Genomic DNA, 55006 nt, shown 5'->3' on the forward strand with positions numbered 1-55006 from the left:
CGGCAGCGCGCCGGGATCGAGGCGGCGCGCGCCGAAGGCGTCTACAAAGGCCGGAAGAAAAACATCGATGACGATGAAATCCGACGCCGGATCACCGCCGGCGCGAGCAAGGCCAGCGTCGCGCGCGACCTCAAGATCTCAAGAATGACCGTCTATCGGGCGCTTGACGTCATTCCTTCAAGGATCGGGCTGCCGGAAAAGCCGCCTTCTGTCACCATCGCCCTGCATCTGACCATCGAGAACTTCAACAAGCATGGTCGTGGCAGAAAGCCCGCTCGCGAGCGCATTGAGGCGATGCTGGAGCGGGATTACCAGATGCAAAAGACCGGGAACTGCGATTACACGCTGACCGTCGCCTATGATCAGGGTGCCGATGGCGTCAGCCTCGATGATGAGATCGCATCTCTCCAGACAGAGATGTTCAACATCGCAGAGAGCTACAGGTGCTCGATCGAGACCGATGTTTACGAGATTGGAGGACAAGAGCGAGCCTGGTAGATCGCCATGTTCAATCTTTGTTCTTCAACATGGCCAAAATCGCAGCTTCGGGCCGACTGGGCCTGATCGCCGCGCCACCCAGGGTGGCTGCAATCTTGAACGCACTCGCGCTCACTACGGACTGCACGAAGTAGATGGTGAACGCCGTGATCCCGGTGGGCATGCCACCGGTGCAATAGAACTGGACCGGATCGCCAACGGCCAGACCGTGCGAAGTCCAGTTGATGTTGTTGGTCGGCGACGGGCTGAACGTGATCCCGGTGACGTTGGTGAGCCAGGAGACGGAGCCCGTACCCAGCGTGAACTGAGTCCCGTTGATCCGCAGGCGCTGCGGGGCCGGCGTCGCATTGTAACCGTCGATTCCGATGAGCGTGGTCGAGGTGCCGGCATACAGATCGTAGCTGTGAACCAGCGCACGGATGGTGCGGCCCTGCCAGGTGGCAGGCGTGAAGTTACCACCGGACAGGTTGGAGAAGTAGCCACCGTCAGCGCCGTACTGCTCGACCGCGCTGTATTTGTCGGCCCACTGGTAATAGTTGACCGGCAGCGCGACCTGCTGCCCGCCGCTGCCAGCGCCCAGCAGGGTCATGAGGACGCCTGCCATCAGTTGAGACCCGCCCCGGTGATGACCCAGGTGGTCGCCGCGACCTTGACCAGGGTCGCCAGACCGTAGCCATCGAGCGTGCGGCTGCCGGTATTGGCAGTGCCAGCCTGACGCAAGGTGTCGGTGGTGATCGAGATGGTCTGAGCCGTAGCGCTATTGTTGTAGATGACGATCGTCGAGCCGATCGGGAATGCAACCGACGCATTGGCCGGGATCACGATGCCGCCAGTGGTGATGCTGATGTGCTTGCCTCGATCCGCCAGCACCAGCGTATAGGCAGCCGTCTTCGCGTTCTGCGGAACGTCCTTGTAGCCAAGTTCCAGAGCCGAAGCGTCTTGGATAATGCCGGCCGCCGTAATGCGCAGACGTTCGATGCTGGCCGGACCGAAGATCATGTCGCCGGCCGTATTCACGGTGATCCAGCCCTTTTCCCCGGTATTGGCGTTGTTCACCCATTGGATGTACGCACCGACCGTATCGCCAGCATTCTGCCGCAGGATTATCGCCCCGGTGGTCGCTGCGCTGTCCTGCAGGAACCGACCGCGCCCCGCGACATCAAGTGGGGCAGCTGGCGCAATGCCAATGCCTACACTGCCGGAAAAACTGCGGGCTGGCGAGCGGCGCACGCGAGGCATCGGTCGGGTGGACATGGTCTGCCCGGGCGAATCGTACCGAGGTGCCGACAGCCGCTGTGCCATCGGCGACAGGCGCGGTCGCGGAGGCCTGGGCCAAAACAAAGGCCGTCGTCGCCAGCTGGGTTGAATTGGTGCCAACAGCAGCTGTCGGTGCAGCCGGGACACCGGTGAATGTCGGCGACGCAAGAGGAGCGTAGGAGCCTGCGGACACATAGGCTGCCACCCATGCAGACCCGGTCCACACCCGCATTTCAGCGGCAGTGCTATTCCAATGCAACGCACCGGTCAGCAAGGCTGCGCCGTCATTGTCGACGGTCGGGTTTACAGCCTTCGAGCCGAGGTAGCGATCGTCGAAGGCGTCGTAGCTGGCGGCCGCATTGGCGGCGCTGGCAGCCGCGTTCGCCGCTTGGCTTGAAGCGGTTGTGGCGCTGGCCGCTGCGTTCGTGGCATAGCCGTTTGTCTCGGTGGCGAGCGCATTGGCCTGGGTGACGAAGGTCGGCAGCGCGCCGAGGAAGGCTTCGGCGCGCACGTTGAAGTTCGCCGCGTCCGTCCGGGACGGCGGCGTGGGCAGAGCTGTAATTGGCATGGAAACTCCCTCGGGAGGTTTACGTCAGGCCTTCGATGGTCAGGCTGCAGTAGCTGACGGTCGGGTAGGCAAGGTCGATCGAGAACTCCTTGTAGAAACCGTAGACAGTCAGGCTTTCGAAGGTCTCGGAGCCGATCCACAGGACCGGGGTGGCGCGAAGCGCTGCAAGGTTGCGATGGATGTCGTCGACCGCATCGGTCGGCATGACGACCCGGGCAGTCATGCGCTTGGCAAAGGCGCGCTCGACCACCGAGATCACGCCGAACTGGTCGGCCTCCTTGCGGCTGTAATCGATGATGCCAATGTCCACGCCGTGCTCGGTGTCGCCCAGCGAGAGCTGACGTCCCAGCAGCAGCGACCCGCACGATACGATGTCGGCCGGGTTGTCGCGGGCGATGGTGACGGTGACGACGCCGTTCGCGTAGACCGGAACATCGAGAAACAGCAGCGTCGACTTGCGGCCGATCGGCTCGAAGAACCACGAGAACCAGTTGTCGATGGCGTTGCCGCCGAGGTTGAAGCTCTGCGTGCTGGTGTAGTTCGTGACGCCATCGACCGTCAGCGTGACGGTGGCGCTTTCGGCATCGGTGTCGATCAGCGCCACGGCATCAACCGCACCCGGCGCCAGCACGGCCTGGAGTGACGCCACCCGAGTGCTGGCCGTGCCGACCCGCGCATCGAACATCGCCCAGCGGTTGGTGGGACCAAGGTCCAGCCACTTCGTTGGATCGGTCGCCGGGTTGACCCCGGTTGAGGCCGCCAGCGCCTCGTAGCGCCGGTGGGTTGAGGCAAGGATCACCCGGTTACCGGTCACATAGGCGGTGCCGGCACTCCAGGCCGGATGATCGTTTTCAGGCACGGTGCTGCTGGTCAGCATGGCGTCGGTGATCGTGACGGGCCGCAGCAGTTTCATGCCGCAGTCCTCGTCGACAGGGCGTCGCCATCCGGGGTCACCCGCTCGAGGATCCGAGCGGTCTTGGTGGTACCCGAGGCAATGGCGGCCGAGGCAATGCGCTGTTCGCCGCGCAGGTCCGCCACTTCTTGCCGCAGTGCCCGCAGCTCATCGAGCAGCGCCGACTGGTCATCATTGGCCGGAATGGTCGCCGTGCCCATCTGGTTGGCGGCGAACTGGTCCCACCAGCCGGGTGCGCTGGATGCGGTCGCAGTCGTTTCTGCGTCGACACTGGTGCCGGCAGCCCGTGCGATGATCGCCAGCGTCTGCTCGAGGCTGGCCGCCGTCAAGCCTTGTAGCCGGGCCAAATCTTCTGAGGTGCGGGCGGTTTCGGCAGCCTGCGACAGCAACGCCTGACTGAGACCCGGCAGTGATTTTGCCGCCTCCTGGTCACCACTGCGAGCCAGCATGGAGGCATTGTTGAACTTCGCCAGCGCCTCGGCGTAGCTGCCGGTCTTCGTACCCATCACGCCCCGGATCCGCTCGATCTCGGCAATCAGGGCTTCGGTGATCGCCGCCCAGGCCGAGCGCAGCTTCTCGGCGGCACTGGCTGCCGCTTCGGCCGCCTGCCGCTGGTCCTCGAGCGCCCAGATCTGCTGCTGCAGCGCCCGGTTGGAGGCGTCAAGCTGGTCAAGGTCGAGCGCGCGGAGAGCCGTCGTATCACCCTGCAGTTCCAGCAGACGCCACTCGAGCGAGGCGCGTTCGTCCGCAATGGCAGCCGCGCTGGCCGCATCCTGAGCTGCGCCCACCAGGTCTGCGAACGCCGGGGCCAACTGGATCAGCGCGACATAGGCCGCCCGCCCGGCCTCGGTGGTGAGGTCCTGGGCTTCGACCAGTGCCCGGAAGCCCGCGATGCTATCGGGCATGGCGAGACCCATGCCGGCGAGCGCAGAGGTCATCTGCGCCGTGCGCGCGGCGGCCTGTTCGGTGCCGGTGTAATAGAGCGCAAAATATTCGCCCGTCGCTGCGGTCATGTCGCTGACGGTGCCAAACAGCTCGACCAGGTTCATCGACGCGGCAATCGTCAGATTGGTAGACCGGCCGAGCATGGTCATGGCGCCGGTGACTGCCTCGACACTGGAGGCAACCCGGATCAGGGTCTCGAAATAACCTTCGCCGACCTGCTGGAACTGGTCGAGACCAGCAATGGCGTAGCGGGCGAGATTGTCGGCCGCAGCGCCGAACACGGCCGCCAGCTTCTCCTGGATCTGCGCGCCGGTCAGGCCCTTGAGGTCGATCTTGCCGATGTTGATGACGAAGCTGTCGAGCCGAGCCTGCACTTCGTCCAGCGACAGACCCAGCGGTCCGGCAGCGGCCGAGATCGCGTCATAGAAGCCGGTGAAGATCAGGCTGAACTGACGCTCCAGTTCGGCGCTCGCCTCGGAATATTGCGTGCTGTAGCGGGTGCTGGTCGTGATCCCGAGGAACTTCTTCTTTTTCTGGATGTCGGTGTAATACTGGCCATCGAACCCGCCTGACATGATGCCGCCGAGCGACTGGGCGCCCCCGTAAATGCCCTGACCGACGACGTGGTCTTGGTGCCGAACAGCGATCCGATCAGCTTGCCAATCGCGCCCACGACACCGCCCAGGATGCCACCGATCACCGGGATCTTGTCGAGGACCGAGCCCACCTTCTGCATGGCGCCGCCCAGGATGGCGGTGACGCCGGTCGGCTTGAACCCGGTCTGCACACCGGCAGCGAGATCCTCGGCGCCATTGGTGCGGATGATGAGGTTGGTGAGCCCGCCAATATTGGCCTCGATGCTGCGCAGCGACGCCAGCATGGCGGCGGAATAGCGCATGGTCAGCGTGTCGACCTCGCGCAGGTGATCGATGGCCTTTGCGATGCTCTCGGACTTCGCCTCCGCATCGCCGAACACGGTGCCGGTGCCGTCGTTGGCGGGTTCAGGCTTCGGTCCACCACCGCCAAAGGCCCCGCCGATCGCAACGCCGAGCGAAGCAATGACCCCGGCCGTAACCGCGCCGGCCGCGATGTTGAGCGGGAACGGCAGCGAGCGGATCGCGTTCACGACAGCCTCAACCGCCTTGATGCCGGTGGTGATGATCGAGTTGCCCTGTTCGACACCGGCCCGCGCCGTATCGGACGCAGCCATGGCAGTGTCGGAGGCGACCTTGGCGGTCGTCTGCGCGCCGATCAGGCCGATCTTCACCGCGGCGTTCTTGATCGCGACGGCCAGTTCATAGGCCCGAAAAGCCTTCTCTGCCGCTTCCAGCGCCTGGAACCCCTTGGACCCTGCCTTGAAGAAGCCCTTCGCGGCGCTGGCGAGATTGCCGTAGTGGTTGATCTCGGCCGCCGCCTGCGCAGTACGCGCAGCAGCATACTGGAAAGAGGCGCGGCCATATTCGCGCTCGGCCTCGGCAATGCGCCGGGTGGCGGCCTCTTGGTCAGAGGCATAGCGGGCAAACTCGGCGGCGACTGCCCCGATCGCACCACCGACACTGCCGAAAGCTTCGGCCATGCCTTGGGCGGCCGTCTGGGTCTGGTCGGCCATCTCCTGGAGTGTATCGAGATACTGCTCCTGTTCCTTCAGGCCAAAATCATGCTCGATCAGCTGGCTGCGCGCGGCGCGATAGCGTTCCCAGGCCTCGACCCCGCGTTCGAGCACGATCTGCTCCCGCTCGGCCTCGAGATTGGCAAGCGCCTGTGCGCGCGCCGACTGGCCGAGCAGCGAGACCTGCAGTTCGAGCGGAGCCACCGTCTGGCGCAGGAACTCCGAGGTGGCGAATGCGCGGGTGGCCTGTTCCCAGGCTTCGCCGGCTTCCAGAATGGCAATGCGTGCGGCATCGGTCGGAGCCTTGAGCGCCGCCATGGCGACTTCCATCCGCTTGATCTCGATCGGGGTCTTTCCGATCTTCGCGGTTTCCATCGCGAGATTGGCAGCGAACTCATGCGCAGCCTGCAGGGCGCGCTCGGCTTCGCTTTCTTCGCGGCTGTTGCGGCCAGTTCCGGCGCGGCCCGCCCGGTCCGAACGATCAGCCCGAATCCCGGCAGCGTCGGCAGCGAGCCATCGCGCGCCGCTTGCAGGGTGTTCTCGCGCCATTGTGCCGAGAAAGCATCCATCATGCCCATCGCGTCGCCAAAGGCCGAGGTGAACTCGTCCCGCACCGTCGCGCCCATGCGGGCGGTTGACCCGGCAAAGCTGTTTTCCATTCGTGGCAGGGCGACGGTCTCGATCTGGCTGATGGTGGCAAGGCCCACCCGGTCCAGCACCGGGTTGACCCAGCTTGCCAGCCAGTTGAGCGCGGCGATGGCCTTGTTGGCGAGATACTCGATCCCGCTGATGGCAAGATTGGCCGCGCCAACGGCGGCCTCGCCGATTACGCCGGGCAGCGCCTGCCAGACTGCGCGGATCGCCCCGAACCCGCCAATCCAGCCTGCATAGATCACCGCAATGCTGATCTTTCCGACCTCGAGCACCTTCTGGAACGCCCAGACGGCCCATTCCTTGAGGCTGGAAAAGACCGGGCCGAGGTTGAGCCCGTCGCTGATCGTGCGCCACAGCCCGCGCATGACGTCGCCGGCCGTGATCCCGACCGGGCCCAGCTTCTCCATCTCCTTGGCGGTCAGGCCCAGGCTCTGTGCGTAGCGGTCGAGTTCTCCCGACTGCTTCACGCTCGACTGGAACATCTTGAACGCGCCGAAGGCGATCCCGGCCGCAGCCGCTGCCGCCAGCAAATACGGATTGGTGAGCGCGGCAGCAGCCGCACTGGCGGCAAGCCCCAATACCGCCCGCGCCATGCCGCCGATGCCGACACCTGCCTGCATCGCGATCTGCCCGATCTGCGAGCCCTGCTGCATGAACACGGTCATCGGCTTCTGGCCTGAGGCGAGGCTCACCACCACGTCGTTCAGCTGGTAAACGAGGTTCTGCATCTGGTGACCGGCAAGCTTTGCCGAACCGCCCATGCGGGTCATGCCGCGCGTACCGACGGCCTCGATGGCCCGGTCAGCGCGCCCGGCGGTCGCCGCGATGTCTCCCATGGCGCCGCCAACCGCACGCTTCATGTCGGCCATCTCCTTCTGGAGACGGGCGATGTTGGTGATCATCTCGATTTCGAGCGTGCCGGCTTTCATCGGTTCACTCCTTCGAGTTGATCAGTGCGCGGAAGGCCTGGGAGACTTTGCGGGATACAGTGGGGCGATTGGTGCCGTCAGTGACGGCAGTCCAGGGCGCCGGGCAATCGGGGTCCTTGGCCTTCTGGCTTTCGCTGACGAACTCGACCGACAGGCGGCGCAGCAGCCGGCAAAGCCAGGGCGCGAGGTCTACGCCCATACACGACTGCCATTGGGCGATGGTGCCCCAGGACAGCGGCACCGGTCCCATGGCGCCGGGTTCGGATGCGCCAATGTCCATCAGGGTGTCGATGATCCATGGCGTACGGATCGGCGGCATGTCGGGGACGATACCGTCCGCCGTCATGCGCTGGAGGCGGGTCAGCGGGTCAGGCTCTTCCGTTGTCTTGCCCGCAGGCTGGCGCGGTTTCGGCGCGGTGCCGAGCCAGGCCAGTTGCCGGACGTAGAGGCTCAGCTCGCGGCCGAGCTCGTCGTAAAATTTGCCCAGTCATTGATGTGTGCTGCGACCTGGGCGGCGATGAAGCCGATCGAGGGATCCTCGTAGGCCTTGCGGAACAGGGCGGCCCCTTCCAGCCCTTCGGCCGGCGGATAGGTGAAATGATTGAAGCTGACCGTGCAGGCCGCGAGGAACTCGGCCTGTTCGGCGAGCTTTTCCTCGGCGCTCTGGTCCATTTTCCCGCGCTTCTTGATCTTGTCGACCAGCAGGTTCTGCTGGCGCGACTGGGCGCGCTGATAAACCTTGGTGCCCGGGCCATAGACGGTGATCGAGAGGCGCTGGCCCTTGTCGTCGTACAGCGGGGCGTCATCGCCGCCGACCAGTTCGACGGTCGAGGTTTCGGTCGCGGCAAGCTTGGTAATGTCAAACATGAATGGTCTCCGTCAGGGACGTAGCAGGGATCAGGGAGCCAGAACTTCAACCACGCCGACACCGGCGGAATTGGTCGTCAGTTCCAGCGTCACGGTGGCGGTGGTGATCTGGTCGACCGAGCCGACGTTCACCTTGAAACTCATGACCTGGGCCTGGAAATAGTACTTGTCGCCGTTCTGGGTGGTCACGAGGAAGCTGTGATCGCTGTCCGAGGTTGAGGCCGATTTCAGCAGGATCTGGCCAGCATCGTCGGTATCGAGACCGAGCTGGATGGTCATGGTGCCCTGGTTGAAGCTGCCCTTCTTCTTGACGACGCCGCGGCTTCCGACCGGATTGAAGGTGACGAGGTTGTACTCCCGGCCGAACTCGCCGAGGTCCGATACCTCGCCAACCAGCGTCATGGTCAGCGCATTGTAGCCGGTGGGATCGAAGGTCGCAGGGGTGGAAGCCGACACCTTCAACGTGGTGCCGGCGGAAGTCCGAACGGTCATGGCAGTGGTTCCTTATTGAAGGTGAGGCCTCAACGCGCCTCGTTGAATGAGACGCGGAAATCCTGCGTCTGCATGTTGATGCCGGTCTCCTCGTCGAGGAAATCAGGACCGGCGGAGTCGGTGTGGACGGTCACATCGGTGAGCCCGTCGATTGCGGGCATGCGATCGGCCGCTGCCGCCCGGACCGCGCGCATAACGGCCTTGGCAGCCGGATAGCTGGCGGCGAGTACCGTCACCTGCACACGTTCAGTCACCCGCCGTTTCGGGCCCGGAGCGGGAATGTTCCGGTCCGTGCTGCTGACACTCATCAGTGCAATGGCCGGGAGCGATGTGCCCTGCGGGATGATGCCCGCCACGATCCGGGCTGCAGGGACTAGCGCCGTGACACCAGTGTCAGCCACCAGGAGCGAACGGACCGCAATCACCCCGTTCATTCGTCATCGACCTCGAGGGTCGGCGCCTTCAGGTTTCCAATCTGGACCCGGTGCGCGATGTAAGCGCCCATGGCGTTCACCGCCTCCTCGGCTTTCTGGTCGAGTGCCGGGCGTAAGAACGGCTTGGCCGCATGGCCCGGATGCATGATGACTGGACCGACGAAGTTCTCGCCGATCTTCAGGCTGCCGCGCTTCACCATCTTGTTGACCGTGCCAATGCTGACCTTGCGGGGCCCGGGACGGGTGTTGCGCACCGGCTTGTCGGCCTCAGCGACCGAGATCAGGTGCGGCGCAACGCCATATTCGATGAACAGGCCGAGATAGGAGCCAGACCCGCGCAGCTTCACGTAGGAACTGAGGCGGCTGCCGGCCGTCCGGGTGCCGATACCGATCGCCTTCTTGAGCTTACCAGTGCGGACCGGAACATTGGCCTTGGCCTGCTGCTGGATGACCTTGGCCCCGGCACGCAGGCCGCCACGGATGACATTGCGTTCGAGGTTCTTGGGCAGTTCGTCGAGCAGGCGCAGCAGTTCAGGGCCACCCTTGAGCCGGATGGTCATGGGGCGGCTCCTTCGCTGCTGTGCTGCTCGACAATGAGTTCGATGCCTTCGCGGCGGCCCAGCTCGGCCGGGCCAGACACGATCTGCAGGACGCGATTGCCGACGATTACCCGCATGTCCGGGGTGACCCCGGCGAGATGGCGCATCCGGATCCGCGCCGGGCGGTTGGCGATGACAATGCTGTCGGCCAGGCGCTCGGCCCGGCTTGGCAGGACGTCCTGTACCTCGGCCCAGACCGTAGCGAACTCGGTCCAGGTGACGGTTTCCGTTCCATAGAGGGGATCAGGGGTGACGACCTTGCGCTCGATCCGGATCCGGGTGTCGAGCCGGGATGCTAGACCCATCGCGCGGCCAGATGGTTTACAAGGGTGTCGAAGGCCAGACAGCCTGCACCTTCGCGATTTTCGAACAGGGAGGCGGTCTTCACGAGGATCGCGGCCCGGGCGATCGCCAGGTCCGGGTGCCCCTCGGCAAAACCGGCAGACAGGGTGATGGTGATCTGGCCGTCAGGTGCCAGCGTGGGCCATGATGTGCCGGCAGCTGGCCGAATGCGCACGAAGCCATGACGTGCCCGGGCAACATAAGCAGCCTCGGGCAAAGTGACCGTCAAACCGCCGGTTGCAGTGTAGGTGATGGCGGCAATGGTCACCGGCCGGACCGGCACGGTGATTTCATCGGCCCACGCCTCCAGCACCATGGCGAGGGTCTGCTCGCAGAGCCGCAGATCGGCGAGCCGTTCGAGTTCGGCCTGGGCAGCATCGAGGTGGGCAGCCAGCAGCATGTCCTCGTCATGGGCGTCGAGACGCAGCTGCTGGCGCGCTTCTTCCAGTGTCACCGCGCGTATGGTCGGAGCGGTGACGACCGTGATCATTTCGTACGGTTCCGGGCGGGCTTTGGCGCGTCAGGCTGTTCCTCGACCGGTTCGGCAAGTCCGCGCTGGCGCAGAATTTCGCCGTCATTGTCAGCGATCTCAAAGGTCTGCCCGGCCAGGATGATATCGGGGCCGACCGCGCTGACATGCAGCGTATCTAGGGCTTTCATTAGCATGGTGCTATCTCCCAAAAGGGCGAATGGGGCCGACCGTTCAGCCGGCCCCATCCAGATTAGGGTGCAGTGGAGGCCGTGATGGCGGCGGCGAATACGCCCTTCACAAAGGCTTCCGGGCGGTAGACCGCGAGCGCGAGACGCTCTTCGGCAAGGATCGTGACCAGGTTCTTGCGAAAGTTCTGGTCATCCTCGGTCGAGATCTCGACCCGGGCATCCCAGCGATCGAAGATCTGCGCCCCCAGCTGGAACGCACCGGTCAGGAAATTGCCCTGCGCAATCGCCTGGGTGGCCACGATCGGCATACCCCACAGCGTCGGCGCAAGGCCGCTCTGCGGATTGCCGATGAGATAGCTGCCGGTCGTTTCCTTGAGCAGCTCGATGCTGGCCCAGTCGGAAGGGTGCAGCACCGCACCCGTCGTCGGGAGTTCCGCCAGCGCCGACTTCAGCACCGCAAGGCGCAGCACATCGATACGTGTCACCGGTGCCGGGATGGTAATCGGCGCGGTGTAGGCGGTCGCCTGCGTGTAGATGCCGTTCAGGTCCGTGCCGGTGCCAGCCCCGTTGAGCAGCTGGTTTTCCTCGACCAGCGCCAGGCCGTAGCGCAGGCGCCCGTCGATATAGGACTGGAGCATCGGCACGTCGTCGAGGATCTGGCGGGTTGCCAGCACCCAGTGGGCGATGGTGGTGACGCTGCTGGTCGCGATATCGAACTTGATGTCGGACTGCGGCTTCAGTGCTCCGGTCGTTTCCGCCACCGTCGCCGCCGCATTGGTGAAGCCGGTCTCCTTCACATACTGGACGGAGGTGCTGGCGGTGCGGCCCGGGGTCAGCAGATCGCGGACCGTCAGGCGGCGCTGGCCGGGAACAATCATGCCCGGAAGTCGGTCGGGGACAATCAGGTCGCCAGCCGAGCCCATGGCATCGGTGGTCAGGCCCGAGATAATGGCCTTAACCTCGACACTGGCGCGGCCGCGCGAGACCTTGGATTCGAGGAAAGACTTGATCTCCTCGGAGGCAACGACCTGCTGCCCGATCGACTGGTGGGCATTCTGGTCATCCGGCCCCTTGCGGGCGATCTTCTGCTCGAGTTCGTCGAGCCGGGCCTTGGCCTCGTTCATGCCGACCAGGGCTTCGTCCGCCAGCTGCTTGGTGGCAGCGGACAAGTCTTCGCCCTTGGCGGCCTTGCCCAGCGCCTCGTCGGCGATGGCTTTGACCTGGTCGACCTTGGCGTCGAACGCGGCTTTCACTTCGCCGGCAAGCTGCTCGGCGGTCTTGGGTTCAGTCATGGGATGCTCCGTAAATTCGGGTGAGTTCAGGTGCGGACATGCGCCGCGAGCGCTGCGATGAAATCAGCGGGATCACTGCCGGACTCACTCCGGAGCAGCGGGGCCAGACCTTTGCCCGCGATCGCGGTGGCCTGGCTTTTCGAGAACCCTGCCTCGCGCAGGAAATCCTCAAACTGGGAAAGGCTCGGCATCTGGCCGGCCGCGATCAACGATTTGACGCTGGTGATCAGCGCCTTTTCGTTCATCGGAATGGTGACGAGGCTGACCTCGTGGAGCGCGACCTCGACCAGGTGGCGGGCCTTGCCGACCATGCGGTCCCGGATGGCGCGGTAGCCGATCGACAGCCCGCCGATGGCACCATCCTTGACCAGGCCATGGGCCTCGCGGCCCGTGGTGGTCGACATCGAGAAGCGGCCTTTGACCAGCAGACCATCGCTGGTTTCCTGAAAGTGGGTCCAGACGCCCGCTGGGCGCTTCTGGTCATGGTACATCAGCATTGGCACGGACTTGCGGCTGGCGATCGATGCAGTGATGGCACCGGGCAGGATGACGTCGCCGCCATGGTCGAGATTGCCGTAGCCGGCAGCCAGACCCTCGATGTGGCCGTCATCATCGAGCGCCTTGGCGTCGAGGGTGAAGTCGAGTTCGTTCAATTGGGTTCTCCCGGTCCCGGCGTCACCGGCGGCGCAAGGCCAGCCTGCGTGATGGGGACGTTCTGCATCTGCATGCGGGGCACATCGCCGCCTTCGACCGGCGGCAGGTTCTCGAGGGCACGGACCTCGTTGATGGTCATGACGCCGTTGGTCAGCATCTGCTGGTAGAAGGAGGCCCGGGCCGCACTGTCACCGCGCAGCAGGCCTTCCAGGTTGAACTCGATGGTGATGCCGGCCAGCCGATCGGCGACCGACAGCAGCTGCTTTTCCAGCGCCTGTTCGATGCGTTTCAGGCGCCGGCGCAGCGTGAATTTCTGGAAGCCCAGCGTCTGCTGCTCGAGCCCCGTGCCCCAACTGGTGGTCTTCTCGGTATGGCCGACCATGAACGGCGGCACCCCGAAGAACCGGCAGACTTCCTCGACTGAGAAGGCCCGGCTCTGCAGCATCTGGGCATCTTCCGGGCTGATCGAGAGCTGGACCCAGTCCATGCCGCGATCGAGCAGCATGGGCCGACCAGCATTGATCGCGCCGGCAAACTTCTCCTGCAGCAGCTCCTCGGCCAGCCGGCGCTGGTCGATCGTCAGCGTATCGGCGGTCTTCAGCAGGCCCGACGGTCGCACCCCGTTACGGAAGGTGTCACCCGAGGCCCGCTCGATCGCCTGGGCCAGCCCGAAGGACTGACGGCCGGCGCTCAGCGTGGAGAGACCGCCCAGCGGATTGCCGCCGAAGCCCCGGATGTGCAGCACCCGGTCCTGGCCGACGACATGGCGGACGCCCTGGTCCACCCATTCATACTCCAGCGCACCGTCATCGCGGCGGCGCACGGCCATCAATTCCGGGTTGATCGGCACCCCGAGCGCAATCACCCGGCCGTTGCCGGCCCTGATCACCTCGGCATAGGCGTTGCCGTGCAGCTCGACGCTGGCACAGATGAATTCCCAGAAATCGAGCGCGGTCTGGTCGGCGTTCGGGCTGTCATGCAGGATCCGGTATAGTGGATGGTCATCCGCCACCGTCCGCGCGCCGCCTTTCGTCCGATAGACCATGAGCGGCAGCGAGGCGATCGTGCCTGCCAGCAGGTTGACGCAGGCCCATGCCGCAGCCAGCCCCAGCACCGAGGTGGTGCTGACGATTTCGCCGCTGGCGCTCGTCCGCGCGCCCATTTCCCGGTAGAGGAACGGGTCAGTAAGGCCGATCGAGCGGGCCAGGTAGCTGACCGCCTTTTGCAGGAGGTTCACGCGGCGAGGCTCTTCAGCCAGTCGTCGATCGTGCCGCCGGTGTCACTGGACATCGCCGCCCCCACTGCCATGCACAGCGCCACGGCTGCGTCGATCTTGTTCAGGGCCCTCTGCTTGGAGAGCCAGTAATTGTCCCAGCGGTCGGTCTCGATGACCGCCGACATGATTGCCGAGACCAGCACCGGGTTGCGTCTGAGCCGGATCCGGCCCTCGAGCATCATTTCCTCGAGCTGGCGGACCGATCCCGGCATCCACAGGCCCTGCGGCTCGCGATCCTGACTTTTGGCGGCCAGTTTCATGGCATCGGTCGGCTTGCCGCGCTTGGTCCCGCCTTGCGGGTGCTCGACGAACTCCATGTCGAGGCCGAGTTCGGCAATATCCTCTTCCAGCCGCCGGAAGGCGTAGCGGTCGTAGGCGACCATCTGGACGTCGTAATCGCGATCGTATTCGGCCAATGCCTGGGCAACGTGCCGGAAATTGATGTTCTCGCCCTGCGGCGCCTGCAGGAATCCTTGCGCCACCCAGACGTCGTAGGGCTGCTTGTCGCGCAAGGTGCGTGCCTGCAGCGTGTCCCCGGGCGTCCAGGCCTCGATCCACGCATCGAAGCAGGGTTTGCCGTCACGCTCTCCGGTCCGCTGAACGACGGCGAGCGCGGTAATGTCCCGGTTCTGGCTGAGGTCGAGCCCGAGCCAGACCTTGCTGCCGACCTTCGGCTCGAAATCGGCCAGTAGCGGCTCGAGGGTTGCCCGGGTCATCCAGGCGGTTTCGGCGTCGGTCCAGACGCAAAAGTGGAGCCGCAGGATGCCGTTCAACTGGCCGGGAATGGCCCTGGCCTGCGCCACCACTTCGGCGAGATATTCCTCCGTGATGGTCACGCCCAGCAGCGGGTTCGCCTTGATCCAGCAACCAGGGTCAGTGAGCGGATCGTCGCCCTCGTCGAGGGCGCAGACGTAGCTGAACGTCGTGTCGTCGAGGATGTCGCCGAGATAGGTCGGGTCGGTCAACGCATCGATGTTGCCAGCGGCGACTTTCACCGCGTGCTCATGCTCTTCCCAGGCCACCGAATTGCGATCTGAACCGGAGTTCGTGATCATGAACAGCAGCGGTTCGCGGCGAAACTTGAAGCCGCGCTCCAGCATCTCGATGATCGAGCGGTCCGGCAGCTCGTGGATCTCGTCGGCCAGTACGAAATAGGGCCGCGGCCCCGAGCCGGTCTTCCCCGTATCGCGCGACACGGGGCGAAAAACGAGCCCGATCCGTGGTGCGCGATGTTGAATTCACGCCGGCGCCGGAAAACTCCAGCCGCCGCGCCAATGCCGGCGACTGGCGGACCATCTTCACCGCGTCGGCAAAAAGGATGCCGGCCTGTTCGCGCTTGGCGGCAGCCGCATAGATCTGGGCGCCGGCTTCCCCGGCAGCGGTCATGCCGAACAGGCCGATGCCGCCGGCGACCGGGGATTTGCCGTTGCCTTTGCCTTGCTCGATGTAGGCGCGGCGGAATCGGCGGCGACCGTCGGCGCGTTTCCAGCCGAACAGGCTGCCGATGATGAAGGCCTGGCTCGGCTCCAGCCGGAAAGGCTGGCCCTCGAACTGCCCTTCGGAAAGCTTCAGCACCTCCTCAAAGAACCCGAAGGCGTGGTTTGCAGCCTCGAGATCGAACCGGATCCCGTCGGTGCGCTTCAGGTCGTCGAGGTGTCGGCGACAGGCATTGCGCACATGCGGCCCGGCAATGATCTCGCCGGAAACGACTGCGCGAGCGTAATCGGTCGTCCGGTCAGCTGAAGAAGCGGTCGGCGGGGTCGACGCCTTCCGACGTCGCCTCGGCTGAGATCCTGCTTCTGGCACTGGGCGTCATCCCGAATTCTGCAGCGTAGCGCATCATATCCGCGGCGGCCTTGTTGGCGGTCCCGACCAGCGGGTTCTGGATGGCGTTGCCGTTGGATGTCTTGATCATCAGGCCGCCGGTCAGCTGGTCCTTCTCGGCCATCTTGGCGATCGCCCGTTCGGCCTGGACCCAGCGGCCGTATGCCTGCGCGTAGGCGGCAAGTGCCGCGCGATCGACCTCGGACAAGAGGCCGATCCGGTGCAGCCAGTGGGCGACCCGGTTCCATTCCTCCAGCGCGTCAGCGGTCAAATGGGGCGGCGGTGCCGGCAGTGCCGCAGGCACAGCGGCCTCCTTACGGTTGATCGGGCGCTTGCCGCGATTACCCTCAATCAGCTTCAGATGGGTTGGTTTGGGTTTCGTTCCGGGCTTCATCGTTCAATTCCTGGGGGAGCGGCCGCAATCTCGTCAAATGTCCGGCCGTCGCCTTCCAGGGTTGCGGCAGCGCCGGTGAAATCCTGCCAGCGCTTGATGGTTACATCGACATAGGCCGGGTTGAGCTCGATTGCGTGGACCGAACGGCCAGTCATTTCGCCGGCAATGATCGTGGTACCGGAGCCTGAAAACGGCTCGTACACCGCCTGGCCTGGGCTGGAATTGTTCTCGATCGGGCGCTTCATGCATTCGACCGGCTTCTGGGTGCCGTGACCCGTCTCGTTCTTCTTGGGCTTGGCGATGTGCCAGACGGTCGTTTGCTTGCGATCGCCTGCCCAGTGCCCTTTCGCGCCCTTTTTTACGGCGTACCAGCAGGGCTCATGTTCCCAGTGATAATCGCCGCGCGAGAGGACCAGCTGGCCCTTGTCCCAGATGATCTGGGAGCGGAGCTGGAAGCCGCTGGCGGCAAGGCTATCGCCAACAACCCCGGCAAACAGGCCGGCATGCCAGACATAGGCAACGTCGCCTGGGAACAGTGCCCATGCTTCGCGCCAGTCCGCCTTGTCGTCGTTCAGCACCTTGCCCTTGGCCGAGCCGCTGGCAGCGACGCCTGCTTTCTCCCGCCAGGCCGGGTCATATTCCACCCCGTAGGGCGGATCGGTGACCATCAGGTGCGGCGTGATGCCATTCAAGGCCTTGGCCACGGTGTCGGCATCGGTGCTGTCACCGCACACCAGCCGGTGCTTGCCGAGCAGCCAGACGTCGCCGGGGGAACTCACCGGAATTTCCGGAGGGTTCGGTATCTCGTCCGGATCGGTCAGGCCCTCGGTCTTCTCGGCCAGCAGCTTCGACAGCTCGTCATCCGAGAAGCCGGTCAGCATCAGGTCGAAATCAAAGCCCTGCAGGTCGCCAAGTTCGACCGCGAGCAGCTCGAGGTCCCAGCCGGCGTTCAGCGCCAGCTTGTTGTCAGCAATGACGTAGGCCTTCTTCTGGGCCTCGCTCCAGCCCTTGGCGACCATGGTCGGGATCTGCGTAAGGCCCAACTTGCGCGCCGCCAGTAGGCGGCCGTGGCCAGCGATCAGGCCGCCGTCCTCGTCGACCAGCACCGGGTTGGTCCAGCCCCATTCGCGGATCGAAGCCGCAATCTGGGCGACCTGTTCGTCCGAGTGCGTTCGGGAATTGCGCGCGTAGGGCGTGATCTTTTCAATGGGCCAGAACTCACTGCTCTGGGCGGCCAATCTTGCGACATGGCGCTCCTTTGGGTGAGCGCGCTGTCGGCGCCGTCAGTCGGCCTGTTCGGCCTCGATTGCGAAGTGGGTCACGAAGCCGGTCAAGTAGGGCAGACCCTTGGGGATGCCGGTTTCGCGCGATGTGTCGCGGCTGATGGTCCAGCCCATCCAGCGGGTGATGGCAGCGTCGATCGCCGCCTCGGGGGCGAGGCCGGCGTGGATCCCATTGTGCACGTCGTCGGCGAAGTGGCGGCCGTGGCGGCTGTCCAGAAAGTCCCGAACCCCTTCGGCGGTGGCGCCGGTGGCCTTGGCAACCGCCGGAAAGGCGATGCCCCACGCTGCGTCCGCGTCCGTGAACCCGGCGGTCGAGCCGTAGAAACCCCAGGCTTCGTTGCGGGTCGGAAGGTGCGAGTTGGGCATGTCAGTCTCCGTGGTTGGCGGAGACGACTAACGCTCTGTTCGCAGGCACTATCCAGTCAAATAGACGGTTTTCCGTCACTTTCCCGGCTTCCACCCCCGGTCGCTAACTCGCGGGCGTGAAAAGTTTGGACCATGCGCGGTTTCCCCTCCCAAGGCCCCAGACTTTCGACCTCCCCCCGGGGGGATCAACCGATCGGCCAGCCAGCGGGGCCGGTGCCGACTGTCCTGCGCAGCCCGAACTGCTCGGCCGTGCGGGCCTGGTGGCAGTCGGCGCACAGGCAGCGGATGTTGCTGTCGTTGTCGCCGCCGCCCTTGGTGAGCGGCACGATGTGGTCGGGGACGGTGGCTTCCCGGACGATGCCCCTGGCAGCGCAGTCCCTGCAGAGCGGCTCGGCCTGCAAGCGCCGCAACCGCTGGGCGACAGCCCTGCGTCCGCGCAGTCGTACGGCCATGAGCAGGACCCCGAAAAGAACAACGCCCGGAAGCTGGTGAGCTCCGGGCGCAGTTCCCAATCCTCTATTTCGGAAGAATGCCCAAGGCCGTCCAGAAAAACAAGGAAAACGGCCATTTTCCGGCGTCATGTCAGCACTTTGCGGTGCGCGTCCCGCGCGATGCCGAACAGGTCCGCCAGCGCATCGAGTACGAGCGCGAGGTTCGTCAGGTCGGCCTGCGGCCAGCCTCCCGCATCCTCGTCGAGACAGACCAGCCGGTAGGCGAGCACGCTCGGTGCCTTGCCCGGTGCGTCCAGTCGATCCCGATCGCACTGGTCGAGGACGTCGAGCACGGCGCCGTAGTGGCGACGCATCTTCTCGACGAGCTCGCGGCTGGGAGGCGCACCGGAACCACCCAGAACGCCATCGCTTGCCAGGATGCCGGTGACCGAGGCCGGGAACGGCATCGGCCAACCCAGCACCGCATGGTGACGGTGATGGATCTCGGCATATTTCTGGCCGGCCGCGTATTGCTCCGAGGTGATCACTTCCCCGAAGGCCAGGCGCCCGAGCGCCGTACCCAGGCGTTCATCCCGGGCCTGGCGCGCCGTCACTCCGTAATGGCGCTGCCGAGCTTCCAGCACCGTGGCCATGGCCTCGCGCTGGGTCTCCGCAGCACTGGGCTGGACCAGCTTGCCGGAAGGGTGGCGCCGGCCGGCCTTGCGCTTACGGCCGCGGGCCATGGGCGCCTCCATAGAGCCGCTCGCCGATCTCCCGGATCGCTTCACGTTCCGAACGGCTGAGGCGGTGATCACTGACCGAGACGGCGAGGATCCCAGCCTTCCAGCCATCGCGCTTCAGCTCTTCGCCGTCGCGCTGCCGGGCATGGCCGTAGATTTTCGAGATCATGGTCATCAGCCAATCTCCCGCAACAGGGCGGCATAGCCGATGACATCGACCACGCTGTCGGCATGGCGCGGATCGTAGGTAAGCCGGGTGAGCTTGAGGTCGATCATGCACAGTGCGACCTGGGCAGGCGTCACCGGCATGCCCAACGTGATCGACCAGCGATCGGCAATGGCGCGGAACTGTTCGGCCGGATCGCCATAATCGTCCCGGCGCTCTTCCAGCACCTTGGCGGTGTGGCCGAGAATGGACCAACTGGTCATCGCACACCTCCACGGGTTGCGATGGCCCAAAGCAGGATGGCGATGGCATCGGCCTCGTTGTCATCGACGGGGAAGAACCCGACCTTGCGGACAGCATTGATGACTGCGGCCTTGTCGGCATTGCCCTTGCCGGTGATGTACCGCTTGATCGTGCCCACCGGCACGCCCTGGTAGGCGATCAGGTGCTCCTCGCACCACGCAGTCAGCACGGCCAGCAGGCCGCCGTATACATGTGCGGCGTCGGTGCCCACGTGGCGACGAACCTCCTCGAAGTAGACCGCCTCGATCGGCCCGGCACCGATATCGAGCTCTTCAAGCCAGCGGCGGAAGCGCAGAAACCGCATCCCTCCGCCGTCGAACCGGGTGTGCCTGAACGACACGGTGCCGCTCGAGATGAAGTCGTCGCTCGTCCGCAGCGCCCAGCCGGCGCTGGTACCGAGGTCGAGGGCGAGCATGGCGCCGCGCGTGATCGTCACCGGTCTTGCCTCCGGCGGGGTTGCACTGCGCACTGGCGCAGGCAGAGTCATAACATCCATGATGATTCTCCAATGGGGATGGATCGTGGTGCGGATGGCGGTGGTTTAGTGCTTGGCGGTACGGACCACCGTCGTCCGGTCATGGGGGGATGGGTTTCAGGACACGGGCGCCTCCATCAGAACGGGATGTCCGAGAGCTCATCGTCGAGCTCCTGGAGAGTTGTTTTGTTGGGCCGGACACTCACGACCTGCGCGCCGGGGAACGCGTCCTTGGCGGCAGCGAGGATCGGGTGGCAGCGAATGACATTGGCGATCTCGTCGAGCGCCCAGACCTGGGCCGACCGGCCATGTCGCTGGGCCCGGCCGGTGTCGCGCAGGTCCCGCACCAGGATGACGAGACCTTGCTCCGTCTCGAACTCCCACTGGTCGACCGGCAGCGGCTCGCCCTTCGCCTCGCGCGCCAGCTGATCGAGCTTGTCGTAGGCCCGCAGCATCGCCTCGCCGTGCTGGCGGACGAGCTTGAGGTTGAACTCCCAGACCGCGGCGTTGAACAGTTTATGCTGGGCGTGGAACCGCTCGGCCCACTCGATCGGTACCAGCATGGGCAAACGCCCGATGCCCCAGCGCTCGTCCATTTCACGACCGCGCTGGTCGACGCAGTTGATGATGACCTGCATGTCGCTGATTTGACCATGCCGGGTCGGTGGCGCGCCCTTCATGCGCCCCTCCTTTCGCTGTTGAGAATTGAGGCTGACGACGCGCCTGGGCGTTGTCGGAAGCTCTTAGGGGGTATGGGGGGGAAGCGACTGCGCGTTCCGACGGCTTCCGACCGCGCTTCCGCCGCCTTCCGACTGGCTTCCGACTGACGCAAAACCGTGCTTCCGACGGCTTCCGACAAAGTGATTTTGGGGCTCATCTGTCGGGCTCCAGGTACTTCACGACCCTCAGACCAGAGGCCTTGCCGTGGAACTTTCCGGCCTCGGTGACGAGGTAGCCGTGCTGCTGCCACTTGGTGATGGAGGTCTCCGCCTCGCGCTTGGAGACGCCGTATTGGTCTGAGATCAGGTCGACCGCGAACCGGCCCTTGCGCCGGGCATGGGGGAATGCCGACCAGGGCGAGCCCGCCCGCCAGGCCTCGTCGATCGCCTGGAAAATCTCGCGGATCTGGTGCCAGCTGAGGCGTTTCTCCTCGACCGGTGTTGCTCCGGTCCCGAGCACCGGCACCAGCGTCGACTGTTCCGCGCCAAGGCCCGTGGTGAGGTCGACCACCTTCATGGAGAAATGCAGGTCATCGAGCTCCTCGCCGTCCTTCTGCTTCTCGACCGACAGGACCGTGGTGGCCTCGTCCTTGGCGACCCGGATCGAGGTGTCGCAGCCGCCCAGCAGTACGGTCGAGCCGCGCATGCCGCGGTCGAGATCCTTGCCCGCGTGGTGGATGCCGATCACGGTGCCGTTGCAGTGCTGCTGGATGGCCGCGCAGCCGTCGATGAACATCGACATGGCCTCCTGGCTGTTCTCGTCTTCACCAGGGATCGAGCGCGACACCGTGTCGATCACGACCAGGCCGATCTCGAAATCCACCGCTGCCCGGACCTGGTCGATCGTCCGCTTCAGCTTCTCGAGGCTGGCCGGATCGAGCATGTGCACGGCGACCGGGAGCAGCCGGAACGGTGCATCAACGCCTGTGAGACCATGTTCCCGGCGCCAGCCCTTGATGCGCTGACCGATGCCGAATTTGCCTTCGCCGGCGATGTAGAGGACGCCGGTCCGCTTTGTGGGCTTGCCGTGCCAGTCGAGGCCGTAGGCAACCCGCAGGACCATATCGAGGGCGATGAAAGTCTTGTGCTCGCCCGGCCGACCATAGAGCAGGACCAGGCCGTTTGCCGGGACCAGCTCGTCGATCCGCCAGCTGGGCGGCGGCATGGTGTCGATCTCGTCGAGGCTGAGAGTCTCGAACACGTCCGGGCTGGTGACGGCCTCCGCCTCGAACATGGCCCGAGGCCTCGATGCCGGACACTGCGGCCATGTCGTTGAAGTCGGTGCCGAGGCTTGCGACCGGGAACGTGGGGAACAGTGCCGGGCAGCCCAGGATGCGGGCAGCGGTGATTGCAGCTTCGCGGCCGACGTTCTTCGCCTTGCCCCGGTCATCGTCGCCGGCAACGATCCAGGATGCGCCGGGATGGGCAGCAGCCAAGCGCTCTGCGACCTTGACGAGATTGCCGGCGTTGAACGCCACGACGACGGTGTGGCCGGTCGCTTCATGGAGCGTGGCGCCGGTGGCGAAGCCCTCGCACACCAATACCGGGCCGGTTGTCTCGCCAATCTTGCGGCCGATGACGAACAACCCGCTGGCGGTCGGCAGATCGGAGCAGAACAGCTTGTGTCCCTCAGCGTCGATCGATTGCAGCGATTGGATCTTGCCGTCCGGCCCATGAAGGGGAACGAGAATGTGGGCGCCATCGATGCGCGTGCCATTGGGCCTGATGCCCTTGGCCGTCAGGTAGGGATGGCTGGTGTAGGTTGGGTCCGCTGCAATCCAGCGTTCACGCGCCTGGCGCATCGCCACATCGCGCCGCTCCGCCTGTTCGGCCTCGAACCGTGCCTGGCGGGATTTGAGTTCGGCCACGCGATCAGCCGACATGACTGGGAATGTCCCGCCCGTCAGGCTCTCGGCAGCAGCCCGGATGTCGAGCCCCTCGATGTGCTGAAGGAAGTCGAAAATGTCGCCGTGCGCGGCGCAGCCATAGCAATGGTAGCGCTGATCCTGCGGATAGACGGTGAATGACGGCGTGCGCTCGTCATGGAATGGGCACAGGCCAACGAGCTGGTGGCCGCGGCGCTTGAGGACAACATGACGGCCGACAGCCTCGGCCAGCGGATACTGATCCTTGATGGCCTCGATATCGATACCGCCTGTTTCGATGCGACGCGCCATCGCTGCCGGACTCACTTTCCTGGATGTGTATAAGTTTGGGGGTAAGTCGGGGATGAGCGGTGGATGCCGGGCCAACGCAGCAGCCCGGCATTCATGAGATCAGAACAGCGGTGCCCCTGCCGGTGCGGGTGCGGGTGCGGGTGCCGATGCAGGTGCAGGTGCCACCGGGGGCGGCATGTGCGCGGCTGGCGCAGCGGCAACGGGCGGAAGAGTCGGCGTTACCGCAGCAGCAGCCGGCTGGTCGCCGTCACCAAGAGCCTCAGGCCGATCGGCCCAGCCGACGATCTCGAACTTCGGCTGGTAGTTGGTGCCGTGCTTGTTGGTGACCGGATGGACACCAACGCACCGAACGACCGGGAGCTTGCCGCTTGCCGCCTCGGGTGCCGCCACCCACAGATCATACAGTTTGTTCATCGCCTCGATCACGATGCCGGCCGTCGATGAAAACTCGCGTAGGCCCAGCAGGTTCTTCTCGGAGTAGAGGTCGAGCTGGAAGCCGCGTTTGAAGTCCTGGCCGGGGTTGGGCGCAGACTCCGAGAACGACGGGTCCATGACCTTTTCGGGCGCAACGCCGCTCGTGAACTTGAACCAGCCAGTCTGGAGGCCTGGCATGTCGAACACCGCCGTCATGTCCGTGACTTCGAACTGCGGTTCGTCCTTGCCATCGCGCTTGGTGTACCAGCGCCCGGCCTTGGCGTTGTACGAGACAAACACCTTGAAATCCCCGCCGCCAGACGGGGCTGTCATGAAACCCATGATCCTGTTTCCTCTTCTCTCAGTGAGCCGCGTTCAGGCAGGCGGCGTCGCCTTCGGGGGATGGTCCCCAGACCTCCTCGGCCGCTTGGCGTGCCGCAGGGTCGTTCCAGTAAAAGCTGTCGAGATCCGGCGAGAGCGAGCGGGTCAGTTCCGCGCCGTCGCCCGACAGCGACAGAAACCGCTCGATCGACTGCGCAATGCTGACCACCCTCGCGAGATGCGAACGGGGATCTTCCAGCCTGTAGACGCCCATCTTCTGGGGCGTGACGTAGGCGAAGCGGATCTCGGCATTGCCGTGGGCAGCATGGTAGATCGCACCCTGCCGGGCGTGCGGATCGGAGATCTTGGATGACAACCGCAGCTGGGTCTTGAGATCGACGATGATGCCGTGGTCCGGGAACCAGAAGTCGAGCCATCCGATGAACGGTACCGGCACGCCGGGAAGTTGAACCTCGATCCGGTGCTGGCGATTGCCATCGGCGGCTTCCGGCACACCGTATTGGCGCAGTTCGGCCAGGGCGACGGCGACCGCGGGCGCAATGGCTGCACGTTCCTTGTCGACCCCGGGATGGCCCGACAGTGCGGTCAGCTGGTTGAACCGCGTAATTGCCAGTTCCTGGCAGGCCTCAACCGGCGCGCTGGGATCGAACAGTCCCATCTCGACACCGGCCTCAATGGATGTGCCGCGGTGAGCAGCAGGGCCGACAGTTGATTTGCGGCCCATCAGCTTCTGCATCGCCCACATCGAGGGCTGCGCCACGAACAGGTTGATCGAGGACGCCGACAGATGATCGAGCCCATGGCGTTCAAACGCGCCGCTCACTTGGCGACCTTCTTCCGACGCGGGCTCGGCTGATAGGTGATCATGAAGGTGCGGACGCGCGCTTCGGTGTCAGGCCAGAGCCGGCGACCGGCCTTGAGCTGACGAATCAGCTTCCAGTCATTGACTGCGTGGCGGCCAAAGGCGCTCTCGCTGAGCTTATGGATCCGGAGGAATGCGTCGATATCGGAAAGGAGCGGGTGCGATGTCATCCCCCGATTATTACGGGACACATCCTACATTTCAATCCTCATCCCGCTTCACCAATGCATATTGCGGGAACTGTCCCGCAGTGCTAGGTGCAAGGCCATGACAGAGAAAGCTCTCTTCGACATCGTGCATCTGCGCACTGTCCTGGAAACGGCCACAGGCCCCGGGTCGAAGTGGAATGCGCGCTCGCTCTCGCTGGCGGCGTCTGCGGGGAAAAGCCCGCATCTGGTGCGAGACATCATCCGCGGCAAGAGTGCCAACCCGCAGCTGGAAACGGTGCTCGGCCTCGCCAAGGCGCTCGAGATGGACATTGCGCAACTGGTGCCATCGACCGCGACCCTGATGCCGCGCGTCGGCATGACCGGCGGCGTGGAGCAGCTTGAGGTCGTGGGTGCGGTGGCGGCCGGGGTCTGGCGCGAACAGACCGACTGGGCGGCGGAAGACCGCTATTCCATTGAGGTTGGGCCTAATCCTGTTGCGGGTGGCGAACGGTTCGCATTGCGGATGGAGGGTCACTCTATGGACAAGATCATCCCGCCAGGCTCCGACCTCGAATGCCTGCGGGTGTCCTATGGTTTTGTCGAACCTCAGCCGGGCGACATCGTGATCGTCCAGCGCGATCGGCACGACCTGCACGAGCTTACCTGCAAGCGGCTCGACCATGACGGGACAAATTTCATCCTGCGCGCGGAATCCACCCGCGCCGAGTTCCAGGAGCCGATCGTGATCGGCAATCCGGACGAGGATAATCATGACGACGAGGGCGTGAACATCATCGGGATCGTGCTGCGCTCGCACCAGAACCTGTTCCAGCGCCGACGCTAACGGTCCTGCATTTTGCGGGAAGCTGTATGCCCACCACGCGTTGACGTGGGATATATCCCAACTTATTCTCCCCTCAACCGATCAGGGGATGGATCCGCATAGGCGGCGTCCCGTGACGCCCAGCCTTTCATGCGGAAGCCTCTATGCAATCCTCGCTCTGTGGTCCGAACGCCACGCCGCCCCACGAACTGCCAGCCGATGCCCGGCTCTCCGAGTTGGGCCAGATCCTCGCCGCGGGGGTGCTGCGCATGCGCCAACAGTCCAGTTCTATATCTGGCGAGGAGGGAGATAGTTCACTCGCTATCCCGGCCGCCAAGAGCGTCAGTCGTCCCCGGGCAAAAGCCCGGATTGGAGGACGATAATGAAGGTCGAAGACAATGCGCAGGTGCTGGCCAGGCTGGCAGCCCTGAAGGACATGACGGTCAGGGAACTGAAGGCGGAATGGGCAAAGCTGTTCAGCAGCGAAGCGCCCAACAACAGTCGACCGTTCCTGGAACAGCGGCTGGCCTACCGCATCCAGGAGCTAACTTGGGGCGGCCCGTCCAAGCCGGTCAGGCAGTTGCTCGACGCGCTGGCCGATGAGGTCGAGGGCAAGAAGGTTAGGAAGTCGGTCATCGCCGACCCGCGCAACCCGGTGATCGGCACCCGGCTGGTGCGCGAGTGGGACGGCGCCGAGCATGTCGTCACGGTGCTGAAGGATGGGTTCGACTGGCAGGGCCGCCGGTACAAGTCGCTGTCGGCCATTGCCCGCACGATTACCGGCACCCAGTGGAACGGTTACCGCTTCTTCGGTCTGCGGGGGATCGCATGAGGGATAGCGCTGCACCCGTGCGCCGCCTGCGCTGCGCCATCTACACCCGCAAAAGCTCCGAAGAGGGGTTGGACATGGAGTTCAACAGCCTCGATGCCCAGCGCGAGTCCTGCGAGGCCTATATTGCCAGCCAGCGCGCCGAAGGCTGGGTCTGCATGCGCGAACGCTATGATGATGGCGGTTTCTCGGGCGGCACGCTTGATCGTCCGGGGCTGAAAACCCTGCTCGAGGATATCGAGGCCGGACTGGTCGACGTGATCGTCGTCTACAAGATCGACCGCCTCTCACGGTCGCTGATGGACTTCGCCAAGCTGGTCGAGGCGTTCGACCGCAACAACGTGACGTTCGTGTCGGTGACGCAGGCGTTCAACACCACGACTTCGATGGGCCGGCTGACACTGAACATCCTGCTGTCATTCGCCCAATTCGAACGCGAGGTCACCGGCGAACGCATCCGTGACAAGTTCGCTGCCAGCCGCGCGAAAGGCATGTGGATGGGCGGCTTCGTGCCGATGGGTTACAATGTTGTCGATCGCAAGCTGGTCATCAACGAGGCCGAAGCCGCCACGATCCGGCATCTATTCAAGCGGTTCGTGACGCTGGGATCGGCAACGCTGCTGACCCGGGAACTGGTCGCTCAGGGCGTGCTCACCAAGCGTGGCAAGCCGATCGACAAGGGGTTCCTCTACAAGCTGTTCCGCAACCGGCTCTATCTCGGCGAGGCGGTGCACAAAGGCACCAGCTATCCCGGCGAGCACGAGGCCATCATCGACCAGCCGCTGTGGGATCAGGTGCACGCCATATTGAAGGAAAGCCCGCGCCAGCGCGCGGCGAACACCCGGGCGCAGGTGCCTGCCCTTCTGAAAGGTCTGATCTTCACGGATCGCGGCATCGCCATGACGCCGACGGTGACGAAAAAGGGCAGCCGGCACTACCGCTACTACACCTCGATGGATGCGATCCGGAACCGGGCTTGCGAAGGTCGTGAGGCATTTGTCCGGCTGAACGCCGGGGTGGTCGAGGGTGCGGTCGTCCAGCAAATCCGCAAGCTGGTGCGCACACCGGAAATCGCGGCCAAGGTCGCGGTGGTCCTGCAGGACTGCGCTTCCGTGTCGAACGACAATGACGTGGTCGCCGCGCTGTCGGACTTCGACAGTCTCTGGGCCTCGCTGTTTCCGGCCGAGCAGGCCCGCATTGCCCGCCTGCTGATCGACCGGGTCATCGTTAGCCAGCAGGGTCTGACCGTGGACCTGCGCACCGATGGGCTGAGTTCGGTCGTCCGAGACATGTTGGCCCCGCGTCCGAAGGAGAAAGCGGCATGAGCAACACACCCGCGACCTTGACCGTGTTCATTCCGCTGACTGTCCGCAAACGCAACGGCCGGCCGAAGATCATGCCGCCTACGGAAATGATGCCAGCCAATGACGGTGGGGTGGATCCGCATGTTCTGATAGCAATCGCCAAGGCGTGGAGTTGGCGGCGGAAGCTCGACAGCGGGGAAGCGGCCACGCTGGCGGACATTGCCAAGGCAGAAGATGTGACAGCTGCCTATGCCGGGCGGGTCATGAAGTTGGCCTATCTCGCGCCGGTGGTGCTGGAAAAACTGCTGATCGTACGCGTGCCGCCTGCCGTTTCCGTGAAGGATCTGGCAGCGGTGACCGTGTTGCCGTGGACCGAGCAAACATCGGTAGTGTTTGAACGGCATTGCTGAATTGCGTTCCGCTCAGGCGCTTGAAACATGAACCGATGACCCGGTAAGCTGGCCCATTACTCGTTAAAATTAGCCGGTCGTCCGAAGATGCCGGCATTTCGACAAGGAGAGCAATGTCGCCGGCGAGCCAGCTCTTCCCGGCCACCTCAGCAGTTTCGGGTCCAGAGCCTCGCTTGCTGTTATTCGTGCCGAATGGCATGTCATTGGGGATGACAATCTCAGTTGAACAATCGAACGCGGCCGCTCTGGCCTATCTTGAGGAATATTGCTCTCCCGAACGGAAACTTGATTTCGCGGTCATGCTCGATGGCCCATGGGGATCGGGCAAAACGTTCTTCGTCAAAGAATTCCTTAAGTCCCGACCTAAGCACCTATACGTCAGTCTCTATGGCATTTCAGACGTTCGGCAGATCGATGAAGAATTCTACCGCCAGCTGCACCCAGTTCTTTCATCCAGAGGGATGCGTGTGTTGGGTGCTGTTGGCAAAGCCGTACTCAAAGGGACGCTCAAATTTGACTTCGATGGTGACGATAAGGACGACGGCAGCATCAATGCCAGCCTACCTGAGATCGATTTGGCTGCAGGATTGTCCGACCCCCGTGAGCGGCTACTGATTTTTGATGATCTTGAGCGATGTTCGCTGCCAGTCAGCCAGGTACTCGGGTATATCAACGCTTTCGTGGAACATGATGGCTTAAAAGCCATAATTGTCGCTAATGAAACGGAAATTCTTAACAAGAAGGACGAGCGTTACGCCGAGATAAAAGAAAAGCTGATCGGACAAACACTTCGTATTAGCGCTACTGTAGAAGCGGCCTATGACACCTTTCTAGAAAATATCACAAACATTCAGGTTAAAGCATTTCTGCGCCATAACCGAGAAAAGGTCATTGGCATTCATAAACAATCGGAAACGAATAACCTTCGACTCCTTAAACAGGCTTTGTGGGATTATGAGCGCATGGCTGCTCACCTGCCGGAAAACCATTGGCTGAAAGAAGATGCCATGCTGGCGCTTATGTCGGTGGTCTTGGCCCTCTCGATCGAGCATCGCGCGGGCCGCCTGCTGGAGGCGAAGCAAATCGAAAAATTAATTAGTGGCGGCCTCCTGCGTGCGATGCAGCGTCGTGAAAGCGAGCAGAAGAGCGTCGAAGACCAGGTCGATGACCGCTATCCCCAGATTAACTTCGAGGATTCAGTCTTGGGGTCACAAGTGATCATCGACGTGGTTCTAAACGGGCGGGTTGAACCTAAGGTCATAGCGGCTGCCTTGGCGACATCGCGCCATTTCGCGAATCCTGAGGCTTTGCCTCTTTGGCAACGAGCCTGGGATCTCTTTGAGGCGACGGACGACGAGGCTCAGCATGTTGTGGTCGAGTTTAAGAAGGCGTTCGACGAGCGGCAGTTTACCGAGCCGGGCGTGATATTTCACGCTTTCGGGATTTTGCTGCGATACGCCAGGGTACAACTCTTGTCACTCACACCGGATGAGGCGCTGGCCGAATGTAAGGCGTATGTTGATGATCTGGTTACGCACAGCCGCATATCCGTAGCGGACGACGAGCCATCCCTCTTCGATTTTGGCGGCAGTTTTAACCACCACGCGTTCATGGAACGGGAGACCCCAGAGTTCGAGGAAGCCGTCGATCATTATGAGGCCGCAGCGACTCAGATTGCACAGAGTCGGTTTCCCGACAAAGCGCGCAACCTGTTAGATTCATTGGCTGCAGGTTCGGACGATTTTGTGCTGGATCTGTGTCCGAACAATGTCCGTGCAAGCAGGTACTACGACAAGCCCGTCCTCGCATCGATTCCTCCGGACGAGTTTGTTGGCCGCATTCTCCAGCTTCGCCCGGGGCTGCAGCGCCGGGCGACAGAGACGTTAAAGACGCGCCATCAATTCGCATCCTCTGATGAACTGCTGTCATCTGAGAAAGGATGGCTTCAGGAAGTACGCGACTTGCTGAAGGCGGAGGCGACCAAGGCCCTGCCGCTCACACGAGAGCGACTCAACTATATGGTTGAAAGCCACTTAGATCCGGTCTTGGTGCGATGGAAGCGCGCCGAGGGTAAATCTAGCGTCGAATGACTCTGACGCCGAGCGGTGCAAGAAAAGAACATGTGATGCCGAGAGTATTGCGCTGAACGTCTTGGATCATGATGGGATTTTGGCAACGAGGTGGTATTTTTATTTCTATGGGGGTGGTTATCTCAAAATGAATAATATTGACAATCTAGAACGATTAAATCGGTTGCGAGAAAGTGGCGCACTGACAGAAGAAGAGTTTCATCAGGAAAAGATAAAGCTTATCTCTGGAAAATCGCAAAAAAACCCAAAACAAAATTTGAAAATTGCGCTGATAGTCGGAACTATAATTGCTGGTGTTACGGCGCTATCCACATTCCTTTTGCAAAATAAAGGGGAAAAAGAAGAAATTTTGAAGCCGCAAGTAGCAGTTATAGGTCATCCTACAGGAGAATCTATTAATGATGCGCCTGCAGCAAATGACGAATCGATTGTCGAGACGGCTGAACCCGCACCCTTGGCCTTCGCCACATCAACGGAGGTACTCGGACTCAATCCAGGCTACCTTGAGAAGCGGCTGGGCGTGCCAAAGGAAAAGAAAGCTTCGTACATTGTTTTCGAAGTTGGCGGATGCACGATTTCGTATGGGATCGATAAAGGCTCTGTCACCAAGTTTGACGTTGATGTCAGTCAGAATTGCCAACCTACCATTCAAGGCGTGAAGGTAACCCCTCAGACGACGTACGGTCAGGTTTTCGGTAGGGAGACATGGGGGAAATATCTTGCATCTTGCCTATATGGTTGCGGGAATGCGGCAGATCCGATTGTCTACCTCACATATCCCGGTTCACGCGCGACAGGTTTTGTTAGCGTCAATTTCGCAACGGATTACGACCAAGTCAGCAGCGCTCTCGATCTTTGGGAGAAAGCGGTTCGCAGACAGCGCGGGCTTGGTGAGTTTGAGACGCCAGATGATTATGAGGCTTTCTCGTGCGTTTCCGAACCTCCCGCAGAGGTTTTAGCGCTTCTTCGCAAGGCCAGAGTTCGAAGCGTTAGCCTCGATCAGGAGGTGCCGCGCTTGTGCTGAAAATGGAAGGTCAGCACGCCACGGCAGCCCAGATGCCTACCTCCAAGATTCCTCGGGTTCTCTGATCACATCGCTTGGTCGGCATTGCGACCAAAAGGTATTGGTTCGGCGACAGGCGATACCCTTGGAAAATCGTTATTTTCGTTGCCTATACCCCTTGCCACGAGGTTTAGGTGAAAAGAGACAAAAGCCGGTCAGAGACCGATTTGGGCGGTTTCGGCAGTCTCTGAGGTTCGGTCGCAATCAGCAAAACGGCGCGGAAGCTGGGGATTTTCTGGCCCCAGAAGGCCCATCTCGTTGATTTGCATTGAGATGTTGGCGGACAGGGTGGGATTCGAACCCACGGTGAGCTTGCACCCACGGCGGTTTTCAAGACCGCTGCCTTAAACCACTCGGCCACCTGTCCGCACGGATTGAGCGCATAGAGAAAACAGCGCGGCTTGCAAGGGGTATGCTTGTTGTCCCACAACGATTGCGGATTGGGACGGATGGCAGTTGGCTTGCGATGACTGTCCACGGCCATGACGCTCAAGGCATTTGCAAGTCAGCCGCATTGTGCGAGATTTGCCGGGATGACTGTTTCTTCGAAGCTTCGTTCCCTGCGTCTCCCTTTCCTTGCAGCTGCCCTTGCCGCCATGCCGATGGCCTCGGTTCTCGAGGCGCAGCCAGTGGTTCAGAGCGTGGGAGGGCAGAGCTTCGACAGCTATTTGCAAGCGGTGGGCGCGCGGGCGCGCCGGGAGGGCGTTTCCGAGGCGACCATTTCGCGGGTGCTCACCGGGCTCACGCCGAACCAGCGAGTGGTCGAACTGGATTCGGCGCAGCCAAGCCGCGCGACAACGCCTCCGCCGGTTGCTCCCTATATTGCCCAGCACGTCGGGCCGAGCATCATTGCTCGTGGACGTGCGCGTTATGCAGACCTTTCCGGCATCGTTCCCTCGATAGAGCGTAGATATGGCGTTCCTGCGCCCATACTGTTCGCGATCTGGGGGCATGAGACGAACTACGGCAGCTATGTCGGCGATTTCGACCTGGCGCGCTCACTCGCGACACTGGCCTGGGAAGGGCGCCGTCGGGCGCTGTTCGAGGGCGAGCTTGTGGCGCTGCTCAAGATGGTGGATCAGGGCGTTCCCACTTACCGTCTCAAGGGAAGCTGGGCAGGGGCCTTCGGCTACCCCCAGTTCCTGCCGAGCGTGTACCTGCGGCTGGCTGTCGATGGTGACGGCAATGGAACCCGCGATATCTTCACCAGCCCGGCAGACACTATCGCGTCGATCGCAAATTATTTTCGCGATGCAGGATGGCGTGCGGGGCAGCCATGGGGCGTTCGCGTATCGGTGCCTTCCGGGCTCAATGTCGATAGTTACGCCAGCAAGCTTGCAGCGCCGAGCTGCGACCGTGTCCACGCCCGTCATTCCCAGTGGAAGACCGTTTCGGAATGGCGGGCTCTCGGCGTGACACCGCAGCGAGCGATTGCCGACAACGTGCTGACATCGCTGTTCCAGCCTGACGGGCCGGGCACGCCAGCCTATCTGTTAACCGGGAATTATCGGGTCATCCTTCAGTACAACTGCTCGAACTACTACGCACTGTCCGTGGGGTTGCTTGCAGATGAGATTGCCCGTTAACCATGCGCTGCCACTTGCGGCGCTGATTCTATCGATTGCCGCTCCGGCGTTTGGCAAGGACCGTGCTTCCGTCCTGCCTGCAAGCGGGCCTGCCGGCGACTATCCGGTCGTCCTCGGCGATCCGTTCACCATTGGCGGGACGACGTGGACGCCGACTGACCAGCTCAACTACGATGCCGTGGGAATGGCTTCCGTGGGCCAAGGCAGCGGAGTGACCGCCGCTCACAAGACCTTGCCGTTGCCGGCTTATGTCGAAGTCACCGCACTGGGAACCGGTCGTACGATCCTGGTCCGGCTGGAGCGGCGGGGGCCCATGGTGAACGATGCACTCATCGAACTTTCGCCGGAAGCAGCGGCGCAGCTCGGCATCGCGGGCGGTGCCCATGCACCTGTTCGCGTGCGACGCGTCAATCCTCCCGAAGTGGAGCGGGCCATGCTGCGAAGCGGCGGCAAGGCGCCCGAGCGGATGGAAACGCCGGAAGGCTTGCTCAAGGTCTTGCGGCGCAAGCTCGAAAGCCAGTCGCCGTTGCTGCCGCCGCCGTCCACACCCCCTACGATGCCGAAGGGGCCGGCAGTCCAACCCGCTGCCACGCCGGAAATTCATTCGCAAAAAGCGAATCCCGGCCCCGTCGCGGTAGCGGTGCCGCCGAAGGTTGAGAAAAAATCTCCCGCCACGCAGCAACCCCAGGAAACAGCAGCGCATGTGCCTGCCAAACCTGCGCCATCGGTTGTAAAATATGGCTCGCAAGTTGTTCAGATTGGCGCATTTTCTGTTGAAGAAAATGCTCGCAAGGCAGCGCGTCCTCTTGGTGCAAGCGTGAGCAGGGCGGGCAAGTTCTGGCGTGTGCAGATGGGGCCCTTCGCAAACAGTGCACAAGCCGCCGCAGCGCTGGAGAAGGCCCGGGCGGCAGGGTATAGCGACGCACGAATCCAGCGCGCGAATTGATTTCGGGTCGTTTCGCGCAGGCCAACGCGTCCGTTCCGGATGCGCGGGGAGAAGTCGCGCCTTGAAGTCCTTCCTGAAGTTTGCCCTCCTGCTTGCGGTCCCCGCGAGCGTCATCGCAGCAAGTGCGGCAGGAGCAGCCATTCCCACTCCGCCGCCGGAACTCGCGCCGATCCCGGTAAGCATCCTGGTAGACATTGGTTCAGGGCAGGTTCTTGTCCAGCGCCGCCCCGACGTGCCGTTCCTGCCTGCCTCCGTTACCAAGGTGATGACCGCTTTCGTCGCGTTCGAGGAAATCGATGCAGGCCGGCTCAGCCTTGATCGGCAAATGTCGGTTCGGCCTGAAACGGCGCGGGAATGGTTCGCAAAGGGTACGTCCATGTACCTGACGGAAAAGGATCATCCTACCGTTCGCGATCTGCTCCACGGCGTGATGACGGCATCGTCGAACGACGGCGCCGTGGTGCTGGCGCAGGGGTATGCGGGAAGCGTGCCGGCATGGACTGCGATGATGAACGATGCCGCGCGCCGGATCGGCATGACCGGCAGCCACTACAACACGCCGAATGGCTGGATGGATGACGGCCACACATACATCACCGCCAGCGACATGGTGAAGCTGGCGGACGCCATGATCACGCGCCATCCGCAACTTTACCATGAGTTTTCAGGTGTTAAGCACTACTTCTGGCGCGACGTTGCCATGCGCAGCCATGACCCGACGGTTGGCGTGGTTCCAGGCGCGGACGGGATCAAGACCGGCTACACGCGTGAAGCAGGCTACAACTTCCTCGGCACCGCCGAACGAGATGGTCGCCGTCTCGTCATGATGTTGGCCGCTTCGCCAAAGCCCAAGGTGCGCGACGATGCCGCCAAGGCGCTGCTGGAGTGGGGCTTCTCGGCATGGGAAGCGCGCCATCTGTTCGATCAGGGGCAACCCGTGGCGCAAGCCAGCGTGCAGGGCGGTGCAGCCCGCGAGGTGCCGCTGGTCGCCAATCGCGAAGTCCACGCCACCCTGCCTCGAGGCGGGCACGAGAAAGTCTCGCTTGCGGTGCATTACAAGGGGCCGCTGGTGGCGCCGATCCGCAAGGGCGACCAGGTCGGCGAACTGGAAATCAAGGTTGAAGGTCTGGCGCCGGGGCATATCCCCTTGTTCGCCGGAAAGGATGTTGGCGTGGCCGGTCCTCTGGACAGGCTGATGAACGGGATTATCAGCTTCTTCTCATGAGCCGGGGAAAATTCATCGCGCTGGAAGGCGGGGAGGGGGCGGGGAAATCGACCCAGTCGCGCCTGCTCGCCGAGGCATTGCGCGCACGAGGACTGGACGTCGTGACCACTCGCGAGCCCGGGGGAACCGGAGGAGCGGAAGCGATCCGCGAGCTTTTGCTCCATGGCGATGGTGATGGCTGGGGAGCCCGCGCCGAGGCGCTGCTGTTCGCCGCTGCGCGTTCGGATCACGTCGAGAAGCTGATCCGGCCCGCTCTCGATCGCGGGGCCTGGGTCGTCTGCGATCGTTTTCTCGATTCAAGCCGAGCCTATCAGGGCGGCGGCGGCGGTCTCTCGGATGGTGACATTCGCACGCTTCATGCCATCGGCAGTGAAGGAATGCTCCCGGATCTGACCGTGCTGATCGAAGTGTCTCCCTCCGTCGCGGCCAAGCGGCTCGCCTTGCGCGACGTTGACGGAACCGATCGGATCGGCGGCCGCGAGGCGACCTACCACGCCCGGGTGGCGCAGGCATTCGCGCGGTTCGCGGAAGGCGAACCTGCACGTTTCGCACGGATCGACGGGGACGGGACACCCGAGGAAACGCGGGACCGTGTACTCGCCGCGCTGACCGGCCTGATGGGCGAAGGCACATGAGCGAGGAACTCCCGTTCGTCGGCCAGCACGCCGCGTGGCAAGAATGGCTGGCCGCGATCGATTCCGGGCGCATGCACCATGGTTGGCTGCTGGCTGGCGGCAAGGGCCTGGGCAAGCGCGGTTTCGCGCGGGTGGCCGCGGCCGAACTGGTACGATTGCCCGGCGCGCCGAGGCCCGACCCGGACACCCATCCGGACATTCACATCCTCGAGCATCTTCCCGCCAACGACGACGAGGCGAAGAAGAAGGCTGAGGGCAAGCCTTACCAGACCAAGCGCAATATCTCGGTCGACCAGGTGCGCGAAATGATCCGACGCCTTGCGACGAAGCCAACGCTGGGCGATCGCCGCGCCATCATCATCGATCCGGCCGACGATATGGAGAAGAGCGCGGTCAACGCACTGCTGAAAGCGCTTGAGGAGCCCCCTACGGGAACCTACTTCCTGCTGCTGGCCCATCAGCCGGGGCGCCTGCTGCCCACTATCCGCTCGCGCTGCCGGGTCTTGCGCTTCGCCGCTTTGAACGAGCAGGAACTCGATGAAGTCCTTCGCCGGGATGCGCCTCATTCCGATGCAGAGACGCGGCGTGCCGCAGTGGCGGCATCGCATGGGTCGCCGGGCATCGCCATCAGCTTCGTCGAACATGATCTTGGCCCCATTCACCGCCTGATGATGCAGATCCTGCGAGAAGGTGATGCAGATTATCATTTGCGCGGCAGCCTTTCCGAAGAGATGGGTGCTCGCCCGGCACGGGATCGCCAACTGGCCACGCTGGAACTGGCGCGAACGGCGCTCGCCAACGAACTGGCCGGCGCATCGCCCGCGCGCCAGATGCGGCTGATCGAGGCACATGGCACCCTGACACGCCTGTCTACGCAGGCGCCGACCTACAATTTCGACGCGGGCCTCCTGATAATGGAAATTGGCGGGTTGCTGGCTTCGGCCGCTATGCCTAGAGAGACGGCTCGCTAAGACACTCCTGGAAAAGAAAGCGCGACGCCGCATGGGCGAGCCCTATTATATAACGACAGCGATCAGCTACCCCAACGGCAAGCCGCATATCGGCCATGCCTACGAGGCGATCGCCGCCGACGTCATTGCCCGTTTCAAGAAAGCCGAAGGCTTCGATGTCCGGTTCCAGACCGGCACGGACGAGCACGGCCTGAAGATGGCGCAAAAGGCACGCGATCTGGACACGACACCTGCGGATCTGGCAACGGAAATGTCAGGTCATTTCCGTGAGATGTGCGATGTCTTGAATGTCGGTTATGATGTTTTCATCCGTACGACGGAGCCACGCCATCACGCCGCGACGCAGGAACTGTGGCGCCGGATGGAGGCCAATGGCGACCTCTATCTCGATCGGTACGAGGGTTGGTACTCCGTCCGCGACGAAGCCTATTACGACGAAGGCGAACTGGTCGCAGGCGAAGGTGGGGAAAAGCTGTCCCCGCAGGGAACGCCGGTAGAGTGGACGGTCGAGGAATCGTGGTTCTTCCGCCTGTCTAAATATCAGGACAAGCTGCTCGAACTCTACAATTCGACCGACTTCATCCGTCCCGAGACGCGCAAGAACGAAATCCTGCGTTTCGTCGAGGGCGGCCTTCGCGACCTTTCGGTTTCCCGCACCAGTTTCGACTGGGGCATCAAGGTGCCCGGCAGCGAAAATCACGTGATGTACGTCTGGGTCGATGCGCTCACCAACTACATCACCGGCCTTGGCTTCCCCGAAGAAACGAGCGAATTCGCCAGGTTCTGGCCTGCCGACGTTCACCTCATCGGCAAGGACATCGTCCGTTTCCACACCGTCTACTGGCCGGCCTTCCTGATGAGCGCCGGGCTGGAACTTCCCAAGCAGGTGTTCGGCCACGGCTTCCTGCTCAACCGGGGGCAGAAGGAATCGAAGTCACTCGGCAATGTTACCGACCCGATCGGTCTGGCCGAGACATATGGCGTCGACACGCTCCGCTATTTCTTCCTGCGCGAAGTGGCATTCGGTCAGGACGGATCGTGGTCCGCCGAAGCCATCGTGACGCGGGCCAATGCCGAACTCGCAAACAGTTTCGGCAATCTTGCCCAGCGCAGTCTTTCCATGATTTTCAAGAACATGGATGGAGAACTTAAGGGCGATCTTCCAAAGGCCGAAGCTGATCTGGCCCTGCTTTCGGCCGTTGCCGAAGGCATTGCCGGCCTGCGCACGGCGTTCGACGAACTGTCGTTCAGCGAGGGCCTCGAGGCATGGATGCGCGCCGTCTTCGCCTGCAACCAGTATGTCGATGAACAGGCTCCGTGGACCCTGCGCAAGACCGATCCCGCGCGCATGGAAGCAGTGCTGATGATGCTGTTCCAGGTCGTTCGCGACCTCGCTATCGCGGTTCGTCCCGTGGTTCCCACTTCCATCGACAAGTTGCTGGACCAGATGGGCCAGCCTGCCGAAGCGCGCAGTTTCGCGGCTCTCGCCGACGATGGCTGGTTCGCGGCTCTCGCCGCCAGCGGTTTCAAGGTCGACAAGCCGGTCGGCGTTTTCCCGCGCCTTGAACTGCCGGACGAAGCCGCCGCGTGATGCTCATCGATTCGCATTGCCACCTCGAATACGAAGGTCTCGTTGAGGACCAGACAGGTGTTCTCGACCGGGCCCGCGCGGCGGGCATTCGCGGATTTCTGAACATCTCGACGCGCCGCAGCGAATGGGAGAGGGTGGTCGCCACTGCTGCTCGTGAACCCGATGTATGGGCCTCGGTCGGTATTCATCCGCATGAGGCGGATCAGCATGCCGACCTTGGCGAGGCCGCGCTTCTCGAAGCGACCCGGCATCCCAAGGTCATCGGCATCGGCGAAACCGGTCTCGACTATTATTACGACAAGTCCGACCGTGAGGTGCAACAGGCCTTGTTCCGCACGCATATCACGGTGGCCCGCGAAACCGGGCTGCCGCTGATCATTCACACGCGGGACGCCGAAGCGGACACGTTCCATATCCTTGAGGACGAGATGGGGAAGGGGGCGTTCCCGGCCCTGATCCACTGTTTCACCGCCAGCGCCGATTTCGGCCGCAAGGTGCTGGATCTGGGACTGACGATTTCGATTTCCGGCATTGTGACATTCAAGAATGCCAAGGACTTGCAGGAGGTTGTTGCCACCATTCCGGAGGATCGCCTGCTGGTCGAAACGGATTCGCCGTTCCTTGCGCCGGTGCCACATAGGGGCAGGCGCTGCGAGCCGGCATTCACGGCCGATACGGCGCGTTTCGTAGCCGATCTGCGCGGCGTTTCCGTGGAGGAACTCGGCGAAGCGACGACGCGCAACTTCTTTTCGCTGTTCACGAAGGCCGCAGCGTGAAGGTTACCATTCTCGGCAGCGGCACTTCGACCGGTGTTCCTCGCCTTGGCGGCGAATTCGGCGCCGACTGGGGCCTGTGCGATCCCGACGAACCCAGGAATCGACGGACCCGCGTTTCCATCCTTCTGGAAAGCGATGCCGGCGCCAGGATCCTGGTGGACACCTCCACGGATCTGCGCGCGCAGCTTCTTCAGAACGAAATCCACCGCATCGACGCCGTGTTCTGGACGCACGACCATGCGGACCATTGCCACGGCATCGATGATTTGCGCCCGCTTCGCTACGGCCGCGCAGGCCCGATCCCCGGCTTTGCGAACTCCGAGACCGTCAGGCGGCTGCGCCAGCGTTTCGGATATGTCTTCGCCGGGCAGTTCGGTTATCCGACACTGATTTCGCTGGATAATCTCGACACTCTGAGGCTCTGCGAAGGGTTTCGCGTGGATCATGCGCAAATGCCGCACGGTCCTGCGGAATCGACCGCGTTTCGGTTTGATTGTGACGGAAAATCAGTCTGTTACATGACGGACTTCAGTGAAATTACCCGCGACATGATCGACTTGTGCTACGGCGCCGATCTTCTCGTGGTCGACTGCCTGCGCCGCGAACCGCATCCGACGCACGCACATCTTGGCATGGCACTGGAGCTCGCGGAAGTCTGCCGGGTCGGACAAGCGGTGTTGACCCATCTCGACAAGAGCATGGATTATGCGACACTAAGCGCCGAAGTGCCCGAGAATGTTCGGGTTGCCTATGACGGAATGGTGATCGAGCCGTGAACCAGACAGGAATGATCGTCGGCATCATCGCGGTGATCGGGGCGCTCATTCTCGTTACGAGCAATTCCCGTTTCCGATCCTTGCCTAAGAGCAGGATGCTCAAGATGGCGTTGATCTGGGCCGTGATCATCATCGGGCTTGTCCTGCTGATCCAGGTGACGGGCTTCAGGATAAAGCCGTGACACCGCGCTCAGCGGTGCATGGTTTAACATAATCTCTATTATCAATCTTGCATATGCGCTCGGGGAACATGACAGAAACTCGCCATCAGCAGCTTGACCGGCTCCTCTCGATCATGGCGCGGCTTCGCGATCCCGTTTCCGGTTGCGAATGGGATGTCGCGCAGAGTTTTGAAACCATCGCGCCCTATACCATCGAGGAAGCCTACGAGGTTGCCGATGCCATTGCCCGGCAGGACCTGACCGATCTGCGTGATGAACTGGGCGATCTGCTGCTTCAGGTCGTTTTCCATGCCCGCATGGCCGAGGAAGACGGGCATTTTGCTTTCGGCGATGTGGCCGCCGCGATCTCCGACAAGCTCGAAGCCCGTCACCCGCATATCTTTGCCGACGATGCCACGGGAGATGCCCAGACGGAGCGTTGGGAAAAGCTGAAGGCGAAAGAGCGCAAGGACAAGGGTGAAACCAGCGCTGTCGATGGCGTGGCGATATCGCTTCCCGCGCTCATGCGTGCCGAAAAGTTGCAGAAGCGAGCTGCGCGGGTCGGCTTCGACTGGCCCGACCCAAGCGGCGCGGCCGACAAGGTGCATGAGGAAATGGCGGAACTGGCGGAAGCCTCACCGGCCGAGAAACTTGAAGAAGCCGGCGACCTGTTGTTCGCCGCTGTCAATCTGGTGCGGCTCAACGGCATCGCTCCGGAAGATGCCTTGCGCGCAGCCAACGCCAAGTTCGAGCGTCGGTTCCGGGCGATGGAAGCGTTCGCCCATCGGGACGGCTTCCTGTTCGACAAGCTCTCGCTCGACGAACAGGAAGCCTATTGGCAGGCGGTAAAGGCTTCAGAGCGCGCTGAAACGGCCTAGTTCCCGTTCGGCAAGGCGGACCTGGAGGCGGAGCATCGGACCTTCAGGCCCCTCACCCGCGTCTTCTTCGGCCACTACTTCGCCCCGTGCATGTAGGAATGCGAGCCGCTGGCCATCGGCCGCCGGCAGCACGAAGCTGTAAAGCTTGGCGTCAGCCGTCAGCGTCCTGCCGACAGTTTCGAGCAGGAAATCGCAGCCCATGCCGGTAAGCGCGGACAGCGGAACGATGGTCTCGTCCGAACGCTGGGCCATCGCTTCGCGCAGTTCCTGGGCATGCGTGGCCTCAAGCAGGTCCCACTTGTTCCAGACTTCGATGATCGGGATCGCGGGCGCGGCCTCCTCACCCTCTTCGACCTGCCCTTCCCCGGTCGCCACGCCGAGATCGGCCAGAACTTCCAGCACCTGGCGCTTCTGCGATTCTGTATCCGGGTTGGCGATGTCGCGAACGTGGAGAATGATGTCGGCCGCGTTCACTTCTTCCAGCGTTGCGCGGAAGGCCGCGACGAGCTGGGTGGGAAGGTCGGAAATGAAGCCCACCGTGTCCGACAGGATCGCCTTCTCGACAGCCGGTAGACGGATCGCCCGCATTGTCGGGTCTAGCGTGGCGAACAGCAAGTCCTGCGCCATCACGCCCGCGCCCGTCAGGTAATTGAACAGCGTGGATTTGCCCGCATTGGTATAGCCCACCAGCGCAACGACCGGCCATGGTGCTTTTTCGCGGCGATCGCGGTGAAGGCCGCGGGTGCGGCGCACCTGCTCCAGCTCGCGCCGGATGCGGGCCATGCGATCGCGGATCATGCGGCGGTCGGCCTCGATCTGCGTTTCGCCCGGACCGCCCAGGAAGCCGAAGCCACCGCGCTGGCGTTCGAGGTGGGTCCAGCTGCGTACGAGACGGCCTGCCTGATAGTCCAGGTGAGCCAGTTCGACCTGGAGACGGCCTTCCGCCGTCGCCGCACGCTCGCCGAAGATTTCGAGGATCAGGCCGGTACGGTCGATGACCTTGCGCTTGAACTTCTCTTCGAGATTGCGCTGCTGGATCGCCGAAAGAGAGCCATCGACGATGATGAGCTCCGCTTCGTGCAGTTCACAGGCAACTGCGATGTTCTGGATCTGCCCCTCGCCGAACAGCGTTCCGGCGCGCGGTTCCCGGATGGGTATGGCCATGGCATCCGCCACGATCAACCCGATCGCCAGGGCGAGGCCCTTGGCCTCTTCGAGACGCGCTTCGGGATCTAGATCCCCTCTGCCGCGCATCTGCGGATAAACGACGAGGGCACGCGCACCGCGCGTGACCTCGCCCTTGAGTTCTTCGTTCAAATCAGTTCAGCTTCCGCAAGTTTCAGTCGTCGGATTCTTCATGCGCCTGAAGATCGACCGGAGTCACGGGCTGAATCGTCGAAACCGCATGCTTGTAGGCAAGCTGGACGTAGCCTTCGCGCTCCAGCAGCATGCAGAACAGATCATAGGCAGCCACGCGGCCCTGCAGCATGACGCCGTTGATCAGGAACATGGTGACCTGCACGCCCGCGTTGCGGATGCTGGAAAGGAACACGTCCTGAAGGACGCGGGTCTTCTTTCCATTGTCGGCGCCGCTCGCGAACTGGCGCGCATCGACCGGGGTCGAGGGCATGATCGTCGAGATGGCGTGCTTGTAGACGAGCTGCGACTGGCCGTCGCGGCGAAGAAGGATGGAGAAGTTGTCGAACCAGGTGACGATGCCCTGAAGCTTCACGCCCTTCACGAGGAACATGGTCACGGGCGTCTTGTTCTTGCGCAGGAGGTTCAGGAACTGGTCCTGGAGGTTCTGCCCCTTCCCTGCCGAAGTGCCGGCGGTGACGGGAGGAGCCACCGAACCGGAAGGCGACGGTGCCGCTTCGGGTTCTTCCACTGCGGGAGTGGTTCGCGGGCGCGCGGTCAGCGTACGCCGGCCATATCATTTTCTCCTTCTTTTTGGCGGCCGCTGTGCGGTCCGCGATCTGGTCACCGGAAAATCCCGATGCCGTTCTCGAATCGAAATCTATCGACTTGCTGCAATGCAGTAAACGCGAAAAATGTAGCATTCTTGTGACAGGTGCCCGGATACACTTGATGGAGGATGCGTCCGGGCCATGCCGTGGCCTTGAAAAATCGCGGTAACTTGCGGTTCTTCAGGCCTGTTCCTCGCTTTCGTGTTCCCCTTCGCGGCGCTCGGCCATGCCCAGAAGCTTCAGTTTCCGGTGGAGCGCCGAACGTTCCATGCCGATGAAGGAGGCCGTCTTCGAGATATTGCCCGAAAATCGGCGGATCTGGACACGCAGGTACTCGCGCTCGAAGCTTTCCCGTGCTTCGCGCAACGGGGCGCTCATCATCACCGTGACGCCGGCGTCGCCGCCGCCGCGGCTGTTGAAGATTTCCGGCGGCAGCATGTCGGCATCGATCCGCGCCAGCTTCTCGCGCGGGGCCATGATGACCGTCCGCTCGACCACATTGCGCAGTTGCCGCACGTTGCCGGGCCATTCATATGCTTGGAGCGCGGTCATCGCCTCTCCGGTGACTTGCGGCGGGGGAACCCCCTGCTCATTGGCGTAGCGCGCGAAGAAATGGTCGATCAGGGCGGGAATGTCGTCCCGCCGCTCCCGCAGGGCAGGAATCGTTACCGGAACCACGTTGAGGCGATAGAACAGGTCTTCGCGGAAGCGCCGCTCGGCAATTTCCTTTTCCAGGTCGCGCGAGGTCGAGGATACGACCCGAACATCGACGCGAATCTGGCGGGTGCCGCCAACCCGGACGAACGCCTGATCGGTCAGGACCCTCAGGATGCGGGCCTGCGTGGACAGCGGCATGTCGGCCACTTCGTCGAAATAGAGCGTGCCGCCATCCGCCGTTTCCAGAAGCCCCGGACGGATCAGGGCGCCGTCCGCTTCCTCCCCGAACAGTTCCTGCTCGAAGCGTTCCGGCGTGATCCGCGCGGAATTGACGCTGACGAAAGCGTTTCCGGCCCGCGCGCTCCATGCATGGAGCTGGCGCGCGGCCACTTCCTTGCCCGAACCGGCCGTCCGGTGATGAGCAGGCGGCTTCCGGTGTTGGCCACCCGCTTGAGGGTGGCGCGGACCTGATTGATCGAGCCGCTCGACCCGGTGAACTCCTCACCCATCGAGAAGTCGTGCCGAAGCTGCGCGTTCTCGCGGCGCAGGCGCTCTGTCTCGGTGGCACGGCCGACGAGATGGAGCAGCTTCTCCGCCTCGAACGGCTTTTCGATGAAGTCCACCGCGCCCCGGCTGATCGCGGCCACGGCTGTATCGATGTTCCCATGACCTGAGAAGATGATGACCGGCAGTTCCGGTTCGCGCGCCTTGATCGCATCCAGCACTTCCAGACCGTCCATGGGGCTGCCGTGCAGCCAGACGTCGAGGAGGACCAGCGAGGGACGGCGGGCGTCGATGGCGTCAAGCGCGGAGCCGCTGTCGCCCGCAGTGCGGCATTCGTAGCCTTCATCGCTGAGAACGCCGGCCACCAGTTCGCGGATGTCGCGTTCGTCGTCCACGATCAGGATTTCTAGAGCCATGGCAATGTCTTCTTGGTCAGGAGGATGGGAGTGGCAGGCAGGGTGCGGCAAGCCGGGATCATTCGGCGGCCTCCTGCTTGCGTGTATGGGCGAGCGGATCGGTGGCGAAGCGCATGGTTACGGTCGTGCCGCCGCCGGCGGTCGGCAGGAACAGCATTTCGCCGCCATGCTCCTCGATGATCTTGTTCACGATGGCGAGACCGAGGCCGGTGCCCTTCTCTCGCGTGGTGACGTAAGGTTCGATGATGCGTTCGCGGTCCTGCGAAAGTCCGATGCCGTTGTCGGCGATGCGGACGAGGATCGCCTCGGGCAGCGCCTCCACGGTGACGGCGTCGCGCCGCGATAGTCGGCCGGGGCATCCTTGGTCTTCGCCTCGATGGCCTCGACCGCGTTCTTCAGCACGTTGGTCATGGCCTGGCCGTACTGGTGGCGGTCGCAGTCGATCGAGCTGATGGCGGGATCGCCGGCGAAGCTGAAGGCGATATCCGGCCTTGCGACTTCCTGGAGGAACAGTGCCTGCCGGGTCAGCGCAACCGGATCTTCGGCGCGGAACACCGGCTTCGGCAGGCGGGCGAAGGAGGAGAACTCGTCGACCATCTTGCGAAGATCGCCCACCTGACGAATGATCGTGCGCGTAAGGTCTTCGAACAGCTCGGGATTGTCGACGATCTGCTTGCGATAGCGCCGGCTGAGACGTTCGGTGGCAAGCTGGATCGGCGTGAGCGGGTTCTTGATCTCGTGGGCGATGCGGCGGGCCACGTCGGACCATGCCGCCGTGCGCTGGTCGAGCAGCTGGCGGGTGATGTCCTCGAACGTGATGACATGCCCGGTCACGTCGCGCGTCACCTTGACGGCGAAGGTCAGCAGGTCTCCGTGGCGGTTGTACTGGACCAGCCCGCCAGAGCCACCCTGCTCGATCAGGGCGGCAAACTGCGGCGCCAGATCGGAAAGCGGCATGTCTTCAGGCAGTTCGGAGCGCTGGGTCAGGAGCTTCTGCGCCGTGCTGTTCATCAGCAGGATGCGCCCTTCCGTATCGAGCGAGATGATGCCCGAGGTCACGGATTCCAGCACTGCTTCGATGAACACGCGGCGTTCGTGAAGCTGGCGGTTGGCCCCCAAAAGAGCCTGGGTCTGCTTCTCGATCTGCGCGGTCATGCGGTTGAACGCGCGATTGAGTAGGCCGATCTCGTCAGCGCCGGTACGGCCTTCGATCCGCAAGGCGAAGTTGCCGCTGCCGACCCTTCGAGCCGCATCGACGAGTTCGTAGAGCGGCTTGACCTGACGGTCGGCGAAGCGGAGCGCGAACCATACGGCAAGCCCGACGAGTGCCAGCGACGCAACGAACAAAGCCACGTTGAAGCGCAGCTGGAGTACGCGGGCGCGGCTCGTCAGCACTTCGTAGGCCTGGACGATGTTCTCCGCGTTTTCGGCGCGCTGCCCCTGGCTGAGTGCGAGCAGGTCCGAACTGCGGGCGGCATAAAGATAGACGCCTGCCTCCCGTTCGATCGGCACGACGGCCACCACCCGGTCGGCGTTCGAGGTTACGACCAGCGGCTCCCCTTTGTTGAGGCGGGCCTGGACTTCGGGAGTGATTCGCTTGTCATCGGTCTTCCCCTCGGGATCGACGATGATCGGCGTGCGCTGGCTACCGTCGTTCGCGACCTGGATGATCGCGGCTACCGACAGGTTGCGGCGGACCACCTGGCTGGCGAAGAACTGCTGGAAATAGGCGCTGGCAACCGGCGATTCGCCGAGAGTGACGCGGGTGTCGTTGGCCATGGCGGCGGATTCGTAGCCGACGTCACGCTGGGTCTGCTCGTAGTAGCCGCGCGCCAGCTTGTTCGCATTTTCCAGCAGCCCGCGCGAGGAGTCCGAGAACCAGAATTCGACGCCGGACTGGAACAGCCAGGACGCGAAAACCACCACCAGCAGCGTGGGAACGGCCGAAATCAGCGAGAAGATGAAGACCAGGCGGACGTGCATCTGGCCGGTGCCGCCAATGTTCTCGGCGGCGCGGCGCAGTGCCATCCGGCGCCCCAGCAGCACGAGGATGGCCATGGCCGGAACCAGCGTGCCGACCAGCAGCGTTGCCGTGAGGTTGGAGGGCAGCAATTGCCCCTTGTCCCGCGAATTTAGCGCGACCCAGGTGATGCCGGTCATCACTAGGAAAGCGACGATCGAGAGCACTTCCATCATCGCGAAGAAGTTCGCGCGGCGGGCTGCAACCTGCATGCGCCGCCACCATCGTGGCCAGGCGCGTTTGTGGATCATGATCTCGCTCATCGTTGCGCTGTTACAACGCCGGTGTTGCCTGTTTGCAAGAGCAAATCCATCAATGCCCGATCAGGAACGACGAGTGAAGTCCTCGGGGTCGAGTGCAAGCTCGCCAAGACGCTTGCGCAAGGTGTTGCGATTAATCCCGAGTGCCTGGGCTGCACGAAGCTGGTTTCCGCCTGTCTCTTTAAGCACTTCCGCAAAAAGCGGACGCTCGAATGCGGCTGCCGCCGTTTCGTAGATCGTGCCGTTCGCCGGGCGCGTGGCCGCCAGCCAGCGGCTGACCGCCTGCGCGATGTCGTCGGGTTCGCTGACGTCAGCAGGCGCCGACGAAGTATCCGCGGCCAGCAAAGGCAGGATGCTCTCGGGATCGATCGCATCCTCGCGTGCCAGCAGGGCGAGCCGGTAGATGAAATTCTTGAGCTCGCGCACATTGCCGCGCCAGGGCTGGCGGCTGAGCAGTTCCGCCGCTTCGGCGGTCAACTGCCGGCGCGGCAACCCCTCGTTGGTGGCGTGCTGAAGGAAATGGCGGGCCAGTACCTCGATGTCGTCCCGGCGGTCGCGCAGCGGCGGCATATGGATCGGCACGACATTGAGCCGGTAGTAGAGATCTTCGCGGAAGCGCCCGGCAGCGATCTCCGGCTCCAGATCCTTGTTGGTGGCAGCGATTATGCGCACGTCCAGCCTTATCTCGTCCCGCCCGCCGACGCGCCGCACCGTGCCCGACTGGAGCGCCCGCAACAGCCGGGTCTGGGCCTGCATCGGCATGTCGCCGATTTCGTCGAGGAACAGGGTGCCGCCCGCTGCCTGCTCGAACTTGCCGACATGCCGGGCGACCGCGCCGGTAAAGGCGCCCTTTTCATGGCCGAACAGCTCGCTCTCGATCAGCTCGGCCGGAATTGCCGCTGTGTTCACGGCGATGAACGGACCTGCCCGGCGGTGCCCGAGATTGTGGACCGCTTCCGCCACCAGTTCCTTGCCGGTGCCGGATTCGCCAAGGATCAGCACGGTCAGATCGTTGCGCAGGACGCGCGTGATCATGCGGAATACCGTTTGCATGGCAAGGCTGCGGCCGACCAGCGGCAGCCCGTCGCCCAGCGGTTCGTCGCCTTCGGGGGCGCTGCCCTGCCCTGCACCTGCCGCCTGGCGCACGGTTCGGGCCAGTTCGTCGATATCGAAGGGCTTGGGGAAGTACTCGAAGGCCCCGGTATCGGTTGCGCGAACGGCGGTATCGAGGGTGTTCTGGGCCGAAAGGATGACGATCGGCATCGCCGGATGCAGCGCCCTTACCCGGTCGATCGTCTCGATTCCGTCGCCGTCAGGCAGCATGACGTCGGTGACGAGGGCCTGATAGCTGCCCTCGCCAAGCAGCCGGTCTCGTTCGCCGATCGACTGGCAATGGATGACGGTGAAACCCTCGGCCTCCAGCGCGGCGGTGATGACGATGGCGATCGAAAGGTCGTCCTCGACGAGCAGCACGCTCATGCAGCCGGCCTCCTTCTGGTTGAGCGGCTGCGGGTTTCGCGGGCCAGGGGCAAGTGGACACGGAAATGGGTGAACCCGCCTTCCTCGTCGCGTTCGTGCGTGATGCGTCCGTTCATGTCGCGCACCAGCTTGCGTACGAGAGGAAGGCCCAGCCCCTGACCGGATTTCTTGGTGGTGACGAAGGGCTCGAAGATATGATCGCGCATCGCCGGCTCCACGCCCGGACCATTGTCTGACACGCGCAGTTCCACCGGCAGGCGCACCGGCTCTCCGGAATCGCTGGTGTGGAGCTGGAGGCCGCTGGCGAAGCGCGTGCGGATCGTTACGCGGGGGGCCTCCTCAGCCGCGCAGGCCTCGGAAGCATTGGCCACGAGGTTGATGATGACCTGCACCAGCGCATCCGGGCTGCCGAGCACGGCGGGCAGCGAAGGGTCGAATTCCTCGACAAGACCCACCCGCTCCGGCGCATCACCGCGCGCGGCGGACATCACGTTGATCGCGCGCGCGCGGCTTCGTGAAGGTTGCAGGGTTCGACCGGCGGAGCCGTGCGGCGGCTGAGCTTCTGCATCTGGTCGATCAGATTGGCGATGCGATCGACTTCGAGCGTGATAAGCTCGGTCAGTGCGCGGTCCTTGTCTTCGATCTTGCGGGCAAGGAGCTGGGCCGCGCCGCGAATGCCGGCCAGAGGGTTCTTGATCTCGTGAGCCATGATTTCCGGCCCGCGCAGCACTGCATTGTCCGGGCCGCCGGAATCGTCGCCCAGCGCCTCGGTGGCGGTGTTGTCATGGATCGTAAGCACCTGCCAGCCCGGCGTATCGGCCACCGGGGCGACGTTGATGTCGATCCTTCGTGCGCCCTTGCCCTTGAGCGTGACCACGACTTCGCGCGCCGAAACCGGCGTTTCATAATCGTCGAGACGCTCCAGCAGGAGCTGGTCGGAAAACGTCAGGATCTCGCGCAGCGGCATGCCGACCAGCAAGCGCAGCGATTGCCCGAAGAACTGCTCGGCGGCGGGGTTGAGCGATGCGATCCGCAGCCCCGGTTCCAGCAGCACGACAGCCTGGGGAAGGCTTGCGAGAAGCCGCGAAGCCGCGGGCAAGGCCGTGTGCGGCGCGAGGCTCATGCAGCCTGACGGTCTGCCGATGCGGTTTCGCTGCCCTGGTCACGGTAAGGCGCATAGAATTCGGCTAGCAGACGCAGCACTTCGTCAGGATCGTTGACGAAATTGATGCGGTTGCGGAACTCGGCCGAACCCTTGATGCCCTTGATGTACCATCCTAGGTGCTTGCGGGCCATCTTCACGCCCGTATCGCTGCCGTAGTGGGAGAGCATGTCCTCGTAGTGTTCGCGGATGATTTCGTACTGCTTGCCGAAACCGGGCTCTTCCATAAGCCCGTTGCCGCGCCACCACTGCATGACTTTGGCGAGAATCCACGGCTTGCCGTAAGCGCCGCGACCGATCATCAGGCCATCGGCACCGGACTGTTCCAGCGCCCTGGCGGCATCCTCGATATCCAGGATATCGCCATTGACGATGACCGGGATCGAGACCGCGTCCTTCACGCCGCGCACGAAAGCCCAGTCGGCCGAGCCCTTGTACATCTGGCTGCGGGTGCGGCCGTGGACGGTGATCATCTTGGCACCGAGGTCTTCGGCGATGCGCGCTAGTTCGGGGGCGTTGAGACTGTCATGGCACCAGCCCATGCGCATCTTCACGGTGACGGGAACCTTCACGGCCTTGACCGTGGCTTCGATCAGCCGGGTGGCGAGAGGAATGTCGCGCATGAGCGCCGATCCGGCATCGCCGTTGACGACCTTGCGGACCGGGCAGCCCATGTTGATGTCGATGATGGCGGCGCCCCGATCCTCGACGAGTTTGGCGGCTTCGGCCATCTGTTCCGGCTCGCAGCCGACGAGCTGCATCGAAACCGGATCCTCGATCTGGTCCCACATGGCCTTCTGAAGCGAAACGCGCGTCTCACGGATGGCGGCCGGGCTGGCGATCATCTCGGTGACGTTCAGACCCGACCCGAATCCGCGCACCATGCGGCGGAACGGCAAATCGGAAACGCCCGTCATCGGGGCGAGCACGACCGGACAGTCGATCGTCACGGGACCGACTTCGATCGGCTTCAGAGCCGGAGGAGTAGGCAGTGTGTTCATTGCGCGAGCCCGGAATTGCCTAAAAAACGTATAGTGCCTAAAAAACAGGCAGCGCATAGTGGATTGCCCTCGCCTCGGCAAGCGATTACCGGCAACGACAATGTCGCAAGACCTGTCAGAAACGCTCCCGCGTCCCGCCGAACATCCCCGCACAGCCGCTATCGTGGTGGCTGCAGGCAAAGGACTGCGCGCAGGCCAGCCTGTTCCCAAACAATTTGCGCTCTGGCGCGGCAAGCCGGTGGTTCGCCATTCGGCCGAAGCGCTGGCCCGCGCGGGGATTTCGCCGATTCTCGTCGTGATCCCCCAGGGCGCCAAGGAAATCGCCGCCGAAGCGCTGGCCGGCATCCCCGGTGTCCAGTTGGCGAACGGCGGCGAAACACGGCAGGAATCGGTCAGGCTCGGGCTCGAAGTGCTTGTGAGCGGCCATCCCGACCGGGTTCTGATCCACGACGCGGCCCGGCCGATTCTCCCTGGCCCCGTGATCGACAGGCTGATGGATGCCCTGGCGGTTCATGAGGCGGCGATTCCCGTGCTGACCGTCGTGGACAGCCTCGCTCACGCCGAGCCCGGCGAGGTTTGGCAGATGATGGGCGCCCCTGCCCGCCGCGAGGATATTCGCCGCGTACAGACCCCTCAGGCCTTCCGATTCCCCGAAATCCTCGCCGCCCACCGCGCATGGGACGGGCCGACCACCGCCGGAGACGACGCGCAGGTGGCGCAGGCGTCCGGCATGGGTATCGCGCTCGTCGAAGGAGACGAAGCCTTGCACAAGCTGACATATGCCGCGGACTTCGCCGGCGCCCTGCCGCCGATCCGCGTCGGCACCGGTTATGACGTCCACCGTCTGGAAGAAGGTGAGGAACTCTGGCTTTGCGGCGTGAAGATCGCCCATACTCACGGCCTGTCCGGCCATAGCGATGCCGATGTCGCCATCCACGCGCTGGTCGACGCTTTACTCGGCGCCGTGGGCAAGGGCGACATCGGCCAGCACTTCCCGCCCAGCGACCCCCAGTGGAAGGGCGCTGCATCCGACCGGTTCCTGGCACATGCCGCGAAGCTCGTGGCCGAGGCCGGCTATGTGCTTGGCAATGCGGACGTGACGATCATCTGCGAAGCGCCCAAGATCGGCCCGCACCGCGAAGCCATGCGCTCTCGCCTCGCCGAAATCCTCGGCGCCGATCCCTCCCTTGTCAGCGTGAAGGCAACCACGACCGAGAAGCTGGGTTTCACTGGCAGGGCAGAGGGAATCGCCTGCCAGGCTGCGGTCAGCCTGGTCAGGATTTAAGGAGCCTACGATGCCTGCTTTCCGCAAGATGCTCACTTTAGCCGCGGTGTCCGCGCTCGCGATCCTGCCCGGCCTGGCAAATGCCCAGCAGTCCGCCTGCCTGACCAAGGCCGAGGCGCGATCCCTGTTCGGCTATGCCCTTCCCCAGGTCATTTCCGGCACCAGCAAACGGTGCGCCCAGGTCTTGCCCAGCGATTCCTACCTGCGCAATCACGGCGCCGAACTCGTCGCGCGCTATACGGCGCAGAAAAGTCGTTACTGGCCTGAAGCCAAGATCGCCTTCCTCAAGCTGGGCGAAGGCAAAGATGCGCAAGTCGGCCAGTTCGCGCGCAATCTTCCCGACGAATCGCTTCGTCCGCTGGTCGACATCACTGTCGAGGGGATGGTCTCGCAGGGTCTTCCGCTGAAATCCTGCGACAAGGTCGATCTCGCGCTCGACCTGCTCTCCCCTCTCCCGCCCGAAAACACCGCCGGCCTCATCGCGCTGCTCATCGAAGTCACCTCGAAGGCTGACGAAGTGGCGCCCGGCAAGGCGAAGCTCGGCGGCTTCACTCTCTGCAAGGACTGACATGTCTGGCAACATCCTATTCCCGCAGGACCTTTACGACCTTGCCGTGCGCGTGATCGCCGAAAACAAGGCGATCGGCCGCAAGGTCGCGCTGGCCGAGAGCTGTACGGGTGGCCTCGTCTGCGCCGCGCTGACCGAAGTGGCCGGCTCCTCCGCCGTGCTCGACCGCGGATTCGTGACCTATTCGAACGAATCGAAGCAGGAGATGCTGGGGGTCGCGTCGGATATCATCGACACGCTTGGCGCGGTTTCTCCGGCTACGGCATGGGCGATGGCGCAAGGGGCGATCACGCACAGCAATGCCGACGTGGCGGTCGCGATCAGCGGCATTGCCGGGCCCGAAGGCGGCAGCGAACTCAAGCCGGTGGGAACCGTGGTCTTTGCCCGCGCGCATCGCGGCGAGGAAGAGGTCCATGCCGAACAGAAGCTGATCGAAGGTGCGAACCGCGCTGAAATCCGCCACCACGCGGCAGTGCGCGCTGGAACTGCTGCTGCCTGGAACCGAGTTGCCCGCCTACGCGGACTGAGCGTTCATCGTCCCGGAGCGATCCGGGAGATGCCTGTCCGGTCAGACCGGTTCGCCGTAAAGTTCGTGGGCGCGGGTTTCGAAGGCGGCCACCATCTTGCGGAAGGCCTTGTCGAAATACTGGCCTGCCAGCTTCTCGAACAGGGCGTTGCGGAAGCTGAAGCGCACGTCGAATTCGATATCGCAGCTATGCGCATCGACCGGATGGAACGTCCAGTGGTTGTGCAGGTCCTTCATCGGCCCGTCGACATAGTGGACCTTGATCTCGCGCGCGCGAACCTTCTCGACGCGCGAGGTGAACTTTTCGCGCAGGGCCTTGAAGCCGACCAGCATGTCCGCGACCATTTCGGTTCCGGTGTCGGACTTCACCCGGGTGGCGACCACCCAGGGCAGGAATTCCTGATAACGGCCGACATCGGCTACGAGGTCGAACATCTGCTCGGCGCTGTAGGGCAAGCGCTGGGTTTCGTGGATTCCGGGCACTGTAACGTCTTCCGGCTCAGCGCGGCGTCTTTGTCAGCGCGGCCTTGGCCAGTTGCGCTTCGCGGGCGGCGCGCATTTCGGCGAAGTCCTTGCCGGCGTGATAGCTCGAACGCGTCAGCGGCGAGGATGCGACCTGCAGGAAACCCTTCGCACGGGCGATGGCGCCATAGGCATCGAACGCCTTGGGGGTCACGAATTCCTTGACCTCGGCGTGCTTCGGCGTGGGACGCAGGTACTGGCCCATGGTCAGGAAATCGATATCGGCGCAGCGCATGTCATCCATGACCTGATGGACTTCCAGACGCTCCTCACCCAGACCCAGCATCACGCCGGACTTGGTGAAGATCTTCGGATCGTGGGCCTTGACCTCTTCCAGCAGGCGCAGTGACGCATAGTAACGGGCGCCGGGGCGGATGGTGGGATAAAGGCGGGGCACGGTCTCGAGGTTGTGATTGTAGACGTCGGGGCCGGCAGCCACGATCGCCTCGATCGCGCGGCGCATCTTGCCGCGGAAGTCGGGCGTGAGAATTTCGATCGTGGTCGACGGAGTCGCGGCGCGCAGGGCCTGGATCACCTTCACGAACTGGTGGGCGCCGCCATCGGGCAGGTCGTCCCGGTCGACCGAGGTGATGACGATGTGCTCAAGACCCGTCTTGAGCGCCAGTTCGGCGACATGTTCCGGTTCGGAAGGGTCCACGCGGCCGGGCATTCCGGTCTTCACATTGCAGAACGCGCAGGCGCGTGTGCAGGTGTCGCCCAGAATCATCACCGTGGCGTGCTTCTTCGTCCAGCATTCGCCGATGTTCGGGCAGGCCGCTTCTTCGCAGACCGTGTTGAGCTTGAGGTCCCGCATGAGCTGGCGCGTTTCGCCATAACCCTTGCTGGTCGGCGCCTTGACGCGGATCCAGTCAGGCTTGCGCTGACGTTCGGGCTTCTGCTCGGGGCTCGGCACGGAGGAAAGGTCGTTCATGGCGTCCAGATAGTCGCAAGCTTGCCTGCTTGCCAGTGCGAATATCCGCTCTATGGGTTGCGTGCGTTTCAATGGAGGCAACCCATGACAGATTCCAACGCCCCGCAATCAGAACAACGCGTCCTCGATACCCTGATCGACGGCTATCGCCGGTTCCGCAACAGCGGGTGGAGCCCCCACCGAGAGCGTTGGGAGCGTCTCAGCGAGGGGCAGCAACCCGAGGTGATGATCGTGGCCTGCTCCGACAGCCGCGTTGACCCTTCGCAGATCTTCGACGTCGATCCGGGCGAGATCTTCGTGGTCCGCAATGTTGCGGCGCTCGTCCCGCCCTTCGAGACCACGCCCGGCCATCACGGTGTTTCCGCTGCGCTTGAATTCGCGGTGCAGGTGCTGAAGGTGAAGGAAATCGTGGTCATGGGCCACGGCATGTGCGGCGGCTGCAAGGCGGCGCTCACGCAGGAGCTTCATGGCGCCGAGCCGGGACAAGGCGGTTTCATCGCTGACTGGATTTCGATGCTGGATGAGGCCCGCGCTCCCGTCGCCGCGCAATTCGGCACGACCGGACGCCCGGCCGAACGCCAGATGGAGCAGGCCGCGGTGCGCGTCAGCATCGACAATCTGATGACGTTCCCCTGCGTTCGCCACAAGGTGAAGACCGGTGAACTCAAGCTGCGCGGCGCGTTCTTCGCGATCTCAGACGGGCAGCTTCATCTGATGGATGACGCCAGCGGAAAATTCGCACCGATTTCCTGACCCTTCGGGAAACGGCAAAAGAAAAGGGCGGCGGGTTATTCCCGCCGCCCTTTTCGTGTCTTTGGCCAGGTTACGTCGGCTTACGAGGCCGGCGTAGTCTTGGAAGCGGCATAAGCCGACCAGAGCTTGGCGATCGGTGCGCGCGTGCCGGTGACCTTGGCGAGGCTGGCTTGCGCATCGGCGGCCTTGCCCTGCATGGCCTGAGCCATGCCGAGGCGGAGATTCGCCTTGTTGGCATCGACGCCGGGCTTGCCGAG

Annotated in this window: 59 protein-coding genes, 1 tRNA gene and 6 pseudogenes (1 of these 66 cut by a window edge); 22 read left to right on the forward strand and 44 right to left on the reverse strand. The window is 63.3% G+C overall.

Going from position 1 to position 55006, the window contains the following annotated elements; all coding sequences use genetic code 11:
- The coding region (locus ADT71_RS13885; protein WP_156336590.1) for a helix-turn-helix domain-containing protein at positions 1–498 on the forward strand (498 nt) is incomplete at its 5' end.
- A 10-nt stretch (positions 499–508) separates the two neighbouring features.
- Here the strand turns inward: ADT71_RS13885 and ADT71_RS13890 are convergent.
- From ADT71_RS13890 to ADT71_RS35735, 30 genes and pseudogenes are all read right to left on the reverse strand, one after another.
- On the reverse strand, positions 509–1087 hold the full coding sequence (locus ADT71_RS13890) for a hypothetical protein (protein ID WP_132469786.1): 579 nt from the start codon (positions 1085–1087) through the stop codon (positions 509–511).
- A gap of 14 nt (positions 1088–1101) precedes the next feature.
- Entirely contained in the window at positions 1102–1728 is a 627-nt protein-coding gene (locus tag ADT71_RS13895) for a hypothetical protein (protein WP_156336592.1), read from the reverse strand.
- Positions 1658–2323, reverse strand: a complete 666-nt coding sequence (locus ADT71_RS32155; protein ID WP_197283024.1) for a hypothetical protein — start codon at positions 2321–2323, stop codon at positions 1658–1660. The genes ADT71_RS13895 and ADT71_RS32155 overlap by 71 nt, the downstream gene beginning before the upstream one ends.
- A 19-nt stretch (positions 2324–2342) precedes the next feature.
- Complete coding sequence (locus ADT71_RS13905) at positions 2343–3236, reverse strand: hypothetical protein (RefSeq protein ID WP_054437699.1); 894 nt, start codon at positions 3234–3236, stop codon at positions 2343–2345.
- Positions 3233–4756 carry a hypothetical protein gene (locus ADT71_RS13910; RefSeq protein WP_054437700.1) on the reverse strand — a complete coding sequence of 508 codons (1524 nt, stop codon included), beginning with the start codon at positions 4754–4756 and terminating at the stop codon, positions 3233–3235. The genes ADT71_RS13905 and ADT71_RS13910 overlap by 4 nt, the downstream gene beginning before the upstream one ends.
- A 1090-nt stretch (positions 4757–5846) precedes the next feature.
- Entirely contained in the window at positions 5847–7373 is a 1527-nt protein-coding gene (locus ADT71_RS13915; protein WP_054437703.1) for a phage tail length tape measure family protein, read from the reverse strand.
- 4 nt (positions 7374–7377) lie between these two features.
- Positions 7378–7719: a hypothetical protein gene (locus tag ADT71_RS13920; RefSeq protein ID WP_054437704.1), complete on the reverse strand. Its 342-nt coding sequence runs from the start codon at positions 7717–7719 to the stop codon at positions 7378–7380.
- Positions 7720–7823: 104 nt separating this feature from the next.
- Positions 7824–8240, reverse strand: coding sequence for a hypothetical protein (locus ADT71_RS13925; protein WP_054437706.1), 417 nt, complete (start codon positions 8238–8240; stop codon positions 7824–7826).
- Positions 8241–8270: 30 nt separating this feature from the next.
- Positions 8271–8732 carry a hypothetical protein gene (locus ADT71_RS13930; RefSeq protein WP_021245860.1) on the reverse strand — a complete coding sequence of 154 codons (462 nt, stop codon included), beginning with the start codon at positions 8730–8732 and terminating at the stop codon, positions 8271–8273.
- Between the two features lie 29 nt (positions 8733–8761).
- A complete protein-coding gene (locus tag ADT71_RS13935) occupies positions 8762–9166 on the reverse strand; it encodes a DUF3168 domain-containing protein (RefSeq protein WP_054437707.1) in 405 nt (134 codons plus the stop codon).
- The gene (locus tag ADT71_RS13940) at positions 9163–9726 is read right to left on the reverse strand and encodes an HK97-gp10 family putative phage morphogenesis protein (protein WP_054437709.1); all 564 of its coding nucleotides are present in this window, start codon (positions 9724–9726) and stop codon (positions 9163–9165) included. The genes ADT71_RS13935 and ADT71_RS13940 overlap by 4 nt, the downstream gene beginning before the upstream one ends.
- Positions 9723–10070, reverse strand: coding sequence for a phage head closure protein (locus tag ADT71_RS13945; RefSeq protein WP_054437711.1), 348 nt, complete (start codon positions 10068–10070; stop codon positions 9723–9725). The genes ADT71_RS13940 and ADT71_RS13945 overlap by 4 nt, the downstream gene beginning before the upstream one ends.
- Entirely contained in the window at positions 10061–10597 is a 537-nt protein-coding gene (locus ADT71_RS13950) for a phage head-tail connector protein (protein WP_054437712.1), read from the reverse strand. The genes ADT71_RS13945 and ADT71_RS13950 overlap by 10 nt, the downstream gene beginning before the upstream one ends.
- The gene (locus tag ADT71_RS31390) at positions 10594–10773 is read right to left on the reverse strand and encodes a hypothetical protein (RefSeq protein WP_132469783.1); all 180 of its coding nucleotides are present in this window, start codon (positions 10771–10773) and stop codon (positions 10594–10596) included. The genes ADT71_RS13950 and ADT71_RS31390 overlap by 4 nt, the downstream gene beginning before the upstream one ends.
- A 56-nt stretch (positions 10774–10829) precedes the next feature.
- Positions 10830–12059 carry a phage major capsid protein gene (locus ADT71_RS13955; RefSeq protein ID WP_054437713.1) on the reverse strand — a complete coding sequence of 410 codons (1230 nt, stop codon included), beginning with the start codon at positions 12057–12059 and terminating at the stop codon, positions 10830–10832.
- Positions 12060–12085: 26 nt separating this feature from the next.
- Positions 12086–12712 (reverse strand): HK97 family phage prohead protease, encoded by a 627-nt coding sequence (locus ADT71_RS13960; protein ID WP_054437715.1) that lies wholly within the window; start codon positions 12710–12712, stop codon positions 12086–12088.
- Positions 12709–13950: a phage portal protein gene (locus ADT71_RS13965; protein ID WP_054437717.1), complete on the reverse strand. Its 1242-nt coding sequence runs from the start codon at positions 13948–13950 to the stop codon at positions 12709–12711. Before ADT71_RS13965 ends, ADT71_RS13960 begins: the two co-directional genes overlap by 4 nt.
- On the reverse strand, positions 13947–15185 hold the full coding sequence (locus tag ADT71_RS35015; protein WP_197283025.1) for a terminase TerL endonuclease subunit: 1239 nt from the start codon (positions 15183–15185) through the stop codon (positions 13947–13949). Before ADT71_RS35015 ends, ADT71_RS13965 begins: the two co-directional genes overlap by 4 nt.
- Positions 15186–15270: 85 nt before the next feature.
- Positions 15271–15795 (reverse strand): annotated as a pseudogene (locus tag ADT71_RS35730) (terminase large subunit domain-containing protein); the annotation flags it as partial.
- Positions 15725–16207, reverse strand: coding sequence for a phage terminase small subunit P27 family (locus ADT71_RS13975; RefSeq protein WP_054437719.1), 483 nt, complete (start codon positions 16205–16207; stop codon positions 15725–15727). The gene ADT71_RS13975 and the pseudogene ADT71_RS35730, both read right to left, overlap by 71 nt.
- Positions 16204–17445, reverse strand: coding sequence for a site-specific DNA-methyltransferase (locus tag ADT71_RS13980; RefSeq protein ID WP_054437721.1), 1242 nt, complete (start codon positions 17443–17445; stop codon positions 16204–16206). The genes ADT71_RS13975 and ADT71_RS13980 overlap by 4 nt, the downstream gene beginning before the upstream one ends.
- A 45-nt stretch (positions 17446–17490) precedes the next feature.
- A complete protein-coding gene (locus ADT71_RS13985; protein ID WP_054437722.1) occupies positions 17491–17856 on the reverse strand; it encodes a hypothetical protein in 366 nt (121 codons plus the stop codon).
- Positions 17857–18041: 185 nt separating this feature from the next.
- The gene (locus ADT71_RS13990; protein WP_054437829.1) at positions 18042–18308 is read right to left on the reverse strand and encodes an HNH endonuclease; all 267 of its coding nucleotides are present in this window, start codon (positions 18306–18308) and stop codon (positions 18042–18044) included.
- A 125-nt stretch (positions 18309–18433) separates the two neighbouring features.
- A complete protein-coding gene (locus ADT71_RS13995) occupies positions 18434–19030 on the reverse strand; it encodes a hypothetical protein (protein ID WP_054437724.1) in 597 nt (198 codons plus the stop codon).
- Positions 19014–19202 (reverse strand): hypothetical protein, encoded by a 189-nt coding sequence (locus ADT71_RS14000; RefSeq protein ID WP_054437726.1) that lies wholly within the window; start codon positions 19200–19202, stop codon positions 19014–19016. Before ADT71_RS14000 ends, ADT71_RS13995 begins: the two co-directional genes overlap by 17 nt.
- The gene (locus ADT71_RS14005; protein ID WP_054437729.1) at positions 19202–19456 is read right to left on the reverse strand and encodes a DUF6378 domain-containing protein; all 255 of its coding nucleotides are present in this window, start codon (positions 19454–19456) and stop codon (positions 19202–19204) included. The genes ADT71_RS14000 and ADT71_RS14005 overlap by 1 nt, the downstream gene beginning before the upstream one ends.
- Complete coding sequence (locus ADT71_RS14010; protein WP_054437730.1) at positions 19453–19992, reverse strand: crossover junction endodeoxyribonuclease RuvC; 540 nt, start codon at positions 19990–19992, stop codon at positions 19453–19455. The genes ADT71_RS14005 and ADT71_RS14010 overlap by 4 nt, the downstream gene beginning before the upstream one ends.
- A 116-nt stretch (positions 19993–20108) precedes the next feature.
- The gene (locus tag ADT71_RS14015; protein ID WP_054437732.1) at positions 20109–20651 is read right to left on the reverse strand and encodes a hypothetical protein; all 543 of its coding nucleotides are present in this window, start codon (positions 20649–20651) and stop codon (positions 20109–20111) included.
- 193 nt (positions 20652–20844) lie between these two features.
- Positions 20845–21924, reverse strand: a complete 1080-nt coding sequence (locus ADT71_RS33670) for an AAA family ATPase (RefSeq protein ID WP_054437734.1) — start codon at positions 21922–21924, stop codon at positions 20845–20847.
- A gap of 76 nt (positions 21925–22000) precedes the next feature.
- Positions 22001–22807 (reverse strand): annotated as a pseudogene (locus ADT71_RS35735) (CHC2 zinc finger domain-containing protein); the annotation flags it as partial.
- Here ADT71_RS35735 and ADT71_RS33680 point away from each other — a divergent pair.
- Positions 22733–22900 carry a hypothetical protein gene (locus tag ADT71_RS33680; protein ID WP_231635879.1) on the forward strand — a complete coding sequence of 56 codons (168 nt, stop codon included), beginning with the start codon at positions 22733–22735 and terminating at the stop codon, positions 22898–22900. The pseudogene ADT71_RS35735 and the gene ADT71_RS33680 sit on opposite strands and share 75 nt — an antisense overlap.
- A 66-nt stretch (positions 22901–22966) precedes the next feature.
- Here ADT71_RS33680 and ADT71_RS32160 read toward each other — a convergent pair whose 3' ends face one another.
- From ADT71_RS32160 to ADT71_RS14040, 3 genes are read right to left on the reverse strand one after another with little or no spacing between them, the layout of a single operon-like run.
- Positions 22967–23623: a hypothetical protein gene (locus ADT71_RS32160; RefSeq protein ID WP_054437738.1), complete on the reverse strand. Its 657-nt coding sequence runs from the start codon at positions 23621–23623 to the stop codon at positions 22967–22969.
- A gap of 19 nt (positions 23624–23642) precedes the next feature.
- On the reverse strand, positions 23643–24446 hold the full coding sequence (locus ADT71_RS14035) for a hypothetical protein (protein ID WP_054437740.1): 804 nt from the start codon (positions 24444–24446) through the stop codon (positions 23643–23645).
- Complete coding sequence (locus ADT71_RS14040) at positions 24443–24655, reverse strand: hypothetical protein (RefSeq protein WP_054437742.1); 213 nt, start codon at positions 24653–24655, stop codon at positions 24443–24445. The genes ADT71_RS14035 and ADT71_RS14040 overlap by 4 nt, the downstream gene beginning before the upstream one ends.
- 61 nt (positions 24656–24716) lie before the next feature.
- On the opposite strand from ADT71_RS14040, the gene ADT71_RS14045 reads away from it, so the two are divergent.
- The 6 genes from ADT71_RS14045 to ADT71_RS31400 all read left to right on the forward strand — a co-directional run bounded on the left by ADT71_RS14045 (position 24717) and on the right by ADT71_RS31400 (position 31114).
- Positions 24717–25478 (forward strand): S24 family peptidase, encoded by a 762-nt coding sequence (locus ADT71_RS14045; protein WP_156336596.1) that lies wholly within the window; start codon positions 24717–24719, stop codon positions 25476–25478.
- A 361-nt stretch (positions 25479–25839) separates the two neighbouring features.
- Positions 25840–26289 (forward strand): DUF2924 domain-containing protein, encoded by a 450-nt coding sequence (locus ADT71_RS14050; RefSeq protein WP_132469778.1) that lies wholly within the window; start codon positions 25840–25842, stop codon positions 26287–26289.
- Positions 26286–27611, forward strand: coding sequence for a recombinase family protein (locus tag ADT71_RS14055; protein ID WP_054437747.1), 1326 nt, complete (start codon positions 26286–26288; stop codon positions 27609–27611). The genes ADT71_RS14050 and ADT71_RS14055 overlap by 4 nt, the downstream gene beginning before the upstream one ends.
- Positions 27608–28000: a hypothetical protein gene (locus ADT71_RS14060; RefSeq protein WP_054437749.1), complete on the forward strand. Its 393-nt coding sequence runs from the start codon at positions 27608–27610 to the stop codon at positions 27998–28000. The genes ADT71_RS14055 and ADT71_RS14060 overlap by 4 nt, the downstream gene beginning before the upstream one ends.
- Before the next feature lie 113 nt (positions 28001–28113).
- The gene (locus ADT71_RS14065) at positions 28114–30090 is read left to right on the forward strand and encodes a P-loop NTPase fold protein (protein ID WP_054437751.1); all 1977 of its coding nucleotides are present in this window, start codon (positions 28114–28116) and stop codon (positions 30088–30090) included.
- A gap of 127 nt (positions 30091–30217) precedes the next feature.
- Positions 30218–31114, forward strand: a complete 897-nt coding sequence (locus ADT71_RS31400) for an SHOCT domain-containing protein (protein WP_132469777.1) — start codon at positions 30218–30220, stop codon at positions 31112–31114.
- A gap of 316 nt (positions 31115–31430) precedes the next feature.
- On the opposite strand, the gene ADT71_RS14070 is transcribed toward ADT71_RS31400, so the two are convergent.
- Positions 31431–31520: transfer RNA gene (locus ADT71_RS14070), tRNA-Ser, on the reverse strand.
- A 166-nt stretch (positions 31521–31686) separates the two neighbouring features.
- On the opposite strand from ADT71_RS14070, the gene ADT71_RS14075 reads away from it, so the two are divergent.
- The 10 genes from ADT71_RS14075 (at position 31687) to mazG (ending at position 40698) form a co-directional block, all read left to right on the forward strand.
- Positions 31687–32739, forward strand: a complete 1053-nt coding sequence (locus ADT71_RS14075) for a lytic transglycosylase domain-containing protein (RefSeq protein ID WP_054437753.1) — start codon at positions 31687–31689, stop codon at positions 32737–32739.
- Complete coding sequence (locus ADT71_RS14080) at positions 32723–33685, forward strand: septal ring lytic transglycosylase RlpA family protein (protein WP_054437755.1); 963 nt, start codon at positions 32723–32725, stop codon at positions 33683–33685. The genes ADT71_RS14075 and ADT71_RS14080 overlap by 17 nt, the downstream gene beginning before the upstream one ends.
- Positions 33686–33746: 61 nt before the next feature.
- Positions 33747–34910, forward strand: a complete 1164-nt coding sequence (locus ADT71_RS14085) for a D-alanyl-D-alanine carboxypeptidase family protein (RefSeq protein ID WP_054437757.1) — start codon at positions 33747–33749, stop codon at positions 34908–34910.
- Complete coding sequence (gene tmk, locus ADT71_RS14090) at positions 34907–35545, forward strand: dTMP kinase (RefSeq protein WP_054437759.1); 639 nt, start codon at positions 34907–34909, stop codon at positions 35543–35545. The genes ADT71_RS14085 and tmk overlap by 4 nt, the downstream gene beginning before the upstream one ends.
- Complete coding sequence (locus ADT71_RS14095) at positions 35542–36516, forward strand: DNA polymerase III subunit delta' (protein WP_054437762.1); 975 nt, start codon at positions 35542–35544, stop codon at positions 36514–36516. The genes tmk and ADT71_RS14095 overlap by 4 nt, the downstream gene beginning before the upstream one ends.
- A gap of 31 nt (positions 36517–36547) precedes the next feature.
- Positions 36548–38107 (forward strand): methionine--tRNA ligase, encoded by a 1560-nt coding sequence (gene metG / locus ADT71_RS14100; protein WP_054437764.1) that lies wholly within the window; start codon positions 36548–36550, stop codon positions 38105–38107.
- Positions 38107–38883, forward strand: coding sequence for a TatD family hydrolase (locus ADT71_RS14105; protein WP_054437766.1), 777 nt, complete (start codon positions 38107–38109; stop codon positions 38881–38883). Before metG ends, ADT71_RS14105 begins: the two co-directional genes overlap by 1 nt.
- Positions 38880–39659 carry an MBL fold metallo-hydrolase gene (locus ADT71_RS14110; RefSeq protein ID WP_054437769.1) on the forward strand — a complete coding sequence of 260 codons (780 nt, stop codon included), beginning with the start codon at positions 38880–38882 and terminating at the stop codon, positions 39657–39659. Before ADT71_RS14105 ends, ADT71_RS14110 begins: the two co-directional genes overlap by 4 nt.
- 11 nt (positions 39660–39670) lie before the next feature.
- A complete protein-coding gene (locus tag ADT71_RS14115; RefSeq protein WP_231635880.1) occupies positions 39671–39841 on the forward strand; it encodes a hypothetical protein in 171 nt (56 codons plus the stop codon).
- Positions 39842–39909: 68 nt separating this feature from the next.
- The gene (gene mazG / locus ADT71_RS14120; RefSeq protein ID WP_054437831.1) at positions 39910–40698 is read left to right on the forward strand and encodes a nucleoside triphosphate pyrophosphohydrolase; all 789 of its coding nucleotides are present in this window, start codon (positions 39910–39912) and stop codon (positions 40696–40698) included.
- Here the strand turns inward: mazG and hflX are convergent.
- The 7 genes and pseudogenes from hflX to dusB all read right to left on the reverse strand — a co-directional run bounded on the left by hflX (position 40675) and on the right by dusB (position 50164).
- Positions 40675–42015: a GTPase HflX gene (gene hflX, locus ADT71_RS14125; RefSeq protein ID WP_054437772.1), complete on the reverse strand. Its 1341-nt coding sequence runs from the start codon at positions 42013–42015 to the stop codon at positions 40675–40677. The two genes, mazG and hflX, sit on opposite strands and share 24 nt — an antisense overlap.
- A 22-nt stretch (positions 42016–42037) precedes the next feature.
- On the reverse strand, positions 42038–42586 hold the full coding sequence (gene hfq, locus ADT71_RS14130) for an RNA chaperone Hfq (protein WP_054437773.1): 549 nt from the start codon (positions 42584–42586) through the stop codon (positions 42038–42040).
- A 259-nt stretch (positions 42587–42845) separates the two neighbouring features.
- Positions 42846–44242: pseudogene (locus tag ADT71_RS14135) on the reverse strand (sigma-54-dependent transcriptional regulator).
- 58 nt (positions 44243–44300) lie between these two features.
- Positions 44301–46474 (reverse strand): annotated as a pseudogene (locus tag ADT71_RS14140) (ATP-binding protein).
- Between the two features lie 111 nt (positions 46475–46585).
- The gene (locus tag ADT71_RS14145) at positions 46586–48001 is read right to left on the reverse strand and encodes a sigma-54 dependent transcriptional regulator (RefSeq protein WP_054437774.1); all 1416 of its coding nucleotides are present in this window, start codon (positions 47999–48001) and stop codon (positions 46586–46588) included.
- Positions 47998–49124, reverse strand: a pseudogene (locus tag ADT71_RS14150) (nitrogen regulation protein NR(II)). Before ADT71_RS14150 ends, ADT71_RS14145 begins: the two are co-directional and overlap by 4 nt.
- Positions 49121–50164, reverse strand: a complete 1044-nt coding sequence (gene dusB, locus ADT71_RS14155; RefSeq protein WP_054437777.1) for a tRNA dihydrouridine synthase DusB — start codon at positions 50162–50164, stop codon at positions 49121–49123. Before dusB ends, ADT71_RS14150 begins: the two are co-directional and overlap by 4 nt.
- A 100-nt stretch (positions 50165–50264) precedes the next feature.
- On the opposite strand from dusB, the gene ADT71_RS14160 reads away from it, so the two are divergent.
- The 3 genes and pseudogenes from ADT71_RS14160 to ADT71_RS30370 all read left to right on the forward strand — a co-directional run bounded on the left by ADT71_RS14160 (position 50265) and on the right by ADT71_RS30370 (position 52544).
- Entirely contained in the window at positions 50265–51449 is a 1185-nt protein-coding gene (locus tag ADT71_RS14160) for a bifunctional 2-C-methyl-D-erythritol 4-phosphate cytidylyltransferase/2-C-methyl-D-erythritol 2,4-cyclodiphosphate synthase (protein ID WP_054437779.1), read from the forward strand.
- A 10-nt stretch (positions 51450–51459) separates the two neighbouring features.
- Entirely contained in the window at positions 51460–52017 is a 558-nt protein-coding gene (locus ADT71_RS14165) for a hypothetical protein (protein WP_054437781.1), read from the forward strand.
- 1 nt (position 52018) lies between these two features.
- Positions 52019–52544, forward strand: a pseudogene (locus tag ADT71_RS30370) (CinA family protein).
- Positions 52545–52585: 41 nt separating this feature from the next.
- Here ADT71_RS30370 and ADT71_RS14175 read toward each other — a convergent pair.
- Both ADT71_RS14175 and lipA read right to left on the reverse strand, forming a co-directional pair.
- The gene (locus ADT71_RS14175) at positions 52586–53026 is read right to left on the reverse strand and encodes a type II toxin-antitoxin system RatA family toxin (protein WP_054437784.1); all 441 of its coding nucleotides are present in this window, start codon (positions 53024–53026) and stop codon (positions 52586–52588) included.
- Between the two features lie 16 nt (positions 53027–53042).
- Complete coding sequence (lipA, locus tag ADT71_RS14180) at positions 53043–53996, reverse strand: lipoyl synthase (RefSeq protein WP_054437786.1); 954 nt, start codon at positions 53994–53996, stop codon at positions 53043–53045.
- Between the two features lie 84 nt (positions 53997–54080).
- Between lipA and ADT71_RS14185 the strand changes: the two genes are divergently transcribed.
- A complete protein-coding gene (locus tag ADT71_RS14185) occupies positions 54081–54749 on the forward strand; it encodes a carbonic anhydrase (protein WP_054437788.1) in 669 nt (222 codons plus the stop codon).
- 80 nt (positions 54750–54829) lie between these two features.
- Here the strand turns inward: ADT71_RS14185 and ADT71_RS14190 are convergent, their stop codons facing one another.
- Positions 54830–55006, reverse strand: the end of a protein-coding gene (locus ADT71_RS14190; protein ID WP_054437789.1) for a hypothetical protein. The gene runs 1173 nt beyond the window's last position; only the last 177 of its 1350 coding nucleotides appear in the window; its start codon lies off the right edge, out of view — the gene reads right to left on this strand; its stop codon occupies positions 54830–54832.

The sequence above is a fragment of the Novosphingobium sp. ST904 genome, from assembly GCF_001298105.1.
Taxonomy (GTDB): Bacteria; Pseudomonadota; Alphaproteobacteria; order Sphingomonadales; family Sphingomonadaceae; genus Novosphingobium.

What these genes read in the sequence shown, in the direction of transcription:
- ADT71_RS14015 (WP_054437732.1), bottom strand. Translation starts at nt 20,651, where the DNA reads ATGAAGGGCGCGCCACCGACCCGGCATGGTCAAATCAGCGACATGCAG.
- ADT71_RS32160 (WP_054437738.1), bottom strand. Translation starts at nt 23,623, where the DNA reads ATGGGTTTCATGACAGCCCCGTCTGGCGGCGGGGATTTCAAGGTGTTT.
- ADT71_RS14010 (WP_054437730.1), bottom strand. Translation starts at nt 19,992, where the DNA reads ATGGATGTTATGACTCTGCCTGCGCCAGTGCGCAGTGCAACCCCGCCG.
- ADT71_RS14050 (WP_132469778.1), top strand. Translation starts at nt 25,840, where the DNA reads ATGAAGGTCGAAGACAATGCGCAGGTGCTGGCCAGGCTGGCAGCCCTG.
- ADT71_RS14040 (WP_054437742.1), bottom strand. Translation starts at nt 24,655, where the DNA reads ATGACATCGCACCCGCTCCTTTCCGATATCGACGCATTCCTCCGGATC.
- ADT71_RS14060 (WP_054437749.1), top strand. Translation starts at nt 27,608, where the DNA reads ATGAGCAACACACCCGCGACCTTGACCGTGTTCATTCCGCTGACTGTC.
- ADT71_RS13985 (WP_054437722.1), bottom strand. Translation starts at nt 17,856, where the DNA reads ATGCCCAACTCGCACCTTCCGACCCGCAACGAAGCCTGGGGTTTCTAC.
- ADT71_RS33680 (WP_231635879.1), top strand. Translation starts at nt 22,733, where the DNA reads ATGGAATGGGCACAGGCCAACGAGCTGGTGGCCGCGGCGCTTGAGGAC.
- ADT71_RS13955 (WP_054437713.1), bottom strand. Translation starts at nt 12,059, where the DNA reads ATGACTGAACCCAAGACCGCCGAGCAGCTTGCCGGCGAAGTGAAAGCC.
- metG (WP_054437764.1), top strand. Translation starts at nt 36,548, where the DNA reads ATGGGCGAGCCCTATTATATAACGACAGCGATCAGCTACCCCAACGGC.
- tmk (WP_054437759.1), top strand. Translation starts at nt 34,907, where the DNA reads ATGAGCCGGGGAAAATTCATCGCGCTGGAAGGCGGGGAGGGGGCGGGG.
- ADT71_RS14165 (WP_054437781.1), top strand. Translation starts at nt 51,460, where the DNA reads ATGCCTGCTTTCCGCAAGATGCTCACTTTAGCCGCGGTGTCCGCGCTC.
- ADT71_RS13890 (WP_132469786.1), bottom strand. Translation starts at nt 1,087, where the DNA reads ATGACCCTGCTGGGCGCTGGCAGCGGCGGGCAGCAGGTCGCGCTGCCG.
- ADT71_RS14000 (WP_054437726.1), bottom strand. Translation starts at nt 19,202, where the DNA reads ATGACCATGATCTCGAAAATCTACGGCCATGCCCGGCAGCGCGACGGC.
- ADT71_RS14075 (WP_054437753.1), top strand. Translation starts at nt 31,687, where the DNA reads ATGACTGTTTCTTCGAAGCTTCGTTCCCTGCGTCTCCCTTTCCTTGCA.
- ADT71_RS13930 (WP_021245860.1), bottom strand. Translation starts at nt 8,732, where the DNA reads ATGACCGTTCGGACTTCCGCCGGCACCACGTTGAAGGTGTCGGCTTCC.
- ADT71_RS14095 (WP_054437762.1), top strand. Translation starts at nt 35,542, where the DNA reads ATGAGCGAGGAACTCCCGTTCGTCGGCCAGCACGCCGCGTGGCAAGAA.
- ADT71_RS33670 (WP_054437734.1), bottom strand. Translation starts at nt 21,924, where the DNA reads ATGTTCGAGGCGGAGGCCGTCACCAGCCCGGACGTGTTCGAGACTCTC.
- ADT71_RS14115 (WP_231635880.1), top strand. Translation starts at nt 39,671, where the DNA reads ATGATCGTCGGCATCATCGCGGTGATCGGGGCGCTCATTCTCGTTACG.
- ADT71_RS14185 (WP_054437788.1), top strand. Translation starts at nt 54,081, where the DNA reads ATGACAGATTCCAACGCCCCGCAATCAGAACAACGCGTCCTCGATACC.
- ADT71_RS14080 (WP_054437755.1), top strand. Translation starts at nt 32,723, where the DNA reads ATGAGATTGCCCGTTAACCATGCGCTGCCACTTGCGGCGCTGATTCTA.
- ADT71_RS32155 (WP_197283024.1), bottom strand. Translation starts at nt 2,323, where the DNA reads ATGCCAATTACAGCTCTGCCCACGCCGCCGTCCCGGACGGACGCGGCG.
- ADT71_RS13940 (WP_054437709.1), bottom strand. Translation starts at nt 9,726, where the DNA reads ATGACCATCCGGCTCAAGGGTGGCCCTGAACTGCTGCGCCTGCTCGAC.
- ADT71_RS13990 (WP_054437829.1), bottom strand. Translation starts at nt 18,308, where the DNA reads ATGGCCGTACGACTGCGCGGACGCAGGGCTGTCGCCCAGCGGTTGCGG.
- ADT71_RS13935 (WP_054437707.1), bottom strand. Translation starts at nt 9,166, where the DNA reads ATGAACGGGGTGATTGCGGTCCGTTCGCTCCTGGTGGCTGACACTGGT.
- ADT71_RS14055 (WP_054437747.1), top strand. Translation starts at nt 26,286, where the DNA reads ATGAGGGATAGCGCTGCACCCGTGCGCCGCCTGCGCTGCGCCATCTAC.
- ADT71_RS13925 (WP_054437706.1), bottom strand. Translation starts at nt 8,240, where the DNA reads ATGTTTGACATTACCAAGCTTGCCGCGACCGAAACCTCGACCGTCGAA.
- ADT71_RS13920 (WP_054437704.1), bottom strand. Translation starts at nt 7,719, where the DNA reads ATGACGGCGGACGGTATCGTCCCCGACATGCCGCCGATCCGTACGCCA.
- dusB (WP_054437777.1), bottom strand. Translation starts at nt 50,164, where the DNA reads ATGAACACACTGCCTACTCCTCCGGCTCTGAAGCCGATCGAAGTCGGT.
- ADT71_RS31400 (WP_132469777.1), top strand. Translation starts at nt 30,218, where the DNA reads ATGAATAATATTGACAATCTAGAACGATTAAATCGGTTGCGAGAAAGT.
- ADT71_RS13975 (WP_054437719.1), bottom strand. Translation starts at nt 16,207, where the DNA reads ATGAAGCCCGGAACGAAACCCAAACCAACCCATCTGAAGCTGATTGAG.
- ADT71_RS14145 (WP_054437774.1), bottom strand. Translation starts at nt 48,001, where the DNA reads ATGAGCGTGCTGCTCGTCGAGGACGACCTTTCGATCGCCATCGTCATC.
- ADT71_RS14005 (WP_054437729.1), bottom strand. Translation starts at nt 19,456, where the DNA reads ATGACCAGTTGGTCCATTCTCGGCCACACCGCCAAGGTGCTGGAAGAG.
- ADT71_RS13915 (WP_054437703.1), bottom strand. Translation starts at nt 7,373, where the DNA reads ATGAAAGCCGGCACGCTCGAAATCGAGATGATCACCAACATCGCCCGT.
- ADT71_RS14160 (WP_054437779.1), top strand. Translation starts at nt 50,265, where the DNA reads ATGTCGCAAGACCTGTCAGAAACGCTCCCGCGTCCCGCCGAACATCCC.
- ADT71_RS13945 (WP_054437711.1), bottom strand. Translation starts at nt 10,070, where the DNA reads ATGGGTCTAGCATCCCGGCTCGACACCCGGATCCGGATCGAGCGCAAG.
- ADT71_RS13950 (WP_054437712.1), bottom strand. Translation starts at nt 10,597, where the DNA reads ATGATCACGGTCGTCACCGCTCCGACCATACGCGCGGTGACACTGGAA.
- ADT71_RS13905 (WP_054437699.1), bottom strand. Translation starts at nt 3,236, where the DNA reads ATGAAACTGCTGCGGCCCGTCACGATCACCGACGCCATGCTGACCAGC.
- ADT71_RS14105 (WP_054437766.1), top strand. Translation starts at nt 38,107, where the DNA reads ATGCTCATCGATTCGCATTGCCACCTCGAATACGAAGGTCTCGTTGAG.
- mazG (WP_054437831.1), top strand. Translation starts at nt 39,910, where the DNA reads ATGACAGAAACTCGCCATCAGCAGCTTGACCGGCTCCTCTCGATCATG.
- ADT71_RS31390 (WP_132469783.1), bottom strand. Translation starts at nt 10,773, where the DNA reads ATGCTAATGAAAGCCCTAGATACGCTGCATGTCAGCGCGGTCGGCCCC.
- ADT71_RS13995 (WP_054437724.1), bottom strand. Translation starts at nt 19,030, where the DNA reads ATGGCCCGCGGCCGTAAGCGCAAGGCCGGCCGGCGCCACCCTTCCGGC.
- ADT71_RS13910 (WP_054437700.1), bottom strand. Translation starts at nt 4,756, where the DNA reads ATGTCAGGCGGGTTCGATGGCCAGTATTACACCGACATCCAGAAAAAG.
- ADT71_RS14065 (WP_054437751.1), top strand. Translation starts at nt 28,114, where the DNA reads ATGTCGCCGGCGAGCCAGCTCTTCCCGGCCACCTCAGCAGTTTCGGGT.
- lipA (WP_054437786.1), bottom strand. Translation starts at nt 53,996, where the DNA reads ATGAACGACCTTTCCTCCGTGCCGAGCCCCGAGCAGAAGCCCGAACGT.